Origin of the sequence: Streptomyces inusitatus, from assembly GCF_014651115.1 — a bacterium.
Classification (GTDB): Bacteria; Actinomycetota; Actinomycetes; order Streptomycetales; family Streptomycetaceae; genus Streptomyces; species Streptomyces amakusaensis.
The window spans coordinates 170,762-220,080 of sequence record NZ_BMWG01000006.1 but is presented as its reverse complement, the minus strand read 5'-3'; the positions used below and the strand labels follow the sequence as shown (position 1 = coordinate 220,080).

Here is a 49,319-nt window from a genome sequence, read left to right as displayed (position 1 = left end):
GGGGCAGCGGAGCCACCCGCCCGCAGGGCGGAGCGCCCCCCCCCCCCCCCCCCCCGGGGGGAGGCGGCCGCCGCCCCGGGAGGCACCGCCCGGGGCCCGCCGGCGTACCCGAGAGTTCAGGCGACCGGGACGGAGGCGGTCCCGCCGGGGGTGCTGGGCGCGATCGGCGCGCTCCCGGTGGTCTGGGTGCCGTCGTCGCCGATGGGCTTGGGCTTGGACGTGGGCGTGGGGGTCGTCGGCCTGGTGGTCTTGGTCGGCCTGTTGGTCGGGGTGGGCTTGGGGATGGCGGTGGCGGTGGGGGTGACCGTGGCGGTGGGCACGGTGGTCGGCCCGCCCGTGCCGGTCGGGCTGCCGGTGCCGGTGGTCGACGCCGGGGCGCTGGGGGTGGTCGGCGCGTCCGAGGTGCTCTGGTCCGGCCGCGGGGTGGTGCCGGCCGTGGGTGTGGTGGTGGCCGTCGCGGACGGTGTCCCCGTCACGGGTACGGCGCTGCGGGTGGTCGTCGCGCCGGTGGTGGCGGCCGGGACCGCGCCGGGGACGCTGGGCCCGGGCTCGCCGGGGGCGGTGGCGGGTTCGTCCGCCTCCAGACCGTCGGGGGCCTCCTCCTCCTTGACCGACTGGCCGTTGCCGACCTTGCCGCCGCTCGGCGGCTCCTTCTCGTCCGAGACCGCGCCGAGGGTGACCGCGGTGCCCAGGACGGCCACGAGCAGCGCGCCCGCGGCGGCGGCGAGCAGATTGCGGCGGGTGCCGAGCAGCACGCGCCCGCGGCGGGCCCAGGCGCTCTCCTTGCGCGGCGGCTGGTACGGGACGAAGGTCCGGGGCACCTCCACGGTCCCGGAGACCACCGGGAAGGGGCGGGTGCCCGGGGCGGGGGCGGCCTCGTCGCGGTCCGCCGCCCCCGCTCCCGCTCCCGTGCCGGGCGGCAGCGCGGCCATCGCCGGGGGCGAGGAGAGCGCCGGACGGGTGGCGGGCACCCGGGCGGTGGGGGCCTCGGCGGAGCCGGGGAGGGGGGCCGAGGGCACTCGTCCGTTCTCCCGGTCGTCGACGAGGGTCAGCGCCCGGCGTCCGGCGACCGTGCCGCTCTTGTCGGCGAGCACGCCGCGCATGCCGATCGAGGTCTCCAGCTCGGCGCGCGCCCGGTCCAGCCGGTCGGTGCTGAGCGCCAGGATGCCCAGCTCATGGTGGAAGTAGGCCTCTTCGGCCACTTCGCCCGCCTTGCGGGCGGCTTCGCAGCCGGTCCGCAGGACGCGTTCCCACGCGCCCCAGTGGAGTCCGGCGGCGAGGGCGGGCGCGGCGCTGCGGGCGAGCAGCACGGCGGCGCTCGGGTGCCCGCTCCCGTCGCTCGTGACCAGGGCGGTGAGCGCGGCCACGACGGCGTCCGCCTCGGCGCAGGCCCGCTCGGGGGTGACGGAGGGGTGTCCGACCCACCAGGTGTAGTGCTGGGCGGCGGTGTGGGCGTGGGCGGCGGACTCCTCCGCGTACCCCTTCTCGACCAGTTGGGCGCGGACGCCGGCCGCGAGCCGGTAGCGGACGCCGACCGGGGAGAGGAGGCCGCAGTTCATCAGCTCGCCGATCGCGGCGTCGGCGTGGGTGTCGCCGACGAGGGCGGGCAGATGCGCCTGGTGGGGCACCTCGCCGCCGAGCGCGACGGCGAGGCGCAGGGTCTGCCGGGCGGCCTCGCCGAGCCGGGAGGCGAGCAGTGGCGCGGGCGCCGCGCCCTGTCCCAGGGTGGGCAGGGCGACCTCCGTGCCGTCGACGCCCTCCGGGGGTGCGAACGCCTCGAAGGCGTCGGGGTCCTCGCGCAGCCGCTCGCGGAGTTCGTCGCGCTGGCGCAGCAGCGCGCCGGCCTGGACGAAGCGCAGCGGCAGGCCCTCGGACTCGAACCAGAGGTCTCCGGCCCAGTTGGCCTCGTCCTCGGCGAGCGGGCGGTCCACGGAGCGGCGCAGCAGCTCCATGGAGGCGCCGCGGCCGAGTCCGGTGAGGACGATCTCTTCGAGGTGGGCGTCGGCGGCGGGTTCGGGGGCGTCGGGGAGGGCGGCGAGCAGGAAGGCGCACTCGGGGGCCGAGTCGAGCAGCTCGCCGAGGGCCGCGCCGCCGAACTCCAGGTCGTCCAGGACGACGATCGCGCCGATGTCGGCGATCCGCTCGGGGAGTCGGGCGCGGCCGGGGCGGTGGCGCGGGGAGCGGTGGACGGCCGCGAAGAGTTCGTACAGCAGGTCGGTGGCGGTGCGGTGGCGGCCGTTGAGCCGGACGACTCCGTCGGGCGCGAGGTCGGCGCACTCCTCGGCGACGAGGTCGAGCAGGGCGGTGCGGCCGGAGCCGGCGGGCCCGGTGACGCGCAGGGAGCGGCCCCGGGCGAGGAGGCGGGTGATCCGCTCGCGCTCGTCGTCGCGCTCCAGCAGCGCCGGCCGGGGCGCGGCGGGTCCCGCGGGTGCGGGCGGCTGGGCGGCGCGCTGGTGTTCGGCGCGCTCGGCCCCGGTGCGGCGGACGGGCGGCGCGGGATGGTCGGCGGCGTCGGGCACGCCGGGCGGGCAGGGTTCTATCTCGCTGCCGTCGACGGGGTTCACGGTGAGCAGGAAGTCACCGGCGACGATCCGCACGGTACGGGCGAGCGGCGGCGCGGACTGTCCGAAGTCGGGCGCGCCGGGCTCGCGCGAGGGCCGCTTCGGCCCCGCGCCCTCGCCGAAACTGTCGTGGTCCATCGTCCAAGCCCCCAGATGCGCTTCGCAGAGGTTCGTCCCCGCCGGGGCTCGGTGGGAGCCCGTGGCGGAGCCTCGCGCGAAGGCCCCTCCCGAGTCTCTCCGCGCGCCCGGACGCCGCTTCGGTCCGGTGCTCCTGCCGCGTGGGTCGCCCGGAGCGGTGTGTCGTCGAGTGGCTCGTCGGAGCGTCCCGTACATCGGCAGACGAACGAAACCCTAGACGCTGGCAGGGTATCCCTGATGCGGCGGGGTGCCGGCCCGTCCGCGACGTCACGGCTTCATGAGAATTGTGAGGTCGCGAACGGGCGGGTACGAGGTGGGCGGAGGCGGCCCGGGGCGGGCCGGGCGGGTCAGACCCGGGGCAGCGACTCGGCGGCGAGGCCGCCCTCGATGGCGAGGATGCGGTGCAGCCGGGTGGCCACCAGCAGCCGCTGCATCTGCGGCGGCACACCGCGCAGTACGAGCCTTCTGCCGCAGCGGCCGGCCCGGCGGTGGGCGCCCATGATGACGCCGAGCCCGGTGGCGTCCCAGGAGTCGAGGCCGGTCAGATCGAGCACCAGGTCGCCGTCTCCGTCGTCGACCGCCGAGTGCAGGACCGTACGGGCGTCCGCCGCGCTGCGGACGTCGAGGCGGCCCCCGACGACCAGCTCGACTTGGTCGCCCCTGATGTGCATATGCGCTCCCCGAGAGTGCTTCAGTGCCCAGTGGATGTGTGATGGGCCGCGTCGGTGCGACGGCCCGCGCAGGCTGTCGCACTTCTTCTTGCCTCAACTGACGGCCTGAAGGGCGCCTCAGTTGCTGTTTGTAAGCGAACCGATACCGAAATCACTCCGTAGGGTGATACCGACGGACGCCGGAGGGCCTTCGCGGGCCGCTCAGTAGGTGTAGAAGCCCTGCCCGCTCTTGCGGCCGATGTCCCCGGCGTCCACCATCCGGCGCATCAGCTCCGGCGCGGCGAACTTGGTGTCCTGGGACTCGGTGTAGATGTTGCCGGTGGCGTGGAGCAGGATGTCGACGCCGGTGAGATCGGCGGTGGCGAGCGGGCCCATGGCGTGCCCGAAGCCCAGCCGGCAGGCGGTGTCGATGTCCTCGGCGGAGGCCACGCCCGACTCGTAGAGCTTGGCGGCCTCGACCACCAGCGCCGAGATGAGCCGGGTGGTGACGAAGCCGGCGACATCGCGGTTGACGACGACGACGGTCTTTCCCACGGACTCGGCGAACTCCTTCGCGGTGGCGAGGGTTTCGTCGCTGGTGCGGTGGCCCCGGACCAGCTCGCACAGCTGCATCATCGGCACCGGCGAGAAGAAGTGCGCGCCGACGACCCGCTCCGGACGGTCCGTCACCGCGGCGATCTTGGTGATCGGGATGGCGGAGGTGTTGGAGGCGAGCACCGCGTCCTCGCGGACGACGCGGTCGAGCGCGCGGAAGATCTCGTGCTTGACCTCAAGCTTCTCGAACACCGCCTCGACGACGACGTCGGCGTCCGCGACGGCGTCCAGATCGGTGGTGGTGGTGATCCGGGCCAACGCGGCGTCGGCGTCGGCCGCTTCCATTCTGCCCTTGGCGACGAAGCGGTCCCAGGAGCTCTTGATGGTGTCGGTGCCGCGGGTCAGGGCCTCGTCGGTGATGTCGCGCAGAACCACGTCCCAGCCCGCCTGGGCCGAGACCTGAGCGATTCCGGAACCCATGAGTCCGGCTCCGATGACGGCGAGCTTCCTGGCCACAGCGACACCCCTTAACGACTGTTTACATTTCGCCTCTCGGCCGGAGATTAGCGGCCGGAAGGGGTCAAGTGGCGGCTAAGAGATGCGCGTCACGTCTCACATGACGGACATCACATCCGGAGGGGCTCCAGCGGGCGCGCCGGGCGGTCGGGGGCGGGGGGTTGTGCCGCGCCGGGGGCGGGTCTCACTACGCTGGGCCCATGGTCAATCTGACGCGTATCTACACCCGTACCGGCGACCGGGGCACCACGGCGCTCGGTGACATGAGCCGGACCGCCAAGACCGATCTGCGGATCTCCGCGTACGCCGACGCCAATGAGGCGAATGCCGTGCTCGGCACGGCGGTCGCGCTCGGCGGGCTGGCGGACGAGGTGGTCGAGGTCCTCGTACGGATCCAGAACGATCTCTTCGACGTGGGCGCGGACCTCTCCACGCCGGTGGTGGCGGAGCCGGAGTACCCGCCGCTGCGGGTCGAGCAGTTCTACATCGACCGGCTGGAGGCCGACTGCGACCGCTTCCTGGAGGAGTTGGAGAAGCTCCGCAGCTTCATCCTCCCCGGCGGCACCCCGGGAGCGGCCCTGCTCCACCAGGCCTGCACGGTGGTGCGGCGGGCGGAGCGCTCGACCTGGGCGGCGCTGGAGGTGCACGGGGAGACGATGAACCCGCTGACCGCCACCTATCTCAACCGCCTCTCCGACCTGCTCTTCATCCTCGCGCGGACGGCGAACAAGGAGACGGGCGACGTGCTCTGGGTGCCCGGCGGCGAGCGCTGAGCCCGCTGACGGCAGCGGGCTCATGAACTAGCGGCGCTCCACCCGGACCGGCTCGCGATCCTCGGTGCCCTTGCCGGGGTCGCGCCGGGGCCAGACCAGATAGGACAGCGCGATCAGTCCGTGAATGATCGTCACCTTCCATGCCTGGCCGATCCAGCCCTCCAGCGAGCCCGAGCGGCTCGCGTCGCCCACGTACCAGATCGCCAGCAGGAGCAGTCCGGTCGCCACCGCCGCGCCGATCAGGGTGCCGAGCCAGACCTTGCCCTCGTGGGCCGCGCGCGCCATCCCGTACCGGGGCGGCGGGGACGGGGGCGGCGCGCCGCCGAGGCGGTGGGCGGCGTGGCCGTCGAGCCAGCGGACCGTGCGATGGCCGTGGCCCACGGTGTAGCCGATGTAGAGCGCCGCGAGGCCGTGCGTCCAGCTCGGCTGGGCGCCGTTCTTCAGATCGACCGCCGTGGCGATCAGCAGCACGACCTCCAGCAGCGGCTCGCACAGCAGCAGGGCCGCGCCCAGCCGGGGCATCTTCAGCAGGTACCGCGCGCCCAGTCCGGCGGCCAGCAGCACCCAGAAGCCCACCTCGCAGACGATGATCAGCGTGACGATCACGGGACTTCTCCTCTCTCCTCCCCCAGGCTTTCGCACCCCCGGCCGCCCGGCGTCGTCGGCAGTGAGGAGAGCGCACTGCATACTTCGATGTACTCGCAGCTCAGCCCGGTCGGGGAGGCCCTGGGACCGAGGGCCGTGTTGGATGGACGAGTGACCGTTCCCCGCCCCCACCGCGACGATGTCCTCATGATCGCCGCCGCCTTCCTCGGCGGTGTGCTGCTGTGGTCCCTCGGCGTCTACAACGAACCGGGCAGCGACCTCCTCCCGGCCTGGGCCGCCCTGGTGCCGCTGGCGGTGATCAGCGTCCAGGAGCTGTTCCGCAGGTCGATGCCGCTCACCACGCTGCTGGTCGGCACGGCGGTCCTGATCGCCGACCAGTTCACGGTCGGGAACCTCTTCACGGTGCTGCTCTTCACCGACACCGTGTACGTGGCGGTGGTGTACGGCTCCCCCGCCGTCGCCCGCCGGGTCCCGGTGATCGCCGGGCTGCTCTCGGTCGCCGCCGCCATCAGTCTGCTGGTGTTCTTCCGGAACCCCACCGCGCTCTTCCTCGGTGTGATCGTCGGGATGGTCGTGCTCAGCCCCGCCGTCACCGGGGCGATCATCCGCAACCACCGGGAGGCCGCCGACGCGGCGCGGCTGCGGGCCGAGCAGACCGCGCTGCTCGCCGAGATGGACCGGGTCCAGGCGGTGACGGCCGAGCGCGGGCGGATGGCGCGCGAGCTGCACGATGTGGTCGCCAACCATCTCTCCGCGATCGCGATCCACTCCACGGCAGCGCTCTCCCTGAACGACCCCGGGACCTCCCGGGACGCGCTCGGGGTCATCCGGGAGAACAGCGTCGCCGGGCTCTCGGAGATGCGGCGGCTCATCGGGCTGCTGAGGGACCGGGCCCAGGACGACCGGCCGACCGCGGCGCCCACGCTCGCCGGGGTGGAGTCGCTGATCGACCAGTTCCGCGCCCATGGCACGGCCAGCGGGCTGGCCTTCGCCCTGGACGACCGGCGCGAGAAGGGGGTGACCCTGCCCGCGCCGGTGGAGCTGGCGGCCTACCGGATCGTCCAGGAGTCCCTGACCAACGCGCTCAAGCACGCCGAGCCCGGTGAGGTGCGCATCGCCATCGGCCACGACGAGGACCGGGCCCTGACCGTCACCGTCACCAGCCCCTTCGGCCGCCGCCCGGGCCCGCGCGCGCCCGGCTCGGGGGCCGGTCTGGTCGGCATGCGGGAGCGGGTGGACCTGCTGTCGGGCTCGATCGAGGCGGGCCCGGTGGCCGGTCCCGCCGGCGGCCCCGAGAAGATCTGGTGCGTACGGGCCGTGCTGCCCGTACGGGACGAGAGCGAGGAGTACTCCGCATGACATCGGAGGTACGCCATTCAGAGGACGCGTCACAGACGGGGCGCGTACGGGTACTGGTCGCGGAAGACCAGAGTGCCGTACGTGCGGGGCTGGTCCTCATTCTGCGCAGCTCGGCGGAGATCGAGGTCGTCGGCGAGGCGGCGGACGGCGAGGAGGCCGTGCGGATGGCCCGGGAGATCCGCCCGGACCTGGTGCTGATGGACCTTCAGATGCCCCGGCTCGACGGGGTGTCGGCGACCCGGCAGATCGTCTCCGAGAGGCTCGCGGACGTCCTGGTGCTGACCACATTCGATCTGGACGAGTACATCTTCGGCGCGCTACGGGCCGGGGCCTCGGGCTTTCTGCTGAAGAACACCGAGGCCGCCGACCTCCTGGCGGCGGTGCGCACGGTGGCGCGCGGCGAGGGGCTGATCTCCCCCGCGGTCACCCGCCGGCTGATCGCGGAATTCGCCGCGCCGCACCGGGTGCGCTCCCCCGACGCGCCTGACCCCGCGATTCTCGACGCGCTCACCCGGCGCGAGCGCGAGGTGCTGCACTGTCTGGGCGAGGGGCTGTCGAACGCCGAGATCGCCGTACGGCTGAGAATGGCCGAGGCCACGGTGAAGACCCATGTCAGCCGCCTGCTGGGGAAGCTGGAGCTGCGCAGCAGGGTTCAAGCGGCGGTGCTGGCGCAGGAATTGGGAATCTGACGGGGATCCGGAGGGCTGTTCTACGCCAGCATGCCGCCTTTGGTCTGGACCTATTGACGATTGGTCCAGACCTTCCTACTCTCACCGCTACGCACGCCGCGGTGAGCCACGCGGAGTGCGGAGCGCACGGCACGGCACGGTCCCACCCCACTGTCAGGACCTCCTCAAGGAGTACCCGTGAGCACTCAGCCCCCACCCTCGCACGGCCTCAGACGACCCGCCCCACCGGGAGCGAGGCTCTCCGTCCGATCGAAGATCATCGCGTCGCTGACCGCGCTGATCCTCCCGCTGGCCGCTCTGGTCGGCCTCGCCACCCCCGCCCAGGCCGCCACGTCCGCCACCGCGACGTACGCCAAGGCCTCCGACTGGGGCAATGGCTTCGAGGGCAAGTGGAGCATCAAGAACACCGGCACCACGGCCATCAGCGCCTGGACCGTCGAGTGGGACTTCCCCGCCGGCACCCGGGTGACGTCCGCCTGGGACGCCGATGTGACCAATGTCGGCAACCGCTGGACCGCCAAGAGCAAGTCCTGGGCCGGCGCGCTGGCCCCCGGTGCCACGGTCACCTTCGGCTTCAACGGCACCGGCACCGGAGCCCCGTCCAACTGTAAGCTCAACGGCGGCTCCTGCGACGGGGGCACCGTCCCCGGCGACGACCCGCCGAGCGCCCCCGGCACCCCCACCTCCAGCAATGTCACCGAGACCGGTGTGACGCTGGCCTGGACCGCCGCGACCGACGACAAGGGCGTCAAGAACTACGACGTCTACCGTGACGGCACCAAGGTCCACACGACCACCGGCCTCACCTTCGCGGACACCGGCCTGACCAAGGCCACCGACTACTCGTACACCGTGCAGGCCCGCGACACCGCGGACCAGCTCGGCCCGCTCAGCGCCGCGCACCAGGTGCGCACCAGCGGCACCGTGAACCCCGGCTCCAAGATCAAGATGGGGTACTTCACCCAGTGGGGCGTCTACGGACGCAACTTCCACATCAAGAACCTGGACACCTCCGGGACCGCCGCGAAGATCACCCACATCAACTACGCCTTCGGCAATGTCCAGGGCGGCAAGTGCACCATCGGCGACTCCTACGCCGACTACGAGAAGGCGTACACCGCGGACCAGTCCGTGGACGGCGTCGCCGACACCTGGGACCAGCCGCTGCGCGGCAACTTCAACCAGCTCCGCGAGCTGAAGAAGAAGTACCCGCACATCAAGGTGCTGTTCTCGTTCGGCGGCTGGACCTGGTCCGGCGGCTTCACCCAGGCCATGGCCAACCCCACCGCCTTCGCCGAGTCCTGCTACCAGCTCGTCGAGGACCCGCGGTGGGCCGATGTGTTCGACGGCATCGACCTTGACTGGGAGTACCCGAACGCCTGTGGTCTGACCTGCGACAGCAGCGGGCCGGCCGCCATCAAGAACATGATGCAGGCCTTCCGCGCCAAGTTCGGCCCGAACAACCTGCTCACCGCCGCCATCACCGCCGACGCCTCCAACGGCGGCAAAATCGACAAGGCGGACTACGCGGGCGCGGCACAGTACATCGACTGGTACAACGTGATGACGTACGACTTCTTCGGCGCCTGGGCCGCCAAGGGCCCGACGGCCCCGCACTCGCCGCTCACGGCCTACCCCGGCATCCCGCAGGACGGCTTCAACTCGGCGGCGGCGATCAACAAGCTCAAGGCCGGCGGTATCCCGGCCAGCAAGCTGCTGCTCGGCGTCGGCTTCTACGGCCGGGGCTGGACGGGCGTCACCCAGGACACCCCGGGCGGCACCGCGACCGGTCCGGCCACGGGCACCTACGAGCCCGGCTTCGAGGACTACAAGGTCCTGAAGAACACCTGCCCGGCCACGGGGACCATCGGCGGCACCGCCTACGCCAAGTGCGGCAGCAACTGGTGGAGCTACGACACCCCGTCCACGCTCACCAGCAAGATGAGCTGGGTCAAGAGCCAGAACCTGGGCGGCACCTTCGCCTGGGACTTCAGCGGCGACACCACCAACGGTGAGCTGATCACCGCCATCAACAACGGTCTTCAGCCCTGACCGCGGAACGCGCGCGACGGCGGGCACCCGCCCGTGAGTGATTCACACCGGGCTTGACCCGAGCCGGTGGCACAGAGAAGGGGCCGGGGAGATCCCCCGGCCCCTTCGTGCGTCGTACGGCCGTCACGGCGACGGCCTCAGGCCACATTCACCCGCTGGCCGGGGGGCGCGGCCTCCAGCCAGGCGAGGAAACCGGTCAGGGCGTCCTCGCTCATCGCCAGCTCCAGCCGGACGCCCCGGTGCAGACAGCCGAGCACCACGGCGTCGGAGAGCAGAGCGAGCTCCTCCTCGCCCTCGGGCGTACGGCGGGCCACCACCTCGATCGCGGAGCGCTCCAGGATCCGGCGCGGCCGGGGGGCGTACGAGAAGACCCGGAACCACATGACCTGGTCACCGCTGTAGCGGGCCACTCCGTAGACCCAGCCCTTGCCGTTGGAGGGCTCGGCGGCGGACTCGGGGCCGTCGTCGGGGTCCTCGGGAAGATTCCACCGCAGGGAACAGTCGAACGTACCGCCGGAGCGCTGGATCAGACGTCTGCGCAACCCGAAGACGAACAGCGCGATCCCCACCAGGGCGACCAGCGCCAGGACGCTCACCAACACCGCGAGGAACATGTCCATCGACCTCCTCGCATCGTCTTCGTCCCCAAACGCCGTTCGACAAACACCTGCATTGCCTCAGCCGCGGTCCGGTCTGGATACTCCAGTCCGGGCCGCGGCTGAGGGTGACGACTGTCGGCGAGTGCTAGCGCACCGCCACCGCGCGCAGTCGGACATCGGCGCGACGCTCGGCGGCGGCGTCCGAATCCGACTTGGCGCGCTCCAGCGCACGCTCGGCGCGCTGGGCATCGATCTCGTCAGCCAGCTCGGCGATCTCCGCCACCAGCGACAGCTTGTTGTCGGCGAAGGAGATGAAACCGCCGTGCACAGCGACGACGACCGTGCCGGCTCCCTCGGGGGAGCTGGTACGGATGGTCACCGGGCCCGACTCCAGCACACCGAGCAGCGGCTGGTGACCGGGCATGACGCCGATGTCGCCGGATGCGGTGCGTGCGACGACCAGGGTGGCCTCACCGGACCAGACCTTACGGTCCGCGGCGACCAGCTCGACATGCAGCTCAGCAGCCAAGAGGGGCTCCTCGGGTCACCACCCGGCGATGATGCCGGGTGTTGGGTCAAAGTCTAATGGGGCGCCGGACGCCGAAGCGCCGGGGCCCGTCCTCCGGCATTTCGCTGCCGGAGCTCCCGGGCCCGTCCGGCCGCGTCGAAGGCGGCCGGACGGACTCCGGGATTCACAGGAGGGGCGTACGCGGGGGGCGGGGCGGAATCCGTCCCGCCCCCCCGCGCCCGAGTCCGGAGACTCAGGAAACGCCCAGCTCCTTGGCGTTGGCCTTGAGGTCCTCAATGCCACCGCACATGAAGAACGCCTGCTCGGGGAAGTGGTCGTACTCTCCGTCGCAGATCGCGTTGAACGCGGCGATCGACTCGTCGAGCGGCACGTCCGAGCCGTCCACACCGGTGAACTGCTTGGCGACGTGGGTGTTCTGCGACAGGAATCGCTCCACCCGGCGGGCACGGTGGACAGCGATCTTGTCCTCCTCGCCCAGCTCGTCGATGCCGAGAATCGCGATGATGTCCTGGAGGTCCTTGTACTTCTGCAGGATCCCCTTGACGCGCGTGGCGGCGTCGTAGTGCTCCTGCGCGATGTAGCGCGGGTCCAGGATCCGGGACGTGGAGTCCAGCGGGTCCACGGCCGGGTAGATGCCCTTCTCGGAGATCGGACGGGAGAGAACCGTCGTCGCGTCGAGGTGGGCGAAGGTGGTGGCCGGGGCCGGGTCGGTCAGGTCGTCCGCGGGGACGTAGATCGCCTGCATCGAGGTGATCGAGTGACCGCGCGTCGAGGTGATGCGCTCCTGGAGGATACCCATCTCGTCCGCCAGGTTCGGCTGGTAACCCACCGCGGACGGCATACGGCCGAGCAGGGTGGACACCTCGGAACCGGCCTGGGTGTACCGGAAGATGTTGTCGATGAAGAAGAGAACGTCCTGCTTCTTCACGTCGCGGAAGTACTCCGCCATCGTCAGGCCGGCCAGGGCGACGCGCAGACGGGTGCCCGGGGGCTCGTCCATCTGGCCGAAGACGAGCGCCGTCTTGTCGATGACGCCCGACTCGCTCATCTCGTCGATGAGGTCGTTGCCCTCACGGGTGCGCTCACCGACACCGGCGAACACCGACACACCGTCGTGGTTGTTGGCCACGCGGTAGATCATTTCCTGGATCAGCACGGTCTTGCCGACACCGGCACCACCGAACAGACCGATCTTTCCACCCTTGACATACGGGGTGAGAAGGTCGATGACCTTGATGCCGGTCTCGAACATCTCGGTCTTCGACTCAAGCTGGTCGAAGCTCGGGGCCTTGCGGTGGATCGGCCAGCGCTCGGTGACGTCCTTGTTCGTCTCGGGGTGGTTCAGAACCTCGCCGAGAGTGTTGAACACCTTGCCCTTGGTGAAGTCACCGACGGGCACCGTGATGCCCGCGCCGGTGTTGGTCACCGTGGCCTGGCGGACCAGACCGTCGGTGGGCTGCATCGAGATCGCGCGGATCACGCCCTCACCGAGGTGCTGGGCGACCTCAAGGGTCAGAACCTTGAGCTTGCCGTCCTCGGCCGGGTCGGCCACCTCGACGGTCAGCGCGTTGTAGATCTCCGGCATCGCGTCGACGGGGAATTCCACGTCGACGACCGGGCCGATGACCCGGGCGACGCGGCCCGTGGCAACGGCCGTCTCAACTGTCGTCGTCATTACTTGTCACTCCCCGCGGTCGCGTCGGCCAGGGCACTGGCTCCACCGACGATCTCGCTGATTTCCTGGGTGATTTCGGCCTGGCGGGCCGCGTTGGCAAGCCGGGAGAGGCTCTTGATCAGCTCCCCGGCGTTGTCGGTCGCCGACTTCATCGCGCGGCGGGTGGCGGCGTGCTTGGAAGCAGCCGCCTGAAGCAGCGCGTTGTAGATCCGGCTCTCGACGTAGCGCGGCAGCAGGGCGTCGAGGACGTCCTCCGCCGACGGCTCGAAGTCGAACAGCGGAAGGATCTCGCCCTTGGTACCACTGTCCTCGGCGGCCGCCTCAAGGCTGAGCGGCAGCAGCCGGTTCTGCACCGGCGTCTGCGTCAGCATCGAGATGAACTCGGTGAAGACGATGTGGAGCTCGTCCACGCCGCCCTCGGCCGTGTCCTGCTGGACCGCCGCGATCAGCGGAGCCGCGACCTTCTTGGCGTCCGCGTAGGTCGGGTTGTCGGTGAACCCGGACCACGACTCCACGACCTTGCGCTCGCGGAAGTTGTAGTACGAGACACCCTTGCGGCCGACGATGTAGCTGTCGACCTCCTTGCCCTCGCTCCGGAGCCGCTCGTTGAGCTGCTCCGCCGCCTTGATGGCGTTGGCCGAGTAGCCGCCGGCCAGACCGCGGTCGCTCGTGACGAGCAGAACCGCGGCACGGACCGGAGTCTCGGCCTCAGTGGTGAGCGGGTGCTTGGTGTTCGACCCGGTCGCGACCGCGGTCACCGCGCGGGTGAGCTCGGTCGCGTACGGAGTGGATGCCACCACCTGGCGCTGCGCCTTGACGATGCGCGAGGCGGCGATCATCTCCATCGCCTTGGTGATCTTCTTGGTCGCGGTGACGGATTTGATGCGACGCTTGTAGACCCGGAGCTGGGCTCCCATGAGTCAGGTCCCTTCCGTCGTCACTTGGCCGTGCTGACCGGCGCGTCTTCGCCCAGAAGCTTGCCGTCCGAGGTCTCGAACCCACGCTTGAAGGCGGCGATCACATCGGCGATGGCCGTCAGAGTGTCGTCCGACATCTTTCCGCCCTCGACGATGCTGGTCAGCAGCTCCTTGCGCTCGCGGCGCATGTGCTCCAGCAGCTCGGACTCGAAGCGGCGGATGTCCTCGACCGGGACGTCGTCCATCTTGCCGGTGGTGCCGGCCCAGACGGAGACGACCTGCTCCTCGACGGGCATGGGCTGGTACTGAGCCTGCTTGAGCAGCTCGACCATGCGCTTGCCGCGCTCCATCTGCGCCTTGGAGGCCGCGTCCAGGTCGGAACCGAAGGCGGCGAACGCCTCCAGCTCGCGGTACTGGGCGAGGTCCACGCGCAGACGGCCGGAGACCTGCTTCATGGCCTTGTGCTGGGCGGAGCCACCGACACGGGAGACCGAGATACCGACGTTCAGCGCCGGGCGCTGGCCCGCGTTGAACAGGTCGGACTCCAGGAAGCACTGGCCGTCGGTGATGGAGATGACGTTGGTCGGGATGAACGCCGAGACGTCGTTGGCCTTGGTCTCGACGATCGGCAGACCGGTCATCGAACCCGCGCCCATGTCGTCGGAGAGCTTCGCGCAGCGCTCCAGCAGACGGGAGTGCAGGTAGAACACGTCACCCGGGTAGGCCTCACGGCCCGGCGGGCGGCGCAGCAGCAGCGACACGGCGCGGTAGGCGTCGGCCTGCTTCGACAGGTCGTCGAAGATGATCAGGACGTGCTTGCCGGCGTACATCCAGTGCTGGCCGATGGCCGAGCCGGTGTACGGCGCCAGGTACTTGAAGCCGGCCGGGTCGGACGCCGGGGCGGCGACGATGGTCGTGTACTCCAGGGCGCCGGCCTCCTCCAGCGCACCGCGCACGGACGCGATGGTGGAGCCCTTCTGGCCGATGGCGACGTAGATGCAGCGCACCTGCTTGTTCACGTCGCCCGAGCGCCAGTTGTCGCGCTGGTTGATGATCGTGTCGACGGCCAGCGCGGTCTTGCCGGTCTGGCGGTCGCCGATGATCAGCTGACGCTGACCGCGGCCGATCGGCACCATCGCGTCGACGGCCTTGTAGCCGGTCTGCATCGGCTCGTGGACCGACTTACGGACCATGACGCCGGGGGCCTGCAGTTCGAGGGCGCGGCGTCCCTCGGTCTCGATCTCGCCGAGGCCGTCGATCGGGTTGCCGAGCGGGTCGACGACGCGACCCAGGTAGCCCTCGCCGACGGCGACGGACAGGACCTCGCCGGTACGGGTGACCGGCTGTCCCTCCTCGATGCCGCTGAACTCGCCGAGGACGATCGCACCGATCTCCCGCTCCTCAAGGTTGAGGGCGAGACCAAGGGTGCCGTCTTCGAACTTCAGCAGCTCGTTCGCCATGGCCGAGGGCAGTCCCTCGACCTTGGCGATACCGTCGCCGGCCACGCTGACCGTACCGACCTCCTCGCGCGAGGCCGCGTCCGGCTTGTACGACTGGACAAAGTTCTCCAGCGCGTCCCGGATCTCCTCCGGCCGGATCGTGAGCTCCGCCATCTGGGTTCCCTGCTCTCCTTGTTGGGCCCGAAGTTTCTTAAGGGGGTCTGGGGGCCGACCCCCAGGAATCTTCTGCAATCTCTGCACGGCCCAACCGGGCCGCTGGTACTGCTCTGCCGTGTTTGTTCAGTTGATGGCGGCGTCAGCCGGCCATGCGGCGGGTCGCCTCTTCGAGACGCTCCGCGATCGTGCCGTCGATGAGCTCGTCACCGACCCGCACCGAGATCCCGCCGAGGACCTCGGGGTCCACGTCCAGGTTCAGATGCATCTGCCGGCCGTACACCGTGGCGAGGACGGCGCCGAGGCGCTGCTTCTGCCGGTCGGTGAGGGGCACGGCGGACGTGACGACCGCGACCATCCGGTCCCGGCGCGCCGCGGCGAGCTTGGACAGGGAGTCGAGTCCCGCTTCCAGGCTACGTCCACGGGGCGCGGTGACGAGACGGACGACCAGACGCTCGGTGACCGGGTTGGCCCGGCCGCCCAGCAGGCTGCGCAGCAGCTCCGCCTTGGCGGCCTTGGTGGCCGAACGGTCGGTGAGCGCGGAACGCAGACCCTGGCTGGAGTCGACGATCCGGCCGAACCGGAACAGCTCGTCCTCGACGTCGTCGAGCGATCCCGACTTCTGGGCGGCGGTGAGGTCGGCGGTGGACGCCAGCTCCTCAAGTCCGTCGACCAGGTCGCGGGAGCGCGACCAGCGCGCGCGGACCGTGCCGGAGACCAGATCGGCGGTCTCGCCGCCCACCTGGCCGCTCAGCAGCCGGGCCGCCAGCTCGGCCTTGGCCTCGCCGGGCTGCGCCGGGTCGGTCAGGACCCGACGCAGCGAGACCTCGCGGTCGAGCAGGGCGGTGACGGCCGCCAGCTCCTCGGCGAGCTTCGCCGCGTCGACGGAGGTGTTGTCCGTCAGCGCGTCGAGGGCCTCGCGTGCGGCAGCCAGTGCCTCACGGCTCGCGCCGTTCATCGGGTCGCCTCGGCCTTCGCCTCAAGCTCGTCGAGGAAGCGGTCGATGGTGCGGCTCTGGCGGGCGTGGTCCTCAAGGGACTCGCCGACGAGCTTGCCGGCCAGGTCGGTGGCGAGCTTGCCCACGTCCTGGCGGAGCGCGGCGGACGCCGCCTTGCGGTCGGCCTCGATCTGGGCGTGACCGGCCGCGATGATCTCCTCACGCTGCCGCTGGCCTTCGGCCTTCATCTCCGCGATGATCGCGGTGCCCTGCTCGGTCGCCTCCTGGCGCAGCCGGGCGGCCTCGTGACGAGCCTCGGCGAGCTGGGCCTTGTACTGCTCCAGTACGCTCTCGGCCTCGGTCTTCGCCTCGTCGGCCTTCTCGATGCCGCCCTCGATGGCTTCCCGACGCTCTTCCAGAACCTTGTTGATGTTCGGGAGGAGCTTCTTCGAGAGGAAGAAGAAGACGATGGCGAATGCGATCAGGCCGATGATGAGCTCGTCGAGATGCGGAATGAGAGGAGGCTGCTCCTCCGCTGCCGCAATGGTGAACTGAGCGATCACATCAGTGCCTTCCGTGAAAAGAGTTTGGGCTTGTCTGTCGGCTTACTTGAAGACGAAGCCCATGACGATGCCGATGAGGGCAAGCGCCTCACAGAAGGCGAAACCCATGATCTGGTTGGTACGGATCAGACCGGCCGCCTCGGGCTGACGGGCGAGGGCCTGGGTGCCGTTACCGAAGATGATGCCGACGCCGATGCCGGGGCCGATCGCGGCGAGGCCGTAGCCGACAGCGTTGACGTTGCCGGAGACGGTGTCGGCAGCGGCGAGGGTCTGGAGAGCGGACATGCCGGTTCTTCCTTCTCTTTCAATGTCCCGGTGGGGGTTGGCCACCGGACGACTGCGGGTCTTGAAGGGGTGAGGCTGGCTCAGTGGTGCTCGGAGAGCGCGCCCTGGATGTAGCTGGAGGCCAGGAGCACGAAGACGTACGCCTGAACGGCCTGGATGAAGAGCTCGAAGACGAGCATCGCCAGGACCATGACGAAGGAGGCGCCGGCGTAGACGAAGCCGATGCTGTTCATCAGGTAGTAGGTCGCCAGGGTGAACATCACGATCAGCATGTGTCCGGCGAACATGTTCGCGAAGAGTCGGACAGCGTGCGTGAACGGGCGGATGATCAGGTTGGAGAAGAACTCCAGGACCATCACCAGGGGAAGAATGGCTCCCAGGTTCTTGTCATAGCCGAGAATGTTCTTCCAGCCGCCCGCGAAGCCGTGCTTCTTGAAGGTCAGGCTGATCCACAGGACATAGACGATCAGGGCGAGACCGGCCGGGAAGGCGATCAGCGACGTGACCGGGAACTGGGCGAACGGAATGATCGACCAGAGATTCAGGATCCATACGAAGAAGAACAGCGACACCATCAGCGGGACGTATTTCTCGCCGTCCTTCTTGCCGATGATCTCGTAGACGACGCCGCGGCGGACGAAGTCGTACCCGGCCTCGCCAACCATCTGCAGCTTGCCCGGCACGAGCTTCGGCTTGCTGAAAGCGGCCCAGAAGAAGCCGACGATCAGGAAAGAGCCGAGAAATGCCAGCAGCATCGGCTTGGTGAACTCGAAGCCCGACACCGTGACGATGGGCTCGTACATGAACGTGTGCAGGCCCGGCGCTGGGAACCCGCACCCGGTGAAGATCTGACAGTTCGGGTCGAAGGCGAGCATCTGGGGGTCAGCACTCACCGCGGGCTCCTTCAGCGTGGCGCATGGGTACGGCAACCTCGTTGTGTCGGCGCGGCGCGCAGCCGCGGTTCGGCACTGGACTGGTGTAACGGATGTGAGGGCGGCTGGCGGGCATGGAGCCTCGCGAATGAGCAGGCGTCAGCTCAGATGCCCGCGCCCGCTGTGCCGCAGTAGTTGGCACCGGACGATAGCAGGATCGCGAACGGCTCTTTATACCGGCCCTACCCTTCACGACGGAGAGCCCGTCTTCTGAGCCTTTTCGGCCTTCGAAGACTCGGGGTCGACGTACATGATCTTGGCCTTCATGTAGTACCTGGCCTGGGCCGCGACCCAGACGATGGTCACCGCGAGCAAGGAGAAGGCGAAGGCCTCGAAGTCGAACAGGGTGGTGCCCTTGAGCAGGGCCATCAGCATGAAGAGCAGCAGCAGCTGCGCCATGTAGAGCATCAGCCCCATGGCCTGGAACAAGTGCGGGAGTGACTTGGCCGTCCGCTGGAGGACCACCATGCCGATTCCCATGAAGCCGATGACCACCAGCGTGCCGATGATCGCGCCGAGCGCTCCCTTGCCACCGGCGAGCACAGCGCTGACCACGGTGGCGATGACGCCTGTGGCGGCTGGGGGCACGGCGATGTGAAGGAATGTGCGGGCGTCGTTTGACGGCATGGCGGCAGCTCCGCTTCCTGGAGGAATGGCAGTGGTGTGTCGTCATGGACGAGCGTAATCCGGATCCGAGTCGAGTCCTCGGGGCCAACAGACCGTCGCACCACGGTCTTTCGGCTCTGTCGCCGGTTCTCGTGAACGGTATCACAAACTATTTGATGAGGTCTTTACCCAGGCGTGTGCCACCTATCACACATGAGAGCTAATGCGCCCGTGTGTGCACGGAATCAGCACAGACTTGTGTGGTATTGCACAGGGAAAGCAGGAAACGTCAGCCGCGAGTTCCGGCCTTCCTCCGGTCGGACGTCCGCGAGCGGGAGCCGAGCGCGGTCGCCCCGTTGACGCCCGTCTGAGCTCGTGCGTGCTCCGGAGTACCGGAGGGTGCCGCCGGAGCCTCAGAGGCGCTCTCAGGCGCGCTCTCGGGGGCGTCCGGGGCCGGCGGGGCGGCGACGTTTTTGCGCCGCCGGTACCGGGGCGGGACGAATGACTCGGCCCAGCGCGGGGCGCGCGGGGTGAACCTCGGCAGCAACAGCAGCACCAGCCCCACCGCGCTCATGCCCACGATCACGATCACGATCCACAGCGAGGCCGAGTGGACGGAGTAGCCGACCACCCCGAAGGCGATCAGCGCCGACCAGAAGTACATGATCAGCACAGCCCGGCTGTGGGAGTGACCGATCTGGAGCAGCCGGTGGTGCAGATGCCCCCGGTCGGCCGCGAACGGCGACTTCCCGTTCCAGGTGCGGCGCACGATCGCCAGGATCAGGTCGGCGAGCGGGATGGCGATGATCGTCAGCGGCAGCAGCAGCGGGATGAAGACCGGCAGGGCCGCGTGGGTGCCCTCGCGGTCGCCGCCCTCGAAGAGCTTCAGCACGTCCATGTCGACCTGGCCGGTGATCGAGATCGCGGCGGCGGCGAGCACCAGACCGATCAGCATCGATCCGGAGTCGCCCATAAAGATCCGTGCCGGATGCATGTTGTGTGGCAGGAAGCCCAGGCACATGCCCATCAGAATCGCCGTGAAGAGCGTCGCCGGGGCGGCCGCCTCGATGCCGTGGCTCACCGAGAGCCGATAGGCGTAGAGGAAGAACGCGGCGGCGGCGATGCAGACCATGCCGGCGGCCAGACCGTCCAGACCGTCGACGAAGTTCACCGCGTTGATGGTGATCACGACCAGGGCGACGGTGAGCAGGGTGCCCTGCCCGTCGCTCAGGGAGACCATGCCGACGCCCGGGACCGGGATCCACAGAATCGTCAGACCCTGCATGACCATCACACCGGCGGCGATCATCTGGCCGCCGAGTTTGATCAGGGCGTCGATCTCGAATTTGTCGTCGAGTACACCGATGATCCAGATCAGGGCGGCGCCGGAGAGCAGCGCGCGCGGCTCGCTCGACACCTCGAAGACGCTGTTCAGATTCTGCAGATGGTCGGCGACCAGCAGTCCCGCGCAGAGACCGAAGAACATGGCGATGCCACCGAGCCGCGGAGTCGGTTCTCGGTGTACGTCGCGAGCGCGGATCTCCGGCATCGCGCCGGTCGCGATCGCGAACTTTCGCACCGGTCCGGTCAGCAGATAGGTCACCGCAGCCGTGACACAGAGCGTCAGCAGATAATCACGCACGGGCTGCCCCACAGGAATCGCCGGCCATCTAAGCCCCACACCCTAACTGCGGTGGCCCACATGGTTGAGGACAAACGGGTGCCGAGGAACGGTTCCGCAGATTTCGGCTACCCCTGATAGGGCGGAAATCTACCGGCAAGCTCGTGGACTTCTGTACGTACCCTCCGCGACGGCCCGTCCGGCTCGCGGACGGCCAGGGTGAACAGGGCGGCGATTTCGGCCATCTCCCGCTCCCCCATGCCCTGGGTGGTCAGCGCGGCCGTGCCGAGCCGGATGCCCCGGCCCCCGCCCCGCGGCAGCGCGCAGGTGTCCAGGACCAGACCGGCGGCGGCGAGCCGGGTCCTGGCCGTGTGCCCGTCCAGGCCGAGCGGGGCGGGATCCGCGCCGATCAGATGGGTGTCGGTGCCCCCGGTGAGCACCGCGAAGCCCTCGGCCTCCAGCGCGCCCGCCAGCACCCGGGCGTTGGCGACGACCTGATGGGCGTAGGCCGCGAAGGCCGGGGTGGCGGCCTCGCCGAAGGCGACCGCCTTCGCGGCGACGGCGTTCATCTGCGCCCCGCCCTGGGTGAAGGGGAAGACCGCCCGGTCGATCCGCTCGGCCAGCCGCGCCCCGCAGAGGATCATTCCGCCGCGCGGGCCGCGCAGCACCTTGTGGGTGGTGGCGCAGACCACGTCGGCGTACGGGACCGGGCTGGGGGCCGCGCCGCCCGCGATCAGCCCCGCCGGATGGGCGGCGTCCACGATCAGATACGCGTCGGTCTCGTCGGCGATGTCCCGGAAGAGGGCGTAGTCCGGGTGGCGGGGGTAGGAGATCGAGCCACAGACGATCGCCCTGGGGCGGTGCTCTCGGGCGAGGGCCCGGACCTGGTCGTAGTCGATCAGACCGGTCCGGGGGTCCAGGCCGTAGCCGACGAAGTCGAACCAGTGCCCGGAGAAGTTCGCGGGCGAGCCGTGGGTGAGATGGCCGCCGTGGGCCAGGCCCATCGCGAGGACCGTGTCACCGGGCCTGAGAAGGGCCGCGTACGCCGCCAGGACGGCGGAGGAGCCGGAGTGCGGCTGGACGTTCGCATGGCCCGCTCCGAAGAGCGCGGCGGCCCTCTCACGGGCGATGCGCTCGGCGGCGTCGACCAGCTCGCAGCCGCCGTGGTGGCGGGCGCCCGGATAACCCTCCGCGTACTTGTTGGCCAGCGGGGAGCCGAGGGCGGCGAGGACCGCGGGGGAGGTGAAGTTCTCGGCCGCGATCAGCTGGAGGGTGTCGCCCTGGCGGGCGGCCTCACCGAGGACGACGTCGGCGATCTCGGGGTCCTGGCGGCGGAGGGCGGGGAGGTCGGCGTAGGTGGGGAGGGGGGTGGCGGGGGCGGTGGGGGGTGCGGTGGTGACGGGCATGGGGGGCTCCGTGCCTCGCGGGGGCGCTGCTCTCCAATGTAGGCCGCAGCGTGTGGGGGCGCCCGTGCACTGTGCGGGTCTCCTGCCGGGGCTCCGCCCCGGACCCCGCTCCTCAAACGCCGGAGGGGCTGAAATTGGCGCACTTCGCCGAGGACCCCGGCGAGGCTCGAATTGAGGTCACCCAGCGGGGCTGAAATTGGCCTTCCCGATGCCGGATGAGGATCGGGCCCAGGATCCCGGGAATGGTCCCGGGTCAGCGGGGGGTGTTGGCGGGGAGGCCGGTGAGGGCGGTGACGACGGGGTCGAGGGCTTGGTTGATCTCGTCGCCGATGGAGCGGAAGAAGGTGATGGGGGCGCCGTAGGGGTCGTAGACCTCGTCCGCGTCGGGGCTGGGGGCGAGGAGCCAGCCGCGGAGGGCGGCGGCGGCGCGGACCAGGGCGCGGGCGCGCTCGACGACGCCCTCGTCGCCGGCGTCGGGGAGGGTGGCCGGGTCGATCGCGCGGACCAGCCGGGTGAACTCCTTCAGGGTGAAGGTGCGCAGCCCCGCCGAGTGGCCCATGGAGATGACCTGGGCGCGGTGGTCGCGGGTGGCGGTGAGGACGAGGTCGGCGCGGATCACATGCTCGTCCAGCAGCTCACGTCCCACGAAGCCGCTCGCGTCCGCGCCGAAGTCGGCGAGGACGAGTTCGGCGTTGGCCTCCATGGGGGCGCCCTCGTGGCCCCAGGTCCCGGCGCTCTCCACGATCAGCCCGCTGGTCACCAGGTCGCCGATGCGGTGCTGGAGGGCATGGCGGGTCAGCCGCTCGGTGATCGGCGAGCGGCAGACGTTGCCGGTGCTGACGTGGAGGATCCGGAAGCAGTCGTCCGTGCCTATGCCACGCCCCTCGGGGACGATCAAGGGGCCACCTCAAGGTCGGGCACGACTTTGCGCAGCTCGTCCGCGTCGAGCGCGCCCGCTCGCAGCAGGACCGGGACGTCGCCGGTGACATCGACGATCGAGGAGGGCACGATGCCCGGGGTGGGACCGCCGTCGAGGTAGACGGAGATGGAGTCGCCGAGCATCTCCTGGGCGGCGTCGCAGTCCTCGGGCGAGCGGTGCCCGGTGAGGTTGGCGGAGGAGACGGCCATCGGGCCGGTCTCGGTGAGCAGCTCGATCGCGACGGGGTGCAGGGGCATCCGGATGGCGACGGTCCCCCGGGTGTCGCCCAGGTCCCACTGGAGGGAGGGCTGGTGGCGGGCGACCAGGGTGAGGGGGCCGGGCCAGAAGGCGTCGACCAGCTCCCAGGCCTGCTCGGAGAAGTCGGTGACCAGCCCGTGGAGGGTGTTCGGGGAGCCGATGAGGACGGGGGTGGGCATATTGCGGCCCCGGCCCTTGGCGGCGAGCAGATCGGCCACGGCCTCGGAGGTGAAGGCGTCCGCGCCGACCCCGTAGACGGTGTCGGTGGGCAGCACGACCAGCTCACCGCGGCGTACCGCCGACACCGCCTCGCGCAGGCCGGTCGCGCGGTCGCTCGCGTCGTTGCAGTCGTATCGCCGAGCCATCAGTGAGCCTCCTCGTACACGTACACGGTCGTCGTCACGGCATCGCCTTGCGGGCGGTGGCGAAGCGCGGGCGCTTGTTCAGATCGGGGTGGTCGGCGGCGTCCGCCCAGCCGGACTCCTCGCTGAAGATCCACGGGACCTGACCGCCCTGGGTGTCGGCGTGTTCGATGACGACGAGGCCGCCGGGGCGGAGCAGCCGGTGGGCGGTGCGCTCGATGCCGCGGATGGTGTCGAGGCCGTCCTCGCCGGAGAAGAGGGCCATCTCGGGGTCGTGGTCGCGGGCCTCGGGGGCGACGTACTCCCACTCGGTGAGCGGGATGTACGGCGGGTTGGAGATCACCAGGTCGACCTGGCCGTCCAGCTCGGGCAGGGCGGTGAGGGCGTTGCCCTGGTGGACGGTGACCCGGGAGCCCTGGGCGTTCTTGCGGGCCCAGCCGAGGGCGTCGTCGGACAGCTCCACGGCGTGCACCCGGGAGCGCGGGACCTCCTGGGCCATGGCGAGGGCGATGGCCCCCGAGCCCGTGCAGAGGTCGACGATGAGCGGTTCGACGACGTCCATGGCGCGTACGGCGTCTATGGCCCAGCCGACGACCGACTCGGTCTCGGGGCGGGGCACGAAGACGCCGGGGCCGACCTGGAGCTCCAGATAGCGGAAGAAGGCGCGTCCGGTGATGTGCTGGAGCGGCTCGCGCGCCTCGCGGCGGGCGATGGCCTCCCAGTAGCGGGCGTCGAAGTCGGCGTCCTTGACGGTGTGCAGCGCGCCCCGCTTCACCCCGTGGATGAAGGCGGCCAGCTCCTCCGCGTCGAAACGCGGTGACGGCACGCCGGCGTCGGCCAGCCGCTGGGTGGCCTGGGCCACCTCGGCAAGCAGCAGATTCACTGGTCCTCCACCCGGTTCTTACGGGGCTCGCTGGGGCTACTGCGCGGGGCTTTCGGTTACTGCGCTGCGGCGAGCTTGGCGGCGGAGTCCGCGTCCACGCAGGCCTGGATCACGGCGTCGAGGTCGCCGTCGAGCACCTGGTCCAAGTTGTACGCCTTGAAGCCGACCCGGTGGTCCGAAATGCGGTTCTCCGGGAAGTTGTACGTACGGATCTTCTCGGAGCGGTCGACGGTGCGCACCTGGCTGCGGCGGGCGTCGGCGGCCTTGCTCTCGGCCTCTTCCTGTGCCGCGGCGAGCAGCCGGGAGCGCAGGATGCGCATGGCCTGCTCCTTGTTCTGGAGCTGGCTCTTCTCGTTCTGGCAGGAGGCGACGACACCGGTGGGGAGGTGGGTGATGCGGACGGCGGAGTCGGTCGTGTTGACGGACTGGCCGCCGGGCCCGGAGGAGCGGTAGACGTCGATACGGAGATCGTTGGCGTTGATCTCCACCTCGATCTCCTCGGCCTCGGGGGTGACGAGGACACCGGCGGCGGAGGTGTGGATACGGCCCTGGGACTCGGTGGCGGGCACGCGCTGTACGCGGTGCACCCCGCCCTCGTACTTCAGCCGGGCCCAGACGCCCTGGCCGGGCTCGGTGGCGCCCTGGCCGCCCTTGGTCTTCACGGCGACCTGGACGTCCTTGTAGCCGCCCAGCTCGGACTCGGTGGCGTCGATGATCTCGGTCTTCCAGCCGACGCGCTCGGCGTAGCGCAGATACATCCGCAGCAGGTCGCCGGCGAACAGGGCGGACTCGTCGCCGCCCGCTCCGGCCTTGACCTCAAGGATGACGTCCTTGTCGTCGCTGGGGTCGCGCGGCACGAGGAGGAGACGCAGCTTCTCGGTCAGTTCCTCGCGCTGCTTCTCCAGCTCCTTCACCTCGGCGGCGAAGTCCGGATCGGCGGCGGCGAACTCGCGAGCGGTCTCGATGTCCTCGCCGGTCTGCTTCCAGGAGCGGTACGTGCCGACGATCGGGGTCAGCTCGGCGTAGCGCTTGTTGAGCTTCCGCGCGTTCGCCTGGTCGGCGTGTACGGAAGGGTCGGCGAGCTTCTTCTCAAGGTCGGCGTGCTCGCCGATCAGTTCCTCGACCGCCTCGAACATCGGTGCTCCTGGTGTCGTGCGGGGTTTCTGCGGGACGGCGGGGTGCTTACCCGGGTGGCTGGTTTCCGGGGGTGACCCTGAGGCCCCCGGCGACAAAAACACCGGTCCCGGCCGCCCGTGGAGTGGGCGGCCGAGGACCGGTGCTGTCAGCTCGCTACTTCTTGGCGGCCGAGGCCTTGCCGAAGCGCGCCTCGAAGCGGGCCACGCGGCCACCGGTGTCGAGGATCTTCTGCTTACCCGTGTAGAACGGGTGGCACTCGGAGCAGACCTCGGCACGGATGGTGCCGCTGTCGATGGTGCTGCGAGTGGTGAACGACGCGCCACAGGTGCAGCTGACCTGGGTCTCGACGTACTCGGGGTGGATGTCGCGCTTCAAGGTGTCTCCTAGTTTCGGGAGGGCTCCGGGTCGCTACGGGCGGATTGCGCGTGCGTGAACCGGGGCCGACGTACCAGTCTGCCAGGACTGGCCGTATCTCCCAAAACCGGGGGGACGGCGTGGGTATTCCCCGGGTCGTCCGCCGGAGCTCTAACCGGCGGCTTCGCCGCTCCCGGGCGCGCTCTCCGCCTTCTGGGTGGCCTTCGGGGCGGTGTCCGGAGTGGTGCCCTTGACGAGGGCGCCCGCCACGCCCTTGTCGCCCGCAGAGTCCTTCAGCGCGTCGGCGGGGATGGGCCGGTCCTGGCCGAGCGCGGTCCAGACCTGCTGGGCCGCGCCCCGGAGGGGGATCACCCGGTTGGGATCGATCGGGTCGTACTCCACCGGAAGGGTCACCATCCGGACGTCGGAGGGGCCGAGCCCGGTGAGGCCCTGGGCGAAGGTCATCAGCTCGGGGACCGAGTCCAGCTCGGAATCGGGGGTGATCGCCTTGGTGGCGGTGTCGGCGATGTCGAGCAGCTTGGTGGGGTTGGTGAGTACGCCGACCTCCTTCACCTGGGCGAGGAAGGCCTTCATGAACGCCTGCTGGAGCTGGATCCGGCCGAGGTCGCTGCCGTCGCCGACGCTCTTGCGGGTCCTCACCAGGCCGAGGGACTGTTCGCCGTCGAGGGTGTGGTGACCGGGGGCGAGGTTGAGCCCGCTCTTGACGTCCTTGATCGGCTCGGTGGTGGTGATGTCGACTCCGCCGAGGGCGTCGATGAGCCGTTTGAAGCCGGTGAAATCGACCTCGATGTAGTGGTCCATGCGGATGCCGGACATCCGTTCGACGGTCTTCACGGCGCAGGCGGGGCCGCCGACCTCGTACGCGGTGTTGAACATGGCCCGGTTCTCGGCCGGGACGGTCCTGCCGTCGTCGTCGACGCACGGGGGGCGGGTGATGAGGGTGTCGCGCGGGATGGAGACCACGCTGGCCTTCTTACGGCCGTCGTGCAGATGGACGATCATCGCCGTGTCGGCGCGCGCGCCGCCCTCGTCGCCGCCGTACCGGGCGTTGGCCCCGGAGCGGGAGTCCGAGCCGAGGAGAAGGATGTCCAGGGAGCCGTTGTCGATGTCCTGGGGCCGGTCGGTGCCGAGCCGGGCGTTGATGTCGACGCCGTCGATGTTGCCGTTGAGCTTGAAGTACACATATCCGAGTCCGGAGCCTCCGGCGAGGAGCAGCCCGGCGAGGGTCCATACGGTGATGGCCCCGGCTCTGCGGCCGGTGGACGGCTTCTTGCGCCGTCTGCCCCGGCCGCCGTCCCGGCCGCCGTTTATTCGGCCGGTGCCGGCGCTGCTCTGGTCGCCCATGGTCTCCTCGGTTCCTGCGCTCTCCGCTTCCCTCCGGCGGGAGCCGGGACGGCACGGTGGTCCGTCCTGTCAATTCTTGCTCCGCCACTGGGGAGACCGCTCGGGGAGCGAAAGGGTTGCACGCCCGGCTGAGAAGCGGCTGAGAAAACGGCGGTGCCCACCGTGCGCGGGGCACGGTGGGCACGGGCCGGGCCCCGGGGGGGCTCGGGAGGGCTCGGCAGCTCGGCGTCTCGGCTTCAGCCTCTGCTTCAGTCTCAGCCTCAGCCGAGGAGGGTGTGGCCCTGGAGGCCGCTCGCGTACTGGGCGCGCTTGCCCAGGACCGCCGGGGACCGGCCGGTGCCCGGGTAGAGCCAGAGCTTGCCCTTCATGTCCCTGGCGAGCAGGTCGGCGCGGCCGTCGCCGTCGACGTCACCGGTGGTGGCGAGGGCGTTGAGGCCACTGTGGGTGCCGATCTGGACACGGGCCGAGAAGGGCTTCTTCGGGTCGCCGGTGCCCTTGTGGAGGTACATCTTGCCGCCGAAGACATGGCCCAGGACATCGGGCCTGCCGTCGCCGGTGAAGTCTCCGTGGCCCCTGACCATGGTGTACTCGCCCCAGCCGGAGCCGATCCGCACCGAGGGGGCGAGACTGCCGTCGCCCTTGCCCGGATAGAGATAGGCCGTGCCCTTGGCCGTGACGACCACGATGTCCGGGAGGTCGTCGCCGGTGAGGTCGCCGGGGACCAGGATCTGCCGGTGGGTGCGCCAGCCGGTGGAGAGCAGCCGGGGCTGCCCGCCGCCCTGCGACCAGTACGTCTCGCCGGTGTTCGCGCGGTGGACGAGGTCCTGGCGGCCGTCGCGGTTCAGATCGGACTGGACCAGCAGATTCACGCCCCGGAAGTCGCCGAGGTCCTTGCCCCGGACGAGGGTCTTGCCCTTCCTGGTCCAGGCGTGGAGCCGGTTCCCGGAGCGGGCCAGCAGATCGGCGTACTGGTCGCCGCTCCAGCTGGTGTCGTACATCCGGTCCCGGATCGCCGCCTGGAAGGTGCTCACCTTGGCGTAGACGCCGTACTTGCCCTTGGCGGAGCAGTCCGCGTCGCCCCAGGAGACGATGCCGGCCATCCGGCCGCCGGCCACCAGCGGGCCGCCGGAGTCTCCGTTGCAGGTGGTCTCGGTGGTGCTGTCCTTGCCGGTCGGGGCGCGGCCGGCGCAGTACATGTCGCCCTTGAAGAACTCCCAGCCGTACGCCCGTTCGCAGTTGGCGTCGGACTGGGCGTCGGCGTCGGCGACCTTCAGCCGGTCGGAGCCCTTGGCCCTGTCGTGGGAGGCGGTGAGCCCCCAGCCGTACACCTTGCCGTCGGTGCCGTGCTTGTAGCGGGCGCTCTCGCCGGGCTTCACCAGTTGGAGGGGCTTGGCCCTGACCGGGGAGCTCAGGGTCAGTACGGCGACATCGGCCTCCAGCGTGTAGTCGTCGTACGCCGGGTGGTGCCACTGGCGGACCGCGCCGCGGGCCTCGCCGCCGTGGAGATTGAGGATCGGCTTGCCCTGGGAGTCCTTGCGGCCGGTGGGGGTGGCCGCCCGGTCGGCGCCGGTGACGATGACGCCGGTGCCCTTCCAGTCCATGTCCTTGACGCAGTGGGCGGCCGTGACGACCTTGGTGGGCGCGACGACCGCGCCGCCGCAGGAGTAGCCGAGGCCCCGGGGGCCCTTGAAGAAGAGCTGGGCCATCCATGGCGCGGAGGAGATCGGGGCGGGCTTGCCGCCGATGATCCGGGCGCTGGGGCCCGGCGAGGGCTTGGCGGCGGTGCCGGGGGCCGGGGTCTTGCCCTTGGGGCGCGGGCCGCCGGGCGTCGCCCTGATGGTCTCCAGCACTTCGGCGATCCGGTCGTGCAGCTCCCGCTCGCCCGGTCCGCTCGCGGGGAGCGGGGCGGCGGGCGCGACGGGCGCGGCGGGCTGCGCCGGGACGGCCGTCGTACGGGGCGTCGAGCCGGGCTCGGCGGCCTGCGCGCCGGAGGCCATCAGCCCGGTGCCGGCCAGGGCCAGCACGGTCACGGCCGCGGGTATCTCACGTCTCGTCCGGCGTACGCGCCGGCTGCCTCGGGTGCGCTGGGGCACTCGGTAACCACCTCGGGATGTGTGTCGGGCCGGCGGGCGCGGGCCTGTTGGCCATCGGCCCCCACGGCTCCCCCACCTGAGGAGGTAGATCGTATTGCGCCACCGCGGCCGGTTGACGGGCGGGGTGCGGCTCCCCCAACCCCGGCCCCCGGGCCCGGACATGCGACCGCCCCGTCACCGATGGGGTGACGGGGCGGCGCCGCCGAGCGGCTCGGTGCGCGACCGGCGGGAAACCGGTGTTGACGGAGCGTCAGTCGTTGGATCCGGAAGGCGTGGTCTTCTGGATCTGGAGCAGGAACTCCGCGTTCGACTTCGTCTGCTTCATCTTGTCGAGCAGCAGCTCGATCGCCTGCTGCTGGTCGAGCGCGTGCAGCACCCGGCGCAGCTTCCAGACGATGGCCAGCTCGTCGGCGCCGAGCAGGATCTCCTCCTTGCGGGTGCTGGACGCGTCGACGTCCACCGCGGGGAAGATGCGCTTGTCGGAGAGCTTCCGGTCGAGCTTGAGCTCCATGTTGCCGGTGCCCTTGAACTCCTCGAAGATCACCTCGTCCATGCGCGAGCCGGTGTCGACCAGCGCGGTGGCCAGGATGGTCAGCGAGCCGCCGTCCTCGATGTTGCGCGCGGCGCCGAAGAAGCGCTTCGGCGGGTAGAGCGCGGTCGAGTCGACACCACCGGACAGGATGCGTCCGGAGGCGGGGGCCGCGAGGTTGTACGCACGGCCCAGACGGGTGATGGAGTCCAGCAGGACGACGACGTCGTGGCCCAGCTCCACCAGGCGCTTGGCGCGCTCGATCGCCAGCTCGGCGACGGTGGTGTGGTCCTCGGCCGGGCGGTCGAAGGTCGAGGAGATGACCTCGCCCTTCACCGACCGCTGCATGTCGGTGACCTCTTCCGGACGCTCGTCGACGAGGACGACCATCAGGTGGCACTCGGGGCTGTTGACCGTGATCGCGTTGGCGATCGCCTGGAGGATCATGGTCTTGCCGGTCTTCGGCGGGGCCACGATCAGTCCGCGCTGGCCCTTGCCGATCGGCGACACGAGGTCGATGATCCGGGTGGTCAGCACGCCGGGGTCGGTCTCCAGACGGAGCCGGTCCTGCGGGTAGAGCGGGGTCAGCTTGTTGAACTCGGGGCGGCCGCGGCCGGATTCGGCCGCCATGCCGTTCGCCGAGTCCAGGCGGACGAGCGCGTTGAACTTCTCGCGGCGCTCGCCGTCCTTGGGCTGCCGGACCGCGCCGGTGACGTGGTCGCCCTTGCGCAGGCCGTTCTTGCGGACCTGGGCGAGGGAGACGTACACGTCGTTGGGGCCCGGGAGGTAGCCCGAGGTCCGGATGAACGCGTAGTTGTCGAGGATGTCGAGGATGCCCGCGACGGGGATCAGCACATCGTCGTCGGCGACCTGCGGCTCGTTGCTGACGAACTCCTCGCGGCCACCACGACGGCCGCGGCGGTCGCGGTAGCGGCCACGACGGCCGCGACGGCCGCCCTCGAAGTCGTCGTCGTCGAGCTGCTGCTGGCTGACGCCGCTGCTCTGCTGCTGACGCTGGCCGCCCTGCTGCTGGCGCTGACCGCTCTGCTGCTGGTCGTCGCCCTTGCCCCGGCGGTCGCCGCGGTCGCGCTCGCCACGGTCACCGCGGTCGCGCTCACGGTCGCCACGCTCGCCGCGGTCGCGCTGGCGCTCACGGCGGTCGCCGCGCTGGCCCCGGTCACGGCGGCCCTCGCCGTCCTGCCCGGAGGCGGATCCGGCGGTCTCGGCCTTGGCGTCCGGCTGGGCCTCGGCCTTCTCCTTGACGTCGACGGCCGCCTCGGTCCTGGCCTCGGCCTGGACCTCGGGGCTGCCGGCCTGCGCGGTGGCGCGGCGACGGCGGCGCTCACCGGCCGGCTGGTCGTCGCTGGCCGGCTGGCCGGGGATGTCGATCTGCTGCTGGGCGGCGGCCTTCTCGGCGGCCGGGGCGGGCTCGGCGGCGGGCGCCTCGCTCGTCCGCGCCTTGGCGGCGGTGCGGCGCTTGGGCTTGGTCTCGGCCTCGGCGGTCTTGGCGGCGGCTGGCGCCGTCGCGGCCTTGGCGGTGGAGGCGCCGCCGCCGGCCTGCGCCTCCTTGATGACCTCGATCAGCTGGCTCTTGCGCATCCGCGCGGTGCCCCTGATGCCGAGGCCGGACGCGACCTGCTGCAGCTCGGCCAGGACCATGCCCTCAAGGCCGGTGCCGGAACGGCGGCGCCGTGCGGTGGTGCCGGAGGCAGCACCTGCGGCGGGCGCGGAGGTGTCGACGCTGCTGTCGGCGCTCGCGCCCATCAGATCGGTGGTGTCGCTCACGAAGGGTCCTTCCCTGGAGCGGACGTCGGCCTTCTGGCTCGGCGACCGGTTGTGCTGTCCGACGGCGGTCTCTGTGCGGACCGTGTCGGGGCGGTGGTCCCCGCCGGATGTGGTGCGGCGGAGAGTCAGATACATGCGTGCCCGGCCCGAGGTCCCCCTGCTCGGCCCGCTGTGTGGCGGAGCGGGAGGTGTCGTGCCGGTTCCGGAGCGTGCTCAAAACTGCTCAGGCAGGCTGCTCAGGCAGTTGGGGAGGCTCCCGGAAGAATTGGTGGTCCCGAATCGGGACACGAAGCTCGAAGCCATAAAGGCTTCGGCTGCAACTTGAGGTTAACACTACCGGCTCCAACAAACATTCCCCCTCTCCATAACCGGCAATCTCGTGTCACGGGGAATCACCGCTGACGGTGAATCCCCGCGCTTCACCGCGCATCACCGCGCGGTGATGCGCATCTGCTGCGTATCGGCCCGTATCACCGGCTTTCGCCGGGCCCGGCGGGAGCGCGCCGGGCCGATACGGCCCGCCCCCGCCGTAAATATCGGACTATCGTGCGGGCGCGTCGCCGCCGTGAACGGCGGCTCCACTCGGCGCGAGCGGCATGACGCTCGCGCCCGCGGTGTCGAAGGCGAGCCGGTTGGCCGCCCATCCGTCGCCGGCCAGTCGCGCGACCTTGTCGGCCACGCCCTCGTCGGCGAGCGCGAGCACGGTCGGGCCCGCGCCGGAGATGACCGCCGGTACGCCGTCGGCGCGGAGCCGGTTGACGAGGTCGACGCTCTGCGGCATCGCCGGGGCGCGGTATTCCTGGTGGAGCCGGTCCTCCGTGGCGGGCAGCAGCAGCTCGGGACGCCTGGTCAGAGCCTCGACGAGCAAGGCTGCGCGACCGGCGTTGGCGGCGGCGTCCACATGGGGGACGGTACGCGGCAGAAGTCCGCGGGCCGTCTCCGTGAGCACCGGCTTCTCGGGTACGAAGACCACCGGGACGACGGAGTCGGCGGGCTCCATCCTGATCGCGCGGGCGGCTCCCGACTCGGTCCAGGCGAGGGTGAAGCCGCCCAGCAGACAGGCGGCGACATTGTCCGGATGTCCCTCGATCTCGGTGGCGAGTTCCAGCAGGGCGGTGTCGTCCAGCCGGGCGTCACCTCCTATCGTCACCGCGCGGGCGGCGACGATTCCGGCGCAGATGGCCGCCGACGAGGATCCGAGGCCCCGGCCGTGCGGAATGCGGTTGGCACAGACGACTTCCAGCCCGCGCGGCTGACCGCCGAGCAGGTCGAAAGCCGTCCTCAGGGACCGTACGAGCAGGTGATTCTCATCGCGGGGCAGCGTGGAAGCGCCCTCACCGGCGATGTCGATGTGCAGACCGGAGTCCGCGACCCGGACGACGACATCGTCGTAGAGCCCCAGGGACAGCCCGAGGGCGTCGAAGCCCGGGCCGAGATTGGCACTGGTGGCGGGCACGCGCACTCGGACGGCGGCGGCGCGGAACGCTGGACCGGCCATCGCTCGAAGACACTCCTTGATTCTGACTGCGAGACGTTCTGATGTTCTGCGTTCTGGCGTTTGACTGAGGGGCGTTGGCGGCTTGAGGGGGGTGTGACGACTCGGTGGGGTACGAGGTGTGCCGGATTCGCTCTGCGGGATGCGGGATGTGGGATTCGAGGGGAATGCACACCCGAGGGCCATCACGGCGGCCGCACCGCGCACAAGCGGCGGGGCGGGTTCGGATACAGCTTATCGAAGGAAGGTTCTGTGGCGACATAGGGCGCACGGGCGGCGCACGATGCGTGTCGCAAGCCTCCTGTGCCTCTACATGCGCCGTTGCCCTGCTTGGCGCGGTTTTCGGCGGGGTATGGGGCCCGCCGCGCGGGCCGAGGCAGGGGGTACGCCGCGAGATCCGGCGTACCCCCTGCCTTCCCAACCTGCCGCCCGATTCCCTCGGGACGGTTACGCCAGGCCCAGCCGCTCGGCCGCCGCCGCGGCGTCGACGGGGACGGTGACCGGCTGCGGCGCGCCCGCGACGGCCCAGTCCGGGTCCTTCAGACCGTTTCCGGTGACCGTGCAGACGATCCGCTGGCCCGGGTCGACCTTGCCCGCCTCGGCGGCCTTGAGCAGACCGGCGACGGACGCGGCGGACGCGGGCTCGACGAAGACGCCCTCCTGGGAGGCCAACAGACGGTAGGCGCGCAGGATCTCACGGTCCGTCACCTCGTCGATGAGGCCGCCCGACTCGTCCCGCGCGGCGAGCGCCTGCTGCCAGGAGGCCGGGTTGCCGATCCGGATGGCGGTGGCGATGGTCGAGGGGTCCTTGACCACCTCGCCCCGGACGATCGGCGCGGAGCCGGAGGCCTGGAACCCCCACATGCGCGGCGTACGGGTGGAGAGGCCGTCGGCCGCGTACTCCCGGTAGCCCTTCCAGTACGCGGTGATGTTGCCGGCGTTGCCGACAGGCAGCACATGGATGTCGGGGGCGTCGCCGAGCGCGTCCACGATCTCGAAGGAGGCCGTCTTCTGCCCCTCGATCCGGTACGGGTTCACCGAGTTGACCAGTGCCACCGGATAGTTCTCGGACAGACTTCTGGCCAGATTCAGGCAGTCGTCGAAGTTGCCGTCGACCTGGAGGATCTTCGAGCCGTAGACGAGCGCCTGGCCCATCTTGCCCAGGGCGATCTTGCCCTGGGGCACCAGGACCGCGCAGACCATCCCGGCGCGCACCGCGTAGGCGGCGGCCGAGGCGGAGGTGTTGCCGGTGGAGGCGCAGATGACGGCCTGCGCGCCCTCCTCCTTGGCCCGGGTGATCGCCATGGTCATGCCGCGGTCCTTGAAGGACCCGGTGGGGTTGGCGCCCTCGACCTTGAGATGCACCTCGCAGCCCGTGCGCTCGGAGAGGACCTGAGCGGGTACGAGAGGCGTGCCGCCCTCGCCGAGTGTGACGACGGGCGTCGTCTCCGTGACCGGCAGACGGTCCCGGTACTCCTCGATGATGCCGCGCCACTGATGGGTGCCCTGGCTGGTCATGGGTCCTTTACTCCCCTTCAACACGCATGATGCTGGCGACACCGCGCACGGTGTCGAGCTCGCGCAGCGCCTCGACGGTCCCGGAGAGGGCCGCGTCGGGCGCGCGGTGGGTGACGACCACGAGCGATGCCTCGCCGCCGCCATCTGGACGACTCTGCTGGCGCACCGTGTCGATCGATACGCCGTGCTCGGCGAAGACCGTCGCGACCTGGGCGAGTACGCCAGGCTTGTCGGCCACGTCGAGACTGATGTGGTACCGCGTGACCACGTCGCCCATGGGGCTCACGGGCAGTCGGCTGTACGCGGACTCGCCCGGTCCGGTGGATCCGGCGAGCTTGTTGCGGCAGACGGCGACCAGGTCGCCGAGTACCGCGGACGCGGTCGGCGAGCCGCCCGCGCCGGGTCCGTAGAACATCAGCTGCCCGGCGGCCTCCGCTTCCACGAAGACGGCGTTGTACGCCTCGCGGACGGAGGCGAGCGGGTGGCTGAGCGGGATCATCGCGGGGTGCACCCTGGCCGTGACCGACTTGCCGTCGGCGGCGCGCTCGCAGATCGCGAGCAGCTTCACGGTGCAGCCCATCCGCCGGGCGGAGGCCATGTCGGCGGCGGTGACCTCGGTGAGGCCCTCGCGGTAGACGTCGTCCAGCCGGACCCGGGTGTGGAAGGCGATCCCGGCGAGGATGGCGGCCTTGGCGGCGGCGTCGAAGCCCTCGACGTCGGCGGTGGGGTCGGCCTCCGCGTAACCGAGGGCGGTCGCCTCGTCCAGCGCCTCGGAGTATCCGGCGCCGGAGTTGTCCATCCGGTCGAGGATGAAGTTGGTGGTGCCGTTGACGATGCCGAGGACCCGGTTGACCTTGTCGCCGGCGAGGGACTCGCGCAGCGGCCTGATCAGCGGGATCGCACCGGCGACGGCGGCCTCGAAGTAGAGGTCGCGGCCGTGCTGCTCGGCGGCGGCGTAGAGGGTCGTGCCGTCCTCGGCGAGCAGCGCCTTGTTGGCGGAGACCACGGAGGCGCCGTGCTCGAAGGCGGTGGTGATGAGGGTGCGGGCGGGCTCGATGCCGCCGATGACCTCGATGACGACGTCGATGTCGCCGCGTTTGACGAGCGCGGTGGCATCGGTGGTGATGAGCGCCGGGTCGATCCCCTCGCGGACCTTCGAGGGCCGCCGCACGGCCACTCCGGCCAGCTCCACCGGCGCGCCGATGCGCGCGGCGAGGTCGTCGGCGTGCGTCGTCATGATGCGCGCCACCTCTGAGCCGACCACTCCACAGCCCAGCAGCGCCACCTTCAGCGGACGCGTACGCATCATCCGACCTCGCTTCTCACGACTTCAAGGGTGGGACCAGTCTCACCTACCGGACGAGAGTTTCTATCCCCCGTCCGGCATGCGAGACATCTATCTCAATTAACCGACGTCCAGACGCAGGAGATCTTCCTCCGTCTCACGCCGGACGATCACTCGCGCCGAGCCGTCCGCGACGGCCACGACGGGCGGCCTCAGCGCGTGGTTGTAGTTGCTGGCCATGGAGCGGCAGTACGCGCCGGTCGCGGGCACGGCGATCAGATCGCCGGGTGCGAGGTCGGCGGGGAGGAACGCGTCCTTGACCACGATGTCACCGCTCTCGCAGTGCTTGCCGACGACACGGGAGAGCATCGGGGGCGCGTCGGAGGCCCGGGAGACCAGGGCGACGCTGTATTCGGCGTCGTACAGCGCGGTGCGGATGTTGTCGGACATCCCGCCGTCGACGCTGACGTATGTCCGCAGCCCCTCCAGGGGCTTGATCGTGCCCACCTCGTACAGCGTGAAGGCGGTGGGTCCGACGATGGCCCGGCCGGGCTCGACGGAGAGGCGCGGGGCGCGCAGTCCGGCGGCCTCGCACTCGCGGACGACGATCTCGCTGAGCGCCTTGGCGATGTGACGCGGTTCACGCGGGTCGTCGTCGGGGGTGTACGCGATGCCGAGGCCGCCGCCGAGGTCGATCTCGGGCAGTTCGACGCCGTGCTCGTCGCGGATCTCCTTGAGCAGCCCGATGACGCGGTGGGCCGCCACCTCGAAGCCGGAGGTGTCGAAGATCTGCGAGCCGATGTGGGAGTGGATGCCGATGAGCTCCAGCGCTTCGAGGCCCAGCGCCCGGCGGACGGCCTCGGCGGCCTGCCCGCCGGCGAGCGGGATGCCGAACTTCTGGTCCTCGTGGGCGGTGGCGATGAACTCGTGGGTGTGCGCCTCGACCCCGACGGTGACTCTGATCAGCACCCGCTGCCGCCTGCCGAGGCTCCGTGCGATGTGGGCGACGCGGACGATCTCCTGGAAGGAGTCGAGCACGATCCGTCCGACGCCGGCGCGGACGGCGCGCTCGATCTCCTCGGGGGACTTGTTGTTGCCGTGGAAGGCGATGTTCTCGGGGGGCATCCCGGCGTCCAGCGCGCAGGTCAGCTCGCCGCCGGAGCAGACGTCGAGGTTGAGTCCCTCCTCGTGGAGCCAGCGGACCACGGCCCGGCTGAGGAAGGCCTTGCCCGCGTAGAAGACGTCGGCGTCCTCGCCGAAGGCCTCGGCCCAGGCGCGGCAGCGGGCCCGGAAGTCCGCCTCGTCCAGGAAGTAGGCCGGGGTGCCGAACTCCTCCGCCAGCCGCGTCACTTCGAGGCCGCCGACGCTCACGACCCCGTCCTCGCCCCGGGTCACAGTCTTGGCCCAGACCTTGCCGTCGAGGCGGTTCAGATCGGCGGGCGGGGCGGAGTAGTGCCCCTCGGGGAGCACATCGGCGTAGCGGGGCCCGGCGGGGTGGGCGGAACGGCTCATGGTGTCTCTCTCACAGATGTTCGGGTGCGCTGATGCCGAGCAGGGACAGGCCGCCGGCCAGCACCGTCCCGGCGGCTTCGGCGAGCGCGAGCCGGGAGCGGTGGGCGGCCGCGGGTTTCTCGTCACCGCGGGGCAGCACGGTGTGCTGGAAGCCCAGCACGGCGTCGGCGGTGGCTTCCAGATGCCGGGCCAGCCGGTCGGGCGCGCCGAGGCGCGCGGCGGACGCGAGCACACCGGGGTGGTCCGCGATCAGACCTGCCAGCGGGGTGTCGACGTACTCCCCGGGCTCGGCTCCAAAGCCGAGCCGCTCGGCGTTCCGGGTGAGTGCGCGGGTGCGGGAGTACGCGTAGCGGACCGTGAAGAGAGGGTTGCTCTCGTGCTGGCGCAGCAGCCGCCTCCCGACGCGCGGCCGGTCGTGCGCCGCGACGGAGAGCAGCGCCCAGCGCACCGCGTCGGTCCCGAGCGCCGGGTCGTACGGGGGCGCGGGGGCGGGGTCGGGGCCTGTGACCGTTGTGTCCAGGCCCTGGGTGCGGAGCAGCCGGGCTGTGGTGCGGTGCCAGAGGAGGGCGCGGGTTTCGCGCTCTTCCTCTTCTTCTTCCGCGCCTTCCGCGTCTTCCCCGGCCTCCGCGAGGTGTCCGTATCGTGTGCCCCGCTCCAGGACCTCGCGGACGAGCGCCTGCTGCGAGCCCTCCCCCAGGGTGATGTTGAGGAAGCCCGGCCCGGTGATCTCAATCGCCGCGATGGCCGGATCCCGCTCCATCCGCTCCCGCAGCAGCTCCGCCACGGCCCTCGGCGGCCGCCCTGCGGCCCCGGCGAGCCGAAGCGCGATATTCGTGGCGTAGTCCCCGCATCCTCCGGGCCCCGGCCTGGCCACGGAAACACTCTCCGGCGCGGGAGCCGGCAGCACACCGTCCTCCACCGCACGGCACACGGCGTGCAGCACGGTTCGGGAGAGCTCTGCTGGTGTCACGGCACAAGCGTAGGCGAGAAAGGGCCCCCTTCAGCGAACCCATTTCCTCATCCGGCCCCCGGCCGGCCCTCGGTCCACCTTCGACCGGTCAGCCCCGGCTGCTCCCCGCCCGCCCCGCCCCATGCCTCCCGTCCAGCGACGGCGGCCCCTCCCGGCGCATCAGCTGCCCCACAAGACGCACCAGCACAGCCGGTTCAAAAGGCTTGGCCAAAAACGCGTCCACCCCCGCCGCCATGCCGCTCTCCACCTCGTACGCCGTACACGCACTGATGATCGCGACCGGCAGATGACTCGTCACCGGATCCGCCCGCAGCCTCGCCGCCGTCCGCAGCCCGTCGAGCCTCGGCATCACCACATCCAGCGTGATCACATCGGGCCTCACCTGCTGAACCACTTCCAGGCACTCGGCACCATCAGCCGCGGTCACGACCTCGAAGCCCTCCAGCTCAAGGTTGACCCTGATCAATTGCCGAATGACCCTGTTGTCATCGACAACGAGCACACGGCCGGACGCGCCTGACACATTTCGAGAGTAGGTCCCCCGCCACTGCTGCGTCCGGGTTTTGCCCACTTCCACCCCGTGCGAGCGACACCCCCCACCTCCTCCCCGCCCTCCCCCACCCCTGAAATCCCTGTTCAGGGCAGCCGCCACGAGCTGGTAGTGTTCTACCCGTCACCGCACAGGGCACCAGCCCGGCGGAGACAGTGCGCCCCCGTAGCTCAGGGGATAGAGCAACGGCCTCCGGAGCCGTGTGCGCAGGTTCGAATCCTGCCGGGGGCACTTCGAAGGAAGTGCCGGAAGACCCTGTGATCAGCTTTTCGCTGAGAGCAGGGTCTTTTCGCGTATACGACGACTCGGCAGAGGCGCTGTTCAGCCGGGTGGGGCCGGAGGCTGCGGCGCGATTGAAGAGGTACGCGCCACAGCGGGACGAGCGCTCGGTGATCCGGGGCGCGGCGTGGTGGCCTTTTCGTTCCCCAGTCGTGGGGAGCCTTCGAGTGGAATGCGGGAGCCGCTCGGCACCCCTCGGGATCCCCGTGATCGGGGACCCCCGGGCCGCCACCGGTCGCGGCGTTCAGCGCACGCGCAGTACGTACTTCCCCGTGCCCGTCCTGGACTCCAGGATGTCGTGCGCCTTGGCGGCCTCTGTGAGGGGGAGTTCGGTGACGTCGACGCGGAGGTCGCCGGTGGCGGTGGTGGTGAGGGCGTGGTGGAGGCGGTCGCGGATGAGGGTGGGGCGGGCGTGGGCGAGGGCGCCGAGGTTGTAGCCGGTGATGGATTTGGAGGAGGCCCAGAGGGAGTTGCCGGGGAATGGGGTGTCGTGGTCGGAGGCGTCGCCGAAGATGACGCAGCGGCCGAGGGGGGCGAGGAGGTCGAGGGCGGATGCGCGGAGGGGGCCGCCGATGGAGTCGAGGAGGATGTCGACGCCGAGGCCGTCGGTGGCGTCGGGGATGCCTTCGGCGAGCTGGTCGGGGGTGAAGATCCGGTCGTAGCCGAGGCCGAGGGCGTAGTCGGTCTTGTCGGGGCTGCCGGTCACACCATAGACCGCGCTCGCGCCCATGCGGCGGGCGAGCTGGGCGACGATCGCGCCGACTCCGCCGGCGGGGGCGGTGACGAGGACGGTCTCGCCGACGCGGAGGCGGGCGGCGTCCTCCAGGAGGCCCATGGCGACGGGGACGTTGCAGGGGAGGGCGGCGGCGAGCAGCGGGGAGAGGTCGGTGGCGGGGCCGTCGAGGGGGGCGGTCCAGTCGGCGCGGGTGACGACGGTCTCGGCGTATCCGCCGCCGGCGAGGGTGAGGGCGGCGACTCGGCCGCCGATGGTCAGGCCGGTGACGCCGGGGCCGACGGCGGCCACGGTGCCGGAGACTTCGAGGCCCGGTATGTGGGGGACGCCGATCTTGAATTGGCCGCGCCGGAACATGACTTCCGCGAAGTTGACGCCCGCGTACTCGACGTCGATGGCGACCTCGCCGGGGCCGGGCCGGGGGGTGTCCAGTTCGACATGGGTCAGCACGTCGGACGGGCCGTACTCGTTGACCTGTACTGCCTTCATGGTCTGTGTCCTTTGCAGAGGGCGGGTCAGTCGGCGGGGAGGGGCCGGAACGCGGGCTTGCGGCGCTCGCGGAGGGCGGTCATCGCCTCGGGGAAGTCGGGTCGCCGAAAGGATTCGGACATGAGCGTGACGGACTCGGCCGCGGCGGTCGCGCAGTCGGTGTCCAGACCGCCCCAGACCTGGTGCCTGATGACGGCGAGGGAGGCCGGGGAGCAGCCTTCGGCGAGCTGTTCGGCGTACTCGACGGCCTGGGCCAGCACTTCCTGACGTGGGGCGGTCCGCTGTACGAGGCCGATGCGGAGGGCTTCGGCGGTGTCGACGGGGCGGGCGGAGAGCAGGAGGTCCAGGGCGTGGGGGACGCCGATCAGCCGGGGCAGCAGCCAGGCGGCGCCGTACTCGGCGATCAGGCCGAAGCGGCTGAAGACGGTGGAGAGCTGGGCGCCTTCGGCCATGAAGCGGATGTCGGCGTACAGGGCGTGGACCAGGCCGAGACCGGCGGCGCTGCCGTTGATGGCGGCGATGAGGGGTTTACGCAGGGTCAGGGGAAGGTGCGGCGGGTGTCCGAGGGCGGCGAGGAGTTCCTCCTGGGCGGTGGCGCCGGTGAGTTCGGCGAGCAGCCCGGGGGTGGCTCCGGAGCAGAAGCTGCCGCCTTCGCCGGTGATCACCACGGCGCGTACGGCGGGATCGGCGTCGGCTTCGGCGAGGGCGTCGTAGTACGCCCGGAACATCGCCAGGTCCATGCCGTTGCGGCGCTCGGGCCGGGCGAAGGCGATGACGCGGACCGCGCCCCGGGCGGTGACCGAGATTCCCCGGGCGTCGGGGCGGGCGGAGGTCGTGGAGAGGTGTTCCGACACAGCATTCCCCCTTATGTAAGTACACTGCCTCGTATCAGCATACTGTCACATGCACGAGGGGATCGAGGGAGAGCCTTATGCGACTACGGGCACCAATGGGCCTGTCGGGACTGAGTACATGGATCCCTCCGGAGCGCCAGAGCGCGCGCGAGGCGGTGGAGCTCGGGCTGATCGAGGAGGAGACGGCGGAGGAGCTCGGCTATGACCGGCTCCCCGTCGCGGATGTCTCCGCGCCGGAGATGGCGGTGCTCGCGGGGCGGGCGGCGCTGGAGGCGGCGGGCGAGGGCCCTACCGGGCTGGTCCTGCACTCCTGGATGCACTACCAGGGCCACGATCTGTGGTCCGCGCCGCACTACATCGCCGATCAGCTCGGCCTGGGCGACGCCGTGCCCCTCGGCATCCAGCAGGTCTGCAACGGCGGTGCGGCGGCCGTGGAGACCGCGATCGCCCGGCTGCTGGCGGAGCCCGCTCTCGGCCGGGCCCTGGTGACGACCGCCGACCGGTTCGCCGAGCCGGGTTTCGACCGCTGGCGCGGCGACTACGGCATCGCGTACGGGGACGGCGCGACCGCGCTCGTGGTCCACCCGCTGGACCGCGACACCGGTACGGGAAGCGGTACGGGAAGCGGTACGGGAGAGGGCGCGGGCGGCTCCGCCGATCTGGCGCTGTACGCGATCGCGACCGTGGCGGCACCGGCGCTGGAGCGTATGCACCGTGGCGGGGATCCTTTCAGCGCCGCCGCCCGCTCCATCAGTTCGCGGGTGGACTTGCGCCGCACGAAGAAGGCGTTCCTGGCGGCGGAGGGCATGGAGGCGTTCACCCGGGCGAGCGGCGAGCGGCTGCGCCGGGTGGTGCGGACCTGTCTGGCCGACGCGGGGCTCGACGCCGCCGACCCGCGGTTGCGGTACGCGGTGATGCCGAGGCTGGGCCGCAAGACGATCGATCTGGCCTATCGCCCGGCGATCTCGGAGCTGACCCCGGCGGAGATTCTGGCCACCGGCCGGGAAACCGGGCATCTGGGGGCCGGGGACGCCGCGGCGGGGCTCGCCGAACTGCACCACGACAAGATGCTGGAGCCCGGCGAACGGGCCCTGGTGATCAGCGCGGGAGCCGGGTTCACCTGGTCGTGCCTGCTGGTCGGCAAGGCCGAACCGGCCGGCTGACCGGACAGCGTCCGGCCGGCTGACCGGCCGACCGGACGCTGTCGGGCATCCGCCTCCGCGGATGCCCGACAGCGCGGCCTCGTTCAGCTGGCGACCGCCTGACCGCGGCGGTCGCCGCTGCCTCGCAGTTCCAGCGAGGGATCGCCACTGAGCATCGACTGTTCCAGCGCGGCGAGGAACGGCGAGGGCTCCAGGCCCAGTTCCATCACCAGCTGGGCCCGCAGGCCGCGCAGCACCGACAGCGCCTCCGCCCTGCGCCCGCACCGGTAGAGCGCGAGCATGAGATGCGCGTGGAGCTTCTCGTTCAGCGGATGAGCCGCGGTCAGCGCGAACAGCTCGGCCACCAGGTCGTGATGACCTCCGAGCTGGAGTTCCGCGTAGATCCGGTGCTCCTGCGTGGTGAGCCTGCACTCCTCCATACGAGCGATCTGCGCGCACAGCAGCCTGCTGCTGTCCACATTGACCAGGGCCGGGCCCCGCCACAGATCCAGTGCCGCCCGGAGCAGGGCCGACGCCTCGGCGTTGTCCCCGGCACGAATGGCCATCCGCCCGGCACGATCGAGCCGTTCATACTCCGTGATATCCAGAGTGATTCGCTTGGTGAAAAGCATGTAACCGCCGCCCACGGTTACAAGAATTTCATTTGCCACATCCGTTAAAGGAAGGTTCGTGGCCTCAGCAATCACTCTGCGGATTTGCCCTACATAAGTCTGTAGAGTAGTCATTACTGTGCGCGGTGGATCACCGTCCCACAGCTCTTCGAAGAAACACCCGTTCGCTACTGCGTGATCTGCGTGTGTCACCAGCAGACCGAGCACTTGACGGCACTTCGGAGATATAGAAATTGGTTTCTGATCGCTGTTCAGTGCGACCAGTGGGCCAAGAGCACGTAACTGCATTTGATCCCCCCGCCTGGTTAAGGCAGACCCCCGTGATGAGCCGGGTGCCTGCCTACAAGTCAGCGCCGCGAGCATAGCAGAGTAGTGGTACAGACCACGATAAATTGTCAATCGGGAAGACCCTGGAATCCCCATGGGCGCGCCCGGCTGCGGCACCGCTCAAAGCGGAAGCAAAGCCTCGGTCAAGCAGAGGGTCGGAAATGGCTCGTAGAGCCCATAACTACCCCGGTCCGCGACGGGATCCGGAGGGGAGGTCAAGGGATCCCGAGCGGCTCGGGCAGAACACGGAAGAGCAAGGGTGACACGATTCACCTTCGCAATGACGAAACGTTTCATCCGTCGGCCGCCCAAGTCGAGGGGGAAGCTTCGCGAAAGATTGATGGATGACTGCGTGATACGCCATTCCAGGCGGTGCCGTCTTTGATCCGCGCTGAATTCTTGCCGACCGGGAAAAGCGTTAGGAGTATGTCTCCAGAGTGGAGATGGAACGCTCAAGGAAATCTTCGAACTGTCGGCGCTCGGCCGGAGTGAAGGCCGCTCCGAGCGCCCCTTCCACACGGCGGGCGACTTTGTCCGCCTCGGCGAGGACAGCACGGCCTTCGGGCGTGGCCGCATTGACCACGACTTTCTGATGAAGAGGAGAGGGATGGCGCTCGATCAGACCGTCCCGCTCCAGATTGGCGAGCACGGTGGCCATGGTCTGTGGTGTCACCATGCACTCTCGGGCCAACTGTGCGGCGGACATTCCGTCGGACGCCGTCAGCAGCAGCAGGACCGCGTACTGCGGCACGGTGAGACCGAACTCGCGCAGCACATGGGTCTTCCGGGTGATCAGGGCCTGCTCGGCCCGCTTGATCACATGCCCGAGCCGGCCCGCGGCGACGCCCGCCGTGATCGGGTTCGTACCGCCTCCGTGTCCCGCTGCACTGTCCGCCATGTCAGTAGTCTCCCATATGACAGACCTCGCAGCGGGCGAAAGGCTCAGGCACCCGGTGCGCGCCGCCTGGCCGGGGGCACCGCGCAGGTCAGCCGGGCCGTGCAGGTGCGGCGGCCCTGCTCGTCGCTGATGACGATCTCGTAGGTGGCCGTACCGCCACCCACATGCAGTGGCCGGCAGACGCCGGTGACCACTCCCCGGCGCACCGCCCGGTGATGGGTGCAGGAGAGTTCCAGCCCCACGATGATCCGGTCGGGGCCCGCGTGCACCCAGGCGGCGAGCGAGCCGAGAGTCTCGGCGAAGGCGGCGTTGGCCCCGCCGTGCATGATGCCGATCGGCTGGCGGTTGCCCGCCACCGGCATGGTGCCCATGACCAGGTCGGGTTCGCAGGCGGTGATCTCGATGCCCAGCCGGTTCACCAACTGCTCGTCCACATAAGCGGGCAGGACCGGCACCGGTCCCAGTGTCGCGGAAGTCTCCGCCATGACCTTCTCTCCTGTCGGGTCGTCAAATCGTCAGATCTTCGGGGCCTTCGGGGTCCACGAGGTCCGCGGGTCGCCGGGCCGCCCCACTTCAAGGAAGTCCAAGTAGACTGCCTTGTGGCAGAGTACTGCTACACGACGCCATCAGAAAGTGAGAACCGCGCATGCGCACCACCACGTTGGTCGGCTCAGGGGCCGAGTTCGGCGTCGTAGGGCTGGGTTGTATGGGCATGTCCTGGGGGTACGACCAGCTCGGCCGGGACGACGACATCTCCGTGTCCGTCATCCACCGTGCGATCGACCTGGGTTGTGTGCTGATCGACACTGCCGACCAGTACGGGCCCTTCACCAATGAGGAGTTGGTGGGCCGGGCGCTGCGGGGCCGCCGGGACGAGGTCGTACTGGCGACCAAGGGCGGGCTCGTCGTGGACGACCCGGAGACCTTCGCCAGCCACCGCGACGGCCGCCCCGAGCACATGCGGAAGGCGCTGGAGGAGAGCCTGCGCCGCCTGGGCACCGACCATGTGGATCTGTATCAGCTGCACCGGATCGACCCGGAGGTGCCAGTGGAGGAGACCTGGGGCGCGATGGCGGAGTTCGTCGAGGAGGGCAAGGCCGGTGCGATCGGCCTCTCCGAGGCCTCCGTCGCGGAGATCGCCCGCGCCCAGGCCGTACACCCGGTCGCCAGCGTCCAGACCGAGCTGTCGCTGTGGAGCCGCGAGCCGCTCCAGGACGGGGTGTTCGCGCACTGCGCCGAGCAGGGCATCGCCTTCATCGCCTACTCGCCGCTGGGCCGGGGCTTCCTCTCCGGGAAGGTCTCATCGCCCGGCGATCTCCCGGAGGTCGACGGCCGGCACCGCACCCCCCGCTTCCAGCCCGAGGCGATCGCCGCCAACCAGGCCGTCGTCGGCCCGGCCCACCGGATAGCCGAGCGGCTCGGGGTCACCGTCCCCCAGGTGTCGCTGGCCTGGGTACTGGCCCAGGGCGAGAACGTCGCGGTCATCCCCGGCACCAAGACCCTCCGCTACCTGGAGGAGAACGCCGGGGCCGCCGGTCTCGTACTGCCGAAGGACGCGCTGGACGAGCTCGACGCACTGCCCGCCCCGGTCGGAACCCGCTACTAGGAGCCGTCATGCTCGTCCTGGGCTTTCCGGCCGGTTCGTTCGAGACCAACGCGTATGTCATCGCCCCCGGTCCCGGCAGCGGCTGTCTGATCATCGATCCCGGCCAGCGGTCCGCCGACGGGCTGCATGAGCTGATCACCCGTCACCGGCTGGAGCCGGAGGCGGTGCTGATCACACACGGCCACATGGACCACACCTGGGACGCGGTGCCGGTGAGCCGGCGCTACGGGGTGCCGGTCCACATCCATCCGGACGACCGGTTCATGCTCGCCGCCCCGGCGCGCGGGCTGCCCGCCAACTTCCCCGGGGAGCTGCTCGAAGGCCACCCGTGCGCCGAGCCCTCCGACGTACGCCTGTTCGGCGAGAGCGAAGAGGGCGAAGAGGGCAGGGAGCGCGGCGAAGGCAGGGAGCCCGGGGAGCCCGTCGTGGCGGCCGGTCTGACCGTGTCCGCCCACCATGTCGGCGGTCACACCCCCGGCTCGGTGGTCTTCCACTGCGCGTACGAGGGCGAATCCGTGCTCTTCACCGGGGACGCCCTCTTCGCCGGAGCGCTCGGCCGGACCGACGGGCCCGGCGGCGACGCCCTTGGGCTGCGGAACTCCCTGGCCCGGGTCTGCGGCCCGATGGACGACACCACCGCGCTGTGCACGGGCCACGGCGGGACGTCCACACTCGGCCGCGAACGGCGGGTGCACGCCTTCCTCTGACAGACGGCGCGCGGCGCACGGCGACACAACAAGACACACAGAAGCGAGGGGACCGCCCAGGCGGTCCCCTCGGTGTCTCAGCCCGCCTCCACCAGCGAGATCCGCTCCTGCCTGGCGTCCCGGGCGAGCAGCTCCGCGAGCTTCTGCTCGGTGCCCGTGCCGGGCTGCGCGGTGTGCAGGATCAGCCGCACATCGGGCCGGTCGGGGAGGTGGAGCGTGGAGTGCTCGAAGGTCAGCAGGCCGGCCCGGGGATGGCTGATGGCCTTGACCCCTCGGATGGGCACGGCCACGTCGTGCAGCGCCCACAGCTCGGCGAACTCGGGGCTGGTTTCGAGCAGTTCCCCGGCGAGCTTGTCGAAGCCCGGGTCGTCCGGGAAGCGCGCCGCGTCCCGGCGGAACTCCGCGACCAGGCTCCGCGCCAGATCCGCCCAGTCCTGGATGCGTCCCCGGTAGTGCTCGCTGCAGAAGAACGCCACCAGGCAGTTGCGGTCGTCGGGGGTGAAGCCGAAGACGGACTGCGCCGCGCGGTTCATCACCGAGACGTTCCAGTACCGGTCGACCACATGCGCCGGGCTGGGCATCCAGCTCTCCACCAGCCGGATCAGCCGGTCCGCCGCCGGGACCTCGCGCAGCGCCGTCTCCGGCGGGTTCATCCCCGCCAGCCGGTACAAGTGGTCGCGCTCCTGGGGCAGCAGGCGCAGCGCGCCGCAGACCGCGTCCAGCACCTGGCTCGACACGGAGATGTTGCGGCCCTGCTCAAGCTGGATGTACCAGGAGGTGCCGATGCCCGCGAGCACCGCGACCTCCTCGCGCCGCAGGCCGGGGGTGCGCCGACGGCCGCCGGGGGCGAGGCCGACCTCCTCGGGCGAGAGCCTCGCCCGCCGGGTGCGCAGAAACTCCCGCAACTCCTCGCGCCGACGGGCGCCCGGTGCCGGTATGCCCTGGGTGGTCTTCACAGTGACAGGATAAATGGAGGCTCCCCACAAACGATATAGAGCCGCGAGTCTGTCAGCATGTCGACGAAATCCGCCGAGGCCGAGGGTTCGGCCCGCTTCTCAACCCGGCAGTGGCTGGTCATCACCCTGCTCTGCGGTACCCAGTTCATGCTGGCCCTGGACTTCTCCATCCTCAGTGTCTCGCTGCCGGAGATCGGCGAGGATCTCGGGTTCGGGATCAAGGATCTGCAATGGATCGTGACCGCCTTCGCGCTGCCGTCCGGCGGCTTCCTGCTGCTCTTCGGGCGCACCGCCGATCTCTTCGGCCGACGGAAGCTGTTCATCGCCGGTATGGCGCTGTTCACCGTCGCGTCGCTGATCGGCGGGCTGGCCACCTCCCCCGGCATGCTGCTCGCGGCCCGCGCCGGACAGGGCTTCGCGTCCGCGATGCTGACGCCTGCCGCCATGTCGCTGCTGACCACGTCCTTCCCCGAGGGGAAGCTGCGTGATCGCGCGCTCGGCATCAACGGTGCGCTGCTGTCGCTGGGCTTCCTCACCGGCGTCGTGCTCGGCGGTGTCATCACCGACCTGACGAACTGGCGTTTCACCCTCTTCATCAACCTGCCCATCGGCGTCCTGGCCCTGATCGCCGCTCCGGCGCTCATCAAGGAGAGCCGGGGCGCGGACGCCCCCAGGCTCGACATCCCCGGTGCGATCACCGTCACCGGCGGTCTGCTGTCGGTGATCTTCGGCATCACCTCCGCCGAGCGGAACGGCTGGGGCAGCCCGGTCACCCTCGGCTCGCTGATCGCGGGCGTGGCCCTGCTGCTGCTCTTCCTGCTGATCGAGTCCCGCACCGCGCAGCCGCTGATCGATCTGAAGGTGCTGCGCCGCCGTTCGGTGGTCTGGGGCAATGTGACCGGTCTGGTCACCTTCTCGATGGTCACCGGCGCGGTCTTCCTGCTGACGCTGTACATGCAGCAGGTACGGGGGATGTCGCCGCTGGACACCGGCTTCTCCTTCGCCGCGCTGGGCGTCGCCGCCGTGATCGGCGGGGTGTTCGCCGCCCGGATCGTCGGCAAGCTCGGTGTGCAGATGACCCTGGTCGCCGGTCTGGCCCTCCAGGCGGTCAGCACCGGGGTGCTCTATCTGCTGAAGGCCGACGACGGCATGCCCATGCTGCTGGTCGCCACGGCGGCCGTCGGCTTCGGCCATCTCCTCGCGGTCGTCGGCTACATGATCACCGGCACCTCCGGGCTCGCGGACGGCGAGCAGGGCATGGCGACCGGTCTCACCTACACCGCCCAGCAGGTCGGACTGACCGTGGGCACCCCGGTGATGTCGACGATCGCCGCCACTCAGATGGACGGCGACGGCGTCGCGAGCGCCGCCCAGACCCTCGACGGCGTACAGCTCGGTCTGGTGGTCAACGCCGGTGTGGTGGCCGTGGCCGCCGTGATCGCCCTGGTCCTGCTCCGGCCGAGGCCGGCCGCCCCCGTCGGCGCCACCGCTCCCGTCACCGAGAACGCGCAGATCAACAACGTGCCTCAGGAGGCCACCCGATGAACCGAACCACCTCCCCGAAGACCGCTCGCCGGGGCGCGTTCGTGGCCGCGCTCGGCCTCGCCGCCACGATGACCCTCACCGGGGCCACCACGACGTCCGCCGCCCCGGAGGAGAGCCGGGCCAAGCCCGCGCCCGCGCCGGTGGTGAGCAAGACCCTCTCCGAGGGCGACACCTCGCTGCCGTTCGCCATCAAGGCCGACGACAACCGGCGCTTCGTGTACCGGAAGCTGACCGTCCAGCCGGGTGCGACGGGCGGCTGGCACACCCACGCGGGCGAGCAGGTGGCCGTCATCAAGTCGGGCGTGCTCACCCGTTACGACAAGGACTGCAAGCCGCATGTGTACCGGGCCGGCGACGCGCTCGTGGAGCCCGCCGAGCCGACCGACGTCCACATAGGCATCAACGAGGGCAAGAAGCCCCTCGTCCTCTATGTGGTCGACCTGCTGCCGCAGGGTGCGCCGGTGGCCACGCCCGCCGCCAACCCCGGCTGCGCGGACCTGCCGAACTGACCCCCGAGGTTCGGTTTCCCAGCGGCACGGGGGGCGGGGGGTGGG

General features: G+C 70.4%; 45 protein-coding genes and 1 tRNA gene. 10 read left to right on the top strand and 36 right to left on the bottom strand.

From position 1 onward, the window contains the following. Positions 1-116: 116 nt before the first annotated feature. The 3 genes from IE247_RS13585 to IE247_RS13575 all read right to left on the bottom strand — a co-directional run bounded on the left by IE247_RS13585 (position 117) and on the right by IE247_RS13575 (position 4,420). On the bottom strand, positions 117-2,699 hold the full coding sequence (locus IE247_RS13585) for an ATP-binding protein (protein ID WP_190123309.1): 2,583 nt from the start codon (positions 2,697-2,699) through the stop codon (positions 117-119). Positions 2,700-3,046: 347 nt separating this feature from the next. After that, positions 3,047-3,370: an STAS domain-containing protein gene (locus tag IE247_RS13580; protein ID WP_190123308.1), complete on the bottom strand. Its 324-nt coding sequence runs from the start codon at positions 3,368-3,370 to the stop codon at positions 3,047-3,049. Positions 3,371-3,571: 201 nt separating this feature from the next. Next, positions 3,572-4,420, bottom strand: coding sequence for a 3-hydroxyacyl-CoA dehydrogenase family protein (locus IE247_RS13575; protein ID WP_190123307.1), 849 nt, complete (start codon positions 4,418-4,420; stop codon positions 3,572-3,574). Between the two features lie 200 nt (positions 4,421-4,620). Here IE247_RS13575 and IE247_RS13570 point away from each other — a divergent pair, with 200 nt between their 5' ends. Further along, the gene (locus IE247_RS13570; protein ID WP_190123306.1) at positions 4,621-5,193 is read left to right on the top strand and encodes a cob(I)yrinic acid a,c-diamide adenosyltransferase; all 573 of its coding nucleotides are present in this window, start codon (positions 4,621-4,623) and stop codon (positions 5,191-5,193) included. A gap of 27 nt (positions 5,194-5,220) precedes the next feature. On the opposite strand, the gene IE247_RS13565 is transcribed toward IE247_RS13570, so the two are convergent. Continuing rightward, entirely contained in the window at positions 5,221-5,799 is a 579-nt protein-coding gene (locus IE247_RS13565; protein WP_190123305.1) for a hypothetical protein, read from the bottom strand. 150 nt (positions 5,800-5,949) lie between these two features. Between IE247_RS13565 and IE247_RS13560 the strand changes: the two genes are divergently transcribed. The 3 genes from IE247_RS13560 (at position 5,950) to IE247_RS13550 (ending at position 9,899) form a co-directional block, all read left to right on the top strand. Beyond that, positions 5,950-7,158, top strand: a complete 1,209-nt coding sequence (locus IE247_RS13560; protein WP_229869096.1) for a sensor histidine kinase — start codon at positions 5,950-5,952, stop codon at positions 7,156-7,158. Next, positions 7,155-7,847: a response regulator gene (locus tag IE247_RS13555; RefSeq protein WP_190123303.1), complete on the top strand. Its 693-nt coding sequence runs from the start codon at positions 7,155-7,157 to the stop codon at positions 7,845-7,847. The genes IE247_RS13560 and IE247_RS13555 overlap by 4 nt, the downstream gene beginning before the upstream one ends. Before the next feature lie 255 nt (positions 7,848-8,102). After that, the gene (locus tag IE247_RS13550) at positions 8,103-9,899 is read left to right on the top strand and encodes a glycoside hydrolase family 18 chitinase (RefSeq protein ID WP_229869104.1); all 1,797 of its coding nucleotides are present in this window, start codon (positions 8,103-8,105) and stop codon (positions 9,897-9,899) included. Between the two features lie 137 nt (positions 9,900-10,036). Here IE247_RS13550 and IE247_RS13545 read toward each other — a convergent pair whose 3' ends face one another. The 26 genes from IE247_RS13545 to IE247_RS13420 all read right to left on the bottom strand — a co-directional run bounded on the left by IE247_RS13545 (position 10,037) and on the right by IE247_RS13420 (position 38,618). After that, positions 10,037-10,513, bottom strand: coding sequence for a DUF2550 domain-containing protein (locus IE247_RS13545; protein ID WP_190123384.1), 477 nt, complete (start codon positions 10,511-10,513; stop codon positions 10,037-10,039). A gap of 130 nt (positions 10,514-10,643) precedes the next feature. Next, entirely contained in the window at positions 10,644-11,027 is a 384-nt protein-coding gene (locus tag IE247_RS13540) for a F0F1 ATP synthase subunit epsilon (protein ID WP_190123301.1), read from the bottom strand. A 232-nt stretch (positions 11,028-11,259) separates the two neighbouring features. Next, positions 11,260-12,702 (bottom strand): F0F1 ATP synthase subunit beta, encoded by a 1,443-nt coding sequence (gene atpD / locus IE247_RS13535; RefSeq protein WP_190123300.1) that lies wholly within the window; start codon positions 12,700-12,702, stop codon positions 11,260-11,262. Next, positions 12,702-13,619 carry a F0F1 ATP synthase subunit gamma gene (locus tag IE247_RS13530; RefSeq protein ID WP_190123299.1) on the bottom strand — a complete coding sequence of 306 codons (918 nt, stop codon included), beginning with the start codon at positions 13,617-13,619 and terminating at the stop codon, positions 12,702-12,704. The genes atpD and IE247_RS13530 overlap by 1 nt, the downstream gene beginning before the upstream one ends. 20 nt (positions 13,620-13,639) lie before the next feature. Further along, the gene (gene atpA, locus IE247_RS13525) at positions 13,640-15,232 is read right to left on the bottom strand and encodes a F0F1 ATP synthase subunit alpha (RefSeq protein ID WP_190123298.1); all 1,593 of its coding nucleotides are present in this window, start codon (positions 15,230-15,232) and stop codon (positions 13,640-13,642) included. Positions 15,233-15,374: 142 nt separating this feature from the next. Continuing rightward, on the bottom strand, positions 15,375-16,190 hold the full coding sequence (locus IE247_RS13520) for a F0F1 ATP synthase subunit delta (RefSeq protein WP_190123297.1): 816 nt from the start codon (positions 16,188-16,190) through the stop codon (positions 15,375-15,377). Beyond that, positions 16,187-16,732, bottom strand: a complete 546-nt coding sequence (locus IE247_RS13515; protein ID WP_373305552.1) for a F0F1 ATP synthase subunit B — start codon at positions 16,730-16,732, stop codon at positions 16,187-16,189. Before IE247_RS13515 ends, IE247_RS13520 begins: the two co-directional genes overlap by 4 nt. Before the next feature lie 42 nt (positions 16,733-16,774). Then, positions 16,775-17,017 (bottom strand): ATP synthase F0 subunit C, encoded by a 243-nt coding sequence (gene atpE, locus IE247_RS13510; RefSeq protein WP_003952438.1) that lies wholly within the window; start codon positions 17,015-17,017, stop codon positions 16,775-16,777. Between the two features lie 80 nt (positions 17,018-17,097). Beyond that, positions 17,098-17,910 carry a F0F1 ATP synthase subunit A gene (gene atpB, locus IE247_RS13505; RefSeq protein ID WP_190123296.1) on the bottom strand — a complete coding sequence of 271 codons (813 nt, stop codon included), beginning with the start codon at positions 17,908-17,910 and terminating at the stop codon, positions 17,098-17,100. A 228-nt stretch (positions 17,911-18,138) separates the two neighbouring features. Further along, complete coding sequence (locus IE247_RS13500) at positions 18,139-18,576, bottom strand: Cg1360 family ATP-synthase-associated protein (RefSeq protein ID WP_190123295.1); 438 nt, start codon at positions 18,574-18,576, stop codon at positions 18,139-18,141. Between the two features lie 268 nt (positions 18,577-18,844). Next, complete coding sequence (locus tag IE247_RS13495; protein WP_190123294.1) at positions 18,845-20,197, bottom strand: MraY family glycosyltransferase; 1,353 nt, start codon at positions 20,195-20,197, stop codon at positions 18,845-18,847. Between the two features lie 107 nt (positions 20,198-20,304). Beyond that, positions 20,305-21,582, bottom strand: coding sequence for a serine hydroxymethyltransferase (gene glyA / locus IE247_RS13490; protein WP_190123293.1), 1,278 nt, complete (start codon positions 21,580-21,582; stop codon positions 20,305-20,307). A 253-nt stretch (positions 21,583-21,835) separates the two neighbouring features. After that, the gene (locus IE247_RS13485) at positions 21,836-22,480 is read right to left on the bottom strand and encodes an arsenate reductase/protein-tyrosine-phosphatase family protein (RefSeq protein ID WP_190123292.1); all 645 of its coding nucleotides are present in this window, start codon (positions 22,478-22,480) and stop codon (positions 21,836-21,838) included. After that, positions 22,477-23,124 (bottom strand): L-threonylcarbamoyladenylate synthase, encoded by a 648-nt coding sequence (locus IE247_RS13480; RefSeq protein ID WP_190123291.1) that lies wholly within the window; start codon positions 23,122-23,124, stop codon positions 22,477-22,479. The genes IE247_RS13485 and IE247_RS13480 overlap by 4 nt, the downstream gene beginning before the upstream one ends. 34 nt (positions 23,125-23,158) lie before the next feature. Then, positions 23,159-24,004, bottom strand: a complete 846-nt coding sequence (gene prmC / locus IE247_RS13475; protein ID WP_190123290.1) for a peptide chain release factor N(5)-glutamine methyltransferase — start codon at positions 24,002-24,004, stop codon at positions 23,159-23,161. A 56-nt stretch (positions 24,005-24,060) separates the two neighbouring features. Then, a complete protein-coding gene (prfA, locus tag IE247_RS13470) occupies positions 24,061-25,140 on the bottom strand; it encodes a peptide chain release factor 1 (RefSeq protein WP_190123289.1) in 1,080 nt (359 codons plus the stop codon). A gap of 154 nt (positions 25,141-25,294) precedes the next feature. Beyond that, on the bottom strand, positions 25,295-25,516 hold the full coding sequence (gene rpmE, locus IE247_RS13465; protein ID WP_190123288.1) for a 50S ribosomal protein L31: 222 nt from the start codon (positions 25,514-25,516) through the stop codon (positions 25,295-25,297). Positions 25,517-25,666: 150 nt separating this feature from the next. Then, the gene (locus IE247_RS13460; RefSeq protein WP_190123287.1) at positions 25,667-26,860 is read right to left on the bottom strand and encodes an LCP family protein; all 1,194 of its coding nucleotides are present in this window, start codon (positions 26,858-26,860) and stop codon (positions 25,667-25,669) included. 260 nt (positions 26,861-27,120) lie between these two features. Next, positions 27,121-28,890: a trypsin-like serine protease gene (locus tag IE247_RS13455; RefSeq protein ID WP_229869095.1), complete on the bottom strand. Its 1,770-nt coding sequence runs from the start codon at positions 28,888-28,890 to the stop codon at positions 27,121-27,123. A gap of 313 nt (positions 28,891-29,203) precedes the next feature. Beyond that, complete coding sequence (gene rho, locus IE247_RS13450; protein WP_190123381.1) at positions 29,204-31,267, bottom strand: transcription termination factor Rho; 2,064 nt, start codon at positions 31,265-31,267, stop codon at positions 29,204-29,206. A gap of 541 nt (positions 31,268-31,808) precedes the next feature. Further along, positions 31,809-32,765 carry a homoserine kinase gene (gene thrB, locus IE247_RS13445; RefSeq protein WP_190123286.1) on the bottom strand — a complete coding sequence of 319 codons (957 nt, stop codon included), beginning with the start codon at positions 32,763-32,765 and terminating at the stop codon, positions 31,809-31,811. Positions 32,766-33,209: 444 nt separating this feature from the next. Then, entirely contained in the window at positions 33,210-34,280 is a 1,071-nt protein-coding gene (gene thrC / locus IE247_RS13440) for a threonine synthase (RefSeq protein WP_190123285.1), read from the bottom strand. 7 nt (positions 34,281-34,287) lie between these two features. Further along, positions 34,288-35,589 carry a homoserine dehydrogenase gene (locus tag IE247_RS13435; protein ID WP_190123284.1) on the bottom strand — a complete coding sequence of 434 codons (1,302 nt, stop codon included), beginning with the start codon at positions 35,587-35,589 and terminating at the stop codon, positions 34,288-34,290. Between the two features lie 96 nt (positions 35,590-35,685). After that, a complete protein-coding gene (lysA, locus tag IE247_RS13430) occupies positions 35,686-37,077 on the bottom strand; it encodes a diaminopimelate decarboxylase (protein WP_190123283.1) in 1,392 nt (463 codons plus the stop codon). Positions 37,078-37,087: 10 nt separating this feature from the next. Beyond that, a complete protein-coding gene (nrtL, locus tag IE247_RS13425; RefSeq protein ID WP_190123282.1) occupies positions 37,088-38,047 on the bottom strand; it encodes an ArgS-related anticodon-binding protein NrtL in 960 nt (319 codons plus the stop codon). Between the two features lie 88 nt (positions 38,048-38,135). Next, on the bottom strand, positions 38,136-38,618 hold the full coding sequence (locus tag IE247_RS13420; protein WP_190123380.1) for a response regulator: 483 nt from the start codon (positions 38,616-38,618) through the stop codon (positions 38,136-38,138). Between the two features lie 138 nt (positions 38,619-38,756). Here IE247_RS13420 and IE247_RS13415 point away from each other — a divergent pair. Beyond that, positions 38,757-38,828 (top strand) — tRNA-Arg (locus IE247_RS13415). Positions 38,829-39,120: 292 nt separating this feature from the next. On the opposite strand, the gene IE247_RS13410 is transcribed toward IE247_RS13415, so the two are convergent. After that, positions 39,121-40,098 (bottom strand): quinone oxidoreductase family protein, encoded by a 978-nt coding sequence (locus IE247_RS13410; protein WP_190123281.1) that lies wholly within the window; start codon positions 40,096-40,098, stop codon positions 39,121-39,123. Between the two features lie 26 nt (positions 40,099-40,124). Next, on the bottom strand, positions 40,125-40,952 hold the full coding sequence (locus IE247_RS13405; RefSeq protein ID WP_229869094.1) for an enoyl-CoA hydratase-related protein: 828 nt from the start codon (positions 40,950-40,952) through the stop codon (positions 40,125-40,127). Between the two features lie 77 nt (positions 40,953-41,029). On the opposite strand from IE247_RS13405, the gene IE247_RS13400 reads away from it, so the two are divergent. Further along, positions 41,030-42,115: a 3-oxoacyl-[acyl-carrier-protein] synthase III C-terminal domain-containing protein gene (locus IE247_RS13400; RefSeq protein WP_190123280.1), complete on the top strand. Its 1,086-nt coding sequence runs from the start codon at positions 41,030-41,032 to the stop codon at positions 42,113-42,115. A gap of 83 nt (positions 42,116-42,198) precedes the next feature. Here IE247_RS13400 and IE247_RS34980 read toward each other — a convergent pair whose 3' ends face one another. From IE247_RS34980 to IE247_RS13385, 3 genes are all read right to left on the bottom strand, one after another. Further along, complete coding sequence (locus tag IE247_RS34980) at positions 42,199-43,014, bottom strand: AfsR/SARP family transcriptional regulator (RefSeq protein ID WP_373305551.1); 816 nt, start codon at positions 43,012-43,014, stop codon at positions 42,199-42,201. A gap of 457 nt (positions 43,015-43,471) precedes the next feature. Continuing rightward, positions 43,472-43,951, bottom strand: a complete 480-nt coding sequence (locus IE247_RS13390; RefSeq protein ID WP_190123278.1) for a MarR family winged helix-turn-helix transcriptional regulator — start codon at positions 43,949-43,951, stop codon at positions 43,472-43,474. 44 nt (positions 43,952-43,995) lie between these two features. Beyond that, complete coding sequence (locus IE247_RS13385; RefSeq protein ID WP_190123277.1) at positions 43,996-44,436, bottom strand: hotdog fold thioesterase; 441 nt, start codon at positions 44,434-44,436, stop codon at positions 43,996-43,998. 161 nt (positions 44,437-44,597) lie between these two features. On the opposite strand from IE247_RS13385, the gene IE247_RS13380 reads away from it, so the two are divergent. Continuing rightward, positions 44,598-45,557 carry an aldo/keto reductase gene (locus IE247_RS13380; protein ID WP_190123276.1) on the top strand — a complete coding sequence of 320 codons (960 nt, stop codon included), beginning with the start codon at positions 44,598-44,600 and terminating at the stop codon, positions 45,555-45,557. An 8-nt stretch (positions 45,558-45,565) separates the two neighbouring features. Further along, positions 45,566-46,264 carry an MBL fold metallo-hydrolase gene (locus IE247_RS13375; protein WP_190123275.1) on the top strand — a complete coding sequence of 233 codons (699 nt, stop codon included), beginning with the start codon at positions 45,566-45,568 and terminating at the stop codon, positions 46,262-46,264. 77 nt (positions 46,265-46,341) lie between these two features. Here IE247_RS13375 and IE247_RS13370 read toward each other — a convergent pair whose 3' ends face one another. Continuing rightward, complete coding sequence (locus IE247_RS13370) at positions 46,342-47,220, bottom strand: helix-turn-helix transcriptional regulator (RefSeq protein ID WP_229869091.1); 879 nt, start codon at positions 47,218-47,220, stop codon at positions 46,342-46,344. A 57-nt stretch (positions 47,221-47,277) separates the two neighbouring features. On the opposite strand from IE247_RS13370, the gene IE247_RS13365 reads away from it, so the two are divergent. Both IE247_RS13365 and IE247_RS13360 read left to right on the top strand, forming a co-directional pair. Continuing rightward, complete coding sequence (locus IE247_RS13365) at positions 47,278-48,765, top strand: MFS transporter (protein WP_190123274.1); 1,488 nt, start codon at positions 47,278-47,280, stop codon at positions 48,763-48,765. After that, positions 48,762-49,274, top strand: a complete 513-nt coding sequence (locus IE247_RS13360; protein WP_190123273.1) for a cupin domain-containing protein — start codon at positions 48,762-48,764, stop codon at positions 49,272-49,274. The genes IE247_RS13365 and IE247_RS13360 overlap by 4 nt, the downstream gene beginning before the upstream one ends. The last annotated feature ends 45 nt before the right edge of the window (positions 49,275-49,319 follow it).

Excerpts from the sequence above, each read along its gene's own strand:
- IE247_RS13365 (WP_190123274.1), top strand. The coding sequence starts at position 47,278 with ATGTCGACGAAATCCGCCGAGGCCGAGGGTTCGGCCCGCTTCTCAACC.
- IE247_RS13480 (WP_190123291.1), bottom strand. The coding sequence starts at position 23,124 with ATGGCTCGGCGATACGACTGCAACGACGCGAGCGACCGCGCGACCGGC.
- IE247_RS34980 (WP_373305551.1), bottom strand. The coding sequence starts at position 43,014 with ATGCAGTTACGTGCTCTTGGCCCACTGGTCGCACTGAACAGCGATCAG.
- IE247_RS13400 (WP_190123280.1), top strand. The coding sequence starts at position 41,030 with ATGCGACTACGGGCACCAATGGGCCTGTCGGGACTGAGTACATGGATC.
- thrC (WP_190123285.1), bottom strand. The coding sequence starts at position 34,280 with ATGACCAGCCAGGGCACCCATCAGTGGCGCGGCATCATCGAGGAGTAC.
- glyA (WP_190123293.1), bottom strand. The coding sequence starts at position 21,582 with ATGCCCGTCACCACCGCACCCCCCACCGCCCCCGCCACCCCCCTCCCC.
- IE247_RS13500 (WP_190123295.1), bottom strand. The coding sequence starts at position 18,576 with ATGCCGTCAAACGACGCCCGCACATTCCTTCACATCGCCGTGCCCCCA.
- IE247_RS13580 (WP_190123308.1), bottom strand. The coding sequence starts at position 3,370 with ATGCACATCAGGGGCGACCAAGTCGAGCTGGTCGTCGGGGGCCGCCTC.
- IE247_RS13410 (WP_190123281.1), bottom strand. The coding sequence starts at position 40,098 with ATGAAGGCAGTACAGGTCAACGAGTACGGCCCGTCCGACGTGCTGACC.
- IE247_RS13390 (WP_190123278.1), bottom strand. The coding sequence starts at position 43,951 with ATGGCGGACAGTGCAGCGGGACACGGAGGCGGTACGAACCCGATCACG.
- atpD (WP_190123300.1), bottom strand. The coding sequence starts at position 12,702 with ATGACGACGACAGTTGAGACGGCCGTTGCCACGGGCCGCGTCGCCCGG.
- IE247_RS13380 (WP_190123276.1), top strand. The coding sequence starts at position 44,598 with ATGCGCACCACCACGTTGGTCGGCTCAGGGGCCGAGTTCGGCGTCGTA.
- thrB (WP_190123286.1), bottom strand. The coding sequence starts at position 32,765 with ATGGCCGGTCCAGCGTTCCGCGCCGCCGCCGTCCGAGTGCGCGTGCCC.
- IE247_RS13520 (WP_190123297.1), bottom strand. The coding sequence starts at position 16,190 with ATGAACGGCGCGAGCCGTGAGGCACTGGCTGCCGCACGCGAGGCCCTC.
- IE247_RS13570 (WP_190123306.1), top strand. The coding sequence starts at position 4,621 with ATGGTCAATCTGACGCGTATCTACACCCGTACCGGCGACCGGGGCACC.
- IE247_RS13585 (WP_190123309.1), bottom strand. The coding sequence starts at position 2,699 with ATGGACCACGACAGTTTCGGCGAGGGCGCGGGGCCGAAGCGGCCCTCG.
- prfA (WP_190123289.1), bottom strand. The coding sequence starts at position 25,140 with ATGTTCGAGGCGGTCGAGGAACTGATCGGCGAGCACGCCGACCTTGAG.
- IE247_RS13360 (WP_190123273.1), top strand. The coding sequence starts at position 48,762 with ATGAACCGAACCACCTCCCCGAAGACCGCTCGCCGGGGCGCGTTCGTG.
- IE247_RS13530 (WP_190123299.1), bottom strand. The coding sequence starts at position 13,619 with ATGGGAGCCCAGCTCCGGGTCTACAAGCGTCGCATCAAATCCGTCACC.
- IE247_RS13385 (WP_190123277.1), bottom strand. The coding sequence starts at position 44,436 with ATGGCGGAGACTTCCGCGACACTGGGACCGGTGCCGGTCCTGCCCGCT.
- IE247_RS13555 (WP_190123303.1), top strand. The coding sequence starts at position 7,155 with ATGACATCGGAGGTACGCCATTCAGAGGACGCGTCACAGACGGGGCGC.
- atpA (WP_190123298.1), bottom strand. The coding sequence starts at position 15,232 with ATGGCGGAGCTCACGATCCGGCCGGAGGAGATCCGGGACGCGCTGGAG.
- IE247_RS13545 (WP_190123384.1), bottom strand. The coding sequence starts at position 10,513 with ATGTTCCTCGCGGTGTTGGTGAGCGTCCTGGCGCTGGTCGCCCTGGTG.
- IE247_RS13460 (WP_190123287.1), bottom strand. The coding sequence starts at position 26,860 with ATGGGCGACCAGAGCAGCGCCGGCACCGGCCGAATAAACGGCGGCCGG.
- atpE (WP_003952438.1), bottom strand. The coding sequence starts at position 17,017 with ATGTCCGCTCTCCAGACCCTCGCCGCTGCCGACACCGTCTCCGGCAAC.
- lysA (WP_190123283.1), bottom strand. The coding sequence starts at position 37,077 with ATGAGCCGTTCCGCCCACCCCGCCGGGCCCCGCTACGCCGATGTGCTC.
- IE247_RS13435 (WP_190123284.1), bottom strand. The coding sequence starts at position 35,589 with ATGATGCGTACGCGTCCGCTGAAGGTGGCGCTGCTGGGCTGTGGAGTG.
- IE247_RS13375 (WP_190123275.1), top strand. The coding sequence starts at position 45,566 with ATGCTCGTCCTGGGCTTTCCGGCCGGTTCGTTCGAGACCAACGCGTAT.